49 protein-coding genes (1 of these 49 running past the window's edge) are annotated in these 57,671 nt (G+C 42.0%); 21 read left to right on the plus strand and 28 right to left on the minus strand.

The features are described from left to right. The coding region (locus QZT69_RS03085; protein ID WP_294670411.1) for a DUF1345 domain-containing protein at positions 1-369 on the minus strand (369 nt) is incomplete at its 3' end. Positions 370-456: 87 nt separating this feature from the next. Between QZT69_RS03085 and QZT69_RS03090 the strand changes: the two genes are divergently transcribed. Further along, positions 457-1,128: an OmpA family protein gene (locus QZT69_RS03090; protein ID WP_294670413.1), complete on the plus strand. Its 672-nt coding sequence runs from the start codon at positions 457-459 to the stop codon at positions 1,126-1,128. Positions 1,129-1,243: 115 nt separating this feature from the next. On the opposite strand, the gene QZT69_RS03095 is transcribed toward QZT69_RS03090, so the two are convergent. After that, the gene (locus QZT69_RS03095; RefSeq protein WP_294670415.1) at positions 1,244-2,617 is read right to left on the minus strand and encodes a di-heme oxidoredictase family protein; all 1,374 of its coding nucleotides are present in this window, start codon (positions 2,615-2,617) and stop codon (positions 1,244-1,246) included. Next, positions 2,617-3,795, minus strand: a complete 1,179-nt coding sequence (locus tag QZT69_RS03100; protein ID WP_294670416.1) for an imelysin family protein — start codon at positions 3,793-3,795, stop codon at positions 2,617-2,619. The genes QZT69_RS03095 and QZT69_RS03100 overlap by 1 nt, the downstream gene beginning before the upstream one ends. 186 nt (positions 3,796-3,981) lie before the next feature. Here QZT69_RS03100 and QZT69_RS03105 point away from each other — a divergent pair, with 186 nt between their 5' ends. The 5 genes from QZT69_RS03105 to QZT69_RS03125 all read left to right on the plus strand — a co-directional run bounded on the left by QZT69_RS03105 (position 3,982) and on the right by QZT69_RS03125 (position 8,032). Further along, positions 3,982-4,770, plus strand: coding sequence for a DUF3108 domain-containing protein (locus QZT69_RS03105; protein WP_294670418.1), 789 nt, complete (start codon positions 3,982-3,984; stop codon positions 4,768-4,770). A 132-nt stretch (positions 4,771-4,902) separates the two neighbouring features. Beyond that, the gene (locus QZT69_RS03110) at positions 4,903-5,853 is read left to right on the plus strand and encodes a tryptophan 2,3-dioxygenase family protein (protein WP_294670421.1); all 951 of its coding nucleotides are present in this window, start codon (positions 4,903-4,905) and stop codon (positions 5,851-5,853) included. A gap of 87 nt (positions 5,854-5,940) precedes the next feature. Beyond that, positions 5,941-6,786: a hypothetical protein gene (locus tag QZT69_RS03115; protein ID WP_294670422.1), complete on the plus strand. Its 846-nt coding sequence runs from the start codon at positions 5,941-5,943 to the stop codon at positions 6,784-6,786. Further along, positions 6,783-7,439, plus strand: coding sequence for a hexitol phosphatase HxpB (gene hxpB / locus QZT69_RS03120; protein WP_294670424.1), 657 nt, complete (start codon positions 6,783-6,785; stop codon positions 7,437-7,439). Before QZT69_RS03115 ends, hxpB begins: the two co-directional genes overlap by 4 nt. 11 nt (positions 7,440-7,450) lie before the next feature. Beyond that, positions 7,451-8,032 (plus strand): DUF3109 family protein, encoded by a 582-nt coding sequence (locus tag QZT69_RS03125; protein ID WP_294671354.1) that lies wholly within the window; start codon positions 7,451-7,453, stop codon positions 8,030-8,032. A gap of 98 nt (positions 8,033-8,130) precedes the next feature. Here the strand turns inward: QZT69_RS03125 and QZT69_RS03130 are convergent, their stop codons facing one another. From QZT69_RS03130 to QZT69_RS03140, 3 genes are all read right to left on the minus strand, one after another. Then, on the minus strand, positions 8,131-8,835 hold the full coding sequence (locus QZT69_RS03130) for a hypothetical protein (RefSeq protein WP_294670425.1): 705 nt from the start codon (positions 8,833-8,835) through the stop codon (positions 8,131-8,133). A gap of 85 nt (positions 8,836-8,920) precedes the next feature. Beyond that, complete coding sequence (locus tag QZT69_RS03135; RefSeq protein WP_294670426.1) at positions 8,921-11,770, minus strand: PD-(D/E)XK nuclease family protein; 2,850 nt, start codon at positions 11,768-11,770, stop codon at positions 8,921-8,923. 29 nt (positions 11,771-11,799) lie between these two features. Then, a complete protein-coding gene (locus QZT69_RS03140; protein WP_294670427.1) occupies positions 11,800-13,824 on the minus strand; it encodes a glycosyltransferase family 39 protein in 2,025 nt (674 codons plus the stop codon). Between the two features lie 189 nt (positions 13,825-14,013). Here QZT69_RS03140 and QZT69_RS03145 point away from each other — a divergent pair, with 189 nt between their 5' ends. The 3 genes from QZT69_RS03145 (at position 14,014) to QZT69_RS03155 (ending at position 19,429) form a co-directional block, all read left to right on the plus strand. Beyond that, complete coding sequence (locus QZT69_RS03145; protein ID WP_294670428.1) at positions 14,014-15,618, plus strand: hypothetical protein; 1,605 nt, start codon at positions 14,014-14,016, stop codon at positions 15,616-15,618. A gap of 75 nt (positions 15,619-15,693) precedes the next feature. Continuing rightward, positions 15,694-19,077: a DEAD/DEAH box helicase gene (locus QZT69_RS03150; protein ID WP_294670430.1), complete on the plus strand. Its 3,384-nt coding sequence runs from the start codon at positions 15,694-15,696 to the stop codon at positions 19,075-19,077. Positions 19,078-19,189: 112 nt separating this feature from the next. Beyond that, positions 19,190-19,429 (plus strand): hypothetical protein, encoded by a 240-nt coding sequence (locus QZT69_RS03155; protein WP_294670432.1) that lies wholly within the window; start codon positions 19,190-19,192, stop codon positions 19,427-19,429. Here the strand turns inward: QZT69_RS03155 and nadD are convergent. The 7 genes from nadD to QZT69_RS03190 form a co-directional block, all read right to left on the minus strand. Beyond that, the gene (gene nadD, locus QZT69_RS03160; RefSeq protein WP_294670433.1) at positions 19,426-20,040 is read right to left on the minus strand and encodes a nicotinate (nicotinamide) nucleotide adenylyltransferase; all 615 of its coding nucleotides are present in this window, start codon (positions 20,038-20,040) and stop codon (positions 19,426-19,428) included. The two genes, QZT69_RS03155 and nadD, sit on opposite strands and share 4 nt — an antisense overlap. Next, positions 20,037-20,621 carry a guanylate kinase gene (gene gmk, locus QZT69_RS03165; protein WP_294670434.1) on the minus strand — a complete coding sequence of 195 codons (585 nt, stop codon included), beginning with the start codon at positions 20,619-20,621 and terminating at the stop codon, positions 20,037-20,039. Before gmk ends, nadD begins: the two co-directional genes overlap by 4 nt. 1 nt (position 20,622) lies before the next feature. Beyond that, positions 20,623-21,489 (minus strand): YicC/YloC family endoribonuclease, encoded by an 867-nt coding sequence (locus QZT69_RS03170; RefSeq protein ID WP_294670436.1) that lies wholly within the window; start codon positions 21,487-21,489, stop codon positions 20,623-20,625. 297 nt (positions 21,490-21,786) lie between these two features. Beyond that, positions 21,787-22,818 carry a recombinase RecA gene (gene recA, locus QZT69_RS03175; RefSeq protein ID WP_294670438.1) on the minus strand — a complete coding sequence of 344 codons (1,032 nt, stop codon included), beginning with the start codon at positions 22,816-22,818 and terminating at the stop codon, positions 21,787-21,789. 80 nt (positions 22,819-22,898) lie between these two features. Next, on the minus strand, positions 22,899-23,357 hold the full coding sequence (gene bcp / locus QZT69_RS03180; RefSeq protein WP_294670440.1) for a thioredoxin-dependent thiol peroxidase: 459 nt from the start codon (positions 23,355-23,357) through the stop codon (positions 22,899-22,901). 161 nt (positions 23,358-23,518) lie between these two features. After that, positions 23,519-25,093 carry a hypothetical protein gene (locus tag QZT69_RS03185; protein ID WP_294670442.1) on the minus strand — a complete coding sequence of 525 codons (1,575 nt, stop codon included), beginning with the start codon at positions 25,091-25,093 and terminating at the stop codon, positions 23,519-23,521. Between the two features lie 260 nt (positions 25,094-25,353). After that, positions 25,354-26,241, minus strand: coding sequence for a TIGR01777 family oxidoreductase (locus tag QZT69_RS03190; protein WP_294670444.1), 888 nt, complete (start codon positions 26,239-26,241; stop codon positions 25,354-25,356). 104 nt (positions 26,242-26,345) lie between these two features. Between QZT69_RS03190 and QZT69_RS03195 the strand changes: the two genes are divergently transcribed. Beyond that, a complete protein-coding gene (locus QZT69_RS03195) occupies positions 26,346-27,137 on the plus strand; it encodes a hypothetical protein (RefSeq protein WP_294670446.1) in 792 nt (263 codons plus the stop codon). A gap of 57 nt (positions 27,138-27,194) precedes the next feature. Here the strand turns inward: QZT69_RS03195 and QZT69_RS03200 are convergent, their stop codons facing one another. Next, positions 27,195-28,181 carry a bifunctional phosphoglucose/phosphomannose isomerase gene (locus tag QZT69_RS03200; protein WP_294670448.1) on the minus strand — a complete coding sequence of 329 codons (987 nt, stop codon included), beginning with the start codon at positions 28,179-28,181 and terminating at the stop codon, positions 27,195-27,197. 126 nt (positions 28,182-28,307) lie between these two features. Here QZT69_RS03200 and QZT69_RS03205 point away from each other — a divergent pair, with 126 nt between their 5' ends. Continuing rightward, positions 28,308-28,820, plus strand: coding sequence for an acyl-CoA thioesterase (locus QZT69_RS03205; RefSeq protein WP_294670450.1), 513 nt, complete (start codon positions 28,308-28,310; stop codon positions 28,818-28,820). 76 nt (positions 28,821-28,896) lie between these two features. On the opposite strand, the gene QZT69_RS03210 is transcribed toward QZT69_RS03205, so the two are convergent. The 3 genes from QZT69_RS03210 to QZT69_RS03220 all read right to left on the minus strand — a co-directional run bounded on the left by QZT69_RS03210 (position 28,897) and on the right by QZT69_RS03220 (position 31,326). Further along, positions 28,897-29,874 carry a glycosyltransferase family 9 protein gene (locus QZT69_RS03210; RefSeq protein WP_294670452.1) on the minus strand — a complete coding sequence of 326 codons (978 nt, stop codon included), beginning with the start codon at positions 29,872-29,874 and terminating at the stop codon, positions 28,897-28,899. Between the two features lie 68 nt (positions 29,875-29,942). Next, positions 29,943-30,602 (minus strand): hypothetical protein, encoded by a 660-nt coding sequence (locus QZT69_RS03215; protein ID WP_294670454.1) that lies wholly within the window; start codon positions 30,600-30,602, stop codon positions 29,943-29,945. Between the two features lie 58 nt (positions 30,603-30,660). Beyond that, a complete protein-coding gene (locus tag QZT69_RS03220) occupies positions 30,661-31,326 on the minus strand; it encodes a hypothetical protein (protein ID WP_294670455.1) in 666 nt (221 codons plus the stop codon). Between the two features lie 94 nt (positions 31,327-31,420). Here QZT69_RS03220 and QZT69_RS03225 point away from each other — a divergent pair, with 94 nt between their 5' ends. Continuing rightward, positions 31,421-32,536, plus strand: a complete 1,116-nt coding sequence (locus tag QZT69_RS03225; protein ID WP_294670457.1) for an ATP-binding protein — start codon at positions 31,421-31,423, stop codon at positions 32,534-32,536. 79 nt (positions 32,537-32,615) lie between these two features. Here the strand turns inward: QZT69_RS03225 and QZT69_RS03230 are convergent, their stop codons facing one another. Next, a complete protein-coding gene (locus tag QZT69_RS03230) occupies positions 32,616-33,143 on the minus strand; it encodes a hypothetical protein (protein WP_294670459.1) in 528 nt (175 codons plus the stop codon). Between the two features lie 163 nt (positions 33,144-33,306). On the opposite strand from QZT69_RS03230, the gene QZT69_RS03235 reads away from it, so the two are divergent. The 8 genes from QZT69_RS03235 to QZT69_RS03270 all read left to right on the plus strand — a co-directional run bounded on the left by QZT69_RS03235 (position 33,307) and on the right by QZT69_RS03270 (position 42,577). Continuing rightward, entirely contained in the window at positions 33,307-34,764 is a 1,458-nt protein-coding gene (locus tag QZT69_RS03235) for a regulatory iron-sulfur-containing complex subunit RicT (protein ID WP_294670461.1), read from the plus strand. Next, entirely contained in the window at positions 34,745-35,218 is a 474-nt protein-coding gene (locus tag QZT69_RS03240; RefSeq protein WP_294670464.1) for a gliding motility lipoprotein GldH, read from the plus strand. The genes QZT69_RS03235 and QZT69_RS03240 overlap by 20 nt, the downstream gene beginning before the upstream one ends. 1 nt (position 35,219) lies before the next feature. Then, entirely contained in the window at positions 35,220-35,654 is a 435-nt protein-coding gene (gene dut / locus QZT69_RS03245) for a dUTP diphosphatase (RefSeq protein WP_294670466.1), read from the plus strand. An 8-nt stretch (positions 35,655-35,662) separates the two neighbouring features. After that, positions 35,663-36,670 carry a sugar phosphate nucleotidyltransferase gene (locus tag QZT69_RS03250; RefSeq protein WP_294670468.1) on the plus strand — a complete coding sequence of 336 codons (1,008 nt, stop codon included), beginning with the start codon at positions 35,663-35,665 and terminating at the stop codon, positions 36,668-36,670. Next, positions 36,670-38,379, plus strand: a complete 1,710-nt coding sequence (locus QZT69_RS03255; RefSeq protein ID WP_294670470.1) for a tetratricopeptide repeat protein — start codon at positions 36,670-36,672, stop codon at positions 38,377-38,379. The genes QZT69_RS03250 and QZT69_RS03255 overlap by 1 nt, the downstream gene beginning before the upstream one ends. After that, entirely contained in the window at positions 38,360-39,259 is a 900-nt protein-coding gene (locus tag QZT69_RS03260) for a DUF4292 domain-containing protein (RefSeq protein ID WP_294670472.1), read from the plus strand. The genes QZT69_RS03255 and QZT69_RS03260 overlap by 20 nt, the downstream gene beginning before the upstream one ends. After that, positions 39,234-40,535 (plus strand): peptidoglycan DD-metalloendopeptidase family protein, encoded by a 1,302-nt coding sequence (locus tag QZT69_RS03265; protein WP_294670474.1) that lies wholly within the window; start codon positions 39,234-39,236, stop codon positions 40,533-40,535. The genes QZT69_RS03260 and QZT69_RS03265 overlap by 26 nt, the downstream gene beginning before the upstream one ends. Before the next feature lie 200 nt (positions 40,536-40,735). Beyond that, positions 40,736-42,577 carry a T9SS type A sorting domain-containing protein gene (locus QZT69_RS03270; RefSeq protein ID WP_294670476.1) on the plus strand — a complete coding sequence of 614 codons (1,842 nt, stop codon included), beginning with the start codon at positions 40,736-40,738 and terminating at the stop codon, positions 42,575-42,577. 89 nt (positions 42,578-42,666) lie between these two features. On the opposite strand, the gene QZT69_RS03275 is transcribed toward QZT69_RS03270, so the two are convergent. The 7 genes from QZT69_RS03275 to QZT69_RS03305 form a co-directional block, all read right to left on the minus strand. Further along, a complete protein-coding gene (locus tag QZT69_RS03275; protein ID WP_294670479.1) occupies positions 42,667-43,521 on the minus strand; it encodes a SpoIIE family protein phosphatase in 855 nt (284 codons plus the stop codon). A gap of 292 nt (positions 43,522-43,813) precedes the next feature. Then, positions 43,814-44,446 carry a DsbA family oxidoreductase gene (locus tag QZT69_RS03280; RefSeq protein WP_294670481.1) on the minus strand — a complete coding sequence of 211 codons (633 nt, stop codon included), beginning with the start codon at positions 44,444-44,446 and terminating at the stop codon, positions 43,814-43,816. Between the two features lie 19 nt (positions 44,447-44,465). Beyond that, entirely contained in the window at positions 44,466-45,158 is a 693-nt protein-coding gene (locus QZT69_RS03285) for an alpha/beta hydrolase (RefSeq protein ID WP_294670483.1), read from the minus strand. A gap of 116 nt (positions 45,159-45,274) precedes the next feature. Further along, on the minus strand, positions 45,275-46,000 hold the full coding sequence (locus QZT69_RS03290) for a hypothetical protein (RefSeq protein ID WP_294670485.1): 726 nt from the start codon (positions 45,998-46,000) through the stop codon (positions 45,275-45,277). Positions 46,001-46,137: 137 nt separating this feature from the next. Beyond that, positions 46,138-48,084 carry a histidine kinase gene (locus QZT69_RS03295; protein WP_294670487.1) on the minus strand — a complete coding sequence of 649 codons (1,947 nt, stop codon included), beginning with the start codon at positions 48,082-48,084 and terminating at the stop codon, positions 46,138-46,140. 21 nt (positions 48,085-48,105) lie between these two features. Continuing rightward, positions 48,106-48,852, minus strand: coding sequence for a LytTR family DNA-binding domain-containing protein (locus QZT69_RS03300; protein ID WP_294670488.1), 747 nt, complete (start codon positions 48,850-48,852; stop codon positions 48,106-48,108). Positions 48,853-48,937: 85 nt separating this feature from the next. Continuing rightward, positions 48,938-50,467, minus strand: a complete 1,530-nt coding sequence (locus QZT69_RS03305) for a LamG-like jellyroll fold domain-containing protein (protein ID WP_294670489.1) — start codon at positions 50,465-50,467, stop codon at positions 48,938-48,940. Positions 50,468-50,563: 96 nt separating this feature from the next. Between QZT69_RS03305 and QZT69_RS03310 the strand changes: the two genes are divergently transcribed. Continuing rightward, the gene (locus QZT69_RS03310; RefSeq protein WP_294670491.1) at positions 50,564-51,031 is read left to right on the plus strand and encodes a hypothetical protein; all 468 of its coding nucleotides are present in this window, start codon (positions 50,564-50,566) and stop codon (positions 51,029-51,031) included. A gap of 66 nt (positions 51,032-51,097) precedes the next feature. Here QZT69_RS03310 and QZT69_RS03315 read toward each other — a convergent pair whose 3' ends face one another. The 3 genes from QZT69_RS03315 to gcvP form a co-directional block, all read right to left on the minus strand. Further along, positions 51,098-54,037, minus strand: a complete 2,940-nt coding sequence (locus QZT69_RS03315; RefSeq protein WP_294670493.1) for a T9SS type A sorting domain-containing protein — start codon at positions 54,035-54,037, stop codon at positions 51,098-51,100. 83 nt (positions 54,038-54,120) lie between these two features. Next, positions 54,121-56,205 (minus strand): T9SS type A sorting domain-containing protein, encoded by a 2,085-nt coding sequence (locus QZT69_RS03320; protein WP_294670495.1) that lies wholly within the window; start codon positions 56,203-56,205, stop codon positions 54,121-54,123. Positions 56,206-56,303: 98 nt separating this feature from the next. Continuing rightward, positions 56,304-57,671, minus strand: the final stretch of a protein-coding gene (gcvP, locus tag QZT69_RS03325) for an aminomethyl-transferring glycine dehydrogenase (protein ID WP_294670497.1). Its footprint extends 1,464 nt past the window's final position; 1,368 of the gene's 2,832 nt are visible here — the last part of the coding sequence; its start codon lies off the right edge, out of view — the gene reads right to left on this strand; the stop codon is at positions 56,304-56,306.

Below are 57,671 nucleotides of genomic sequence, written 5' to 3' on the forward strand. Positions count from 1 at the left end.
ATGCAGTACCATCCAGGCCAAAGTGACGGTAGCTATGAAAAAAACCTCGTGGATCGCACTGTGCTTACTGAAATGGATGTTGTTATCGCTGTTCCAAAAAATGATGGCGATCAAAGCCGTAGAACAAGTTATTACCAAAACAATGAATTGCATCCAAACACCCAAATCCTCTTCTTTTGCCCGCAGTCCAATCGATTTGGAAGGAATCCGGATCATGGTAATGATACTTTCCGATAAATACAATCCGCCAAATGTCAACCAGGAGAAAATGATACTTTCCTGGGTTGACCACTTCAAATAGTAGAAAATAGCACCCACCAAAAAAGCGATTAAAAAGATGAGCAAAATCTTGAAGCGGACAAATTTCATAACTGAACTGTTGACGATCCTAAATTAATCTTTTTACCGGATTTGTTACTTTTCCCCAATCCCGACATTGAGAAGAAAAACAATGTTATGAAACTGATCTATTCTTTGTGCCTTGTGCTCTTATCTTTTGCTATTCACGCGCAAACGGTGAAGGCTCCTGTTAAAGTAATCGTTAAAGGATTTAACGGCAAACCTTATGCAAACGATAAAGTCCTTTTCGCGGGGCAAAAATCCAAACAAGTGCTTTCAGGTGTTACCAATCAACTGGGCCAATTTGTCATACAACTACCAAGTGGCGACATTTACGATATTCGCATACAAAGTATCGGTGATGAGATTGAGTATAACACCATAGAAATACCAGCTGTGAAACCAGGTGAGTTTTTTGAAGAAGCTGAATTGGTAATTGAATATGATCCCGGAACTACTTTTTCATTCACAAACCTCCAATTCGAAACAGCGAAAGCAGATCTGAAAGCCACAAGCTACGTGCACCTCAAAAACCTGGTGGATGTCATGAAGCGCAAAAAGGACCTTAAAATCAGGATTGACGGACATACCGACAGTGATGGGGACGAAAGCGCCAATCAAATCCTGTCCCAAAAAAGAGCAGAATCCGTGAAGAATTACCTCATCAGCCAGGGAATAGATGCAGGACGGATAGCTGCAAAAGGATTTGGAGAAAGCAAACCTGTTGCAGATAATGCAACACCACAGGGTAAGGCGAAGAACCGGAGAACAGAAATTTCCATTTTGTAAGAGATGCCTTCGACTCCGCTCAGGCAACTTTTAAACACAGTCAAAAATCAAAAGGAACTTCGACTCCGCTGCGCCTTTGCTGTAGCTTCTGCGTAAGCATTCAGTTTCCTTTTGTTTACAATGATTGCAAGTACTTTATGAGGTATTGTCGCTGTTTGGCAGGAAGTTTTTTGTAATTCTCCTTGCTCTTTTCAGCCTCTCCTCCGTGCCATAAAATAGCTTCTTCTATGGATCTTGCTCTTCCGTCATGCAGCAAATAAGTATGCCCGTTCACTAACGAGATCAGACCTAATCCCCAAAGCGGCTGAGTCCTCCATTCGTAGCCTGAAGCCAAATGGTCCGGAACATTATCGGCCAAACCAGGTCCCATGTCGTGAAGCAGCAAGTCTGTATAAGGAGTTATTTTTTGGTTTTTCAAAGGAGCGATATCGCCGCCGAAACCGGTTGTGTAATTCATTTTATGGCAAGAAATACATCCAAGCGATTTAAAATATTGAGCCCCGAATTTTACTTCACCATTCGTTACATTCCGTCGCTTGGGAACGGCCAAACTTCTCGCATAAAGAATTACTGCCTCTAAGTCGTTGTCCTCGATTTCAGGTGTTCCGCCGTTCGCCAATCCTGCACACGAAGGCTGATTTACCGTATAATTTTCATTAGGGAAATAGCTGCTCGTAATCCCAATATCTCCGTTAAATGCACCTGCCACCTGGTGGGTAATGCTTCCTACATTTGCTTTCCACCCGAAACGACCTATAATCGGCATTCCGGAAACAATATCCGTTACATAATTCGCAGTTCCGGAAATACCATCACCATTTGCATCATTTGGATCTGCGTTTGCCAGGATATCTGCTTCGGAAATCAGTTCCAAAAGCCCCAAACCGATCATCTGCTGTCCTACCCGCGGTGAAACCCCGGTTGTTCCCTGCATAGTTCCGTAACTTTGACCCGCAACCGTGTAAATCGGTTTTCTCAAGGAATAACTTGTTCCGTCTGCGAAATAACCGGCTTCTTCCACGTAGGTAATTCCCATACTTCCTTCAGGAGTTACGGCATTGTGTGAAAAATCCTGCAATTGTCCGCCATAGATAGCATCCGGGGAATTGTCAAAGTTTGCTCCCAATCTGAAAAGCAACCCCGAATTAGTCTGTGGCGCACCTCTCCCGTCTCTGAAGTGGCAAGCCGAACAGGATCTTGCATTGAATAAGGGTCCCAATCCATCTCTTGCTGTTGTAGAAGAAGGCGCCTGGACCCAGCTTTGATTAAAAAAAGAATTTCCTACGTAGAACATGAGTGACTGAGCCGAAGTCAATCCATTGATCTGGTATGAGAAGGCATAAGATGTCTGATCTCCGGTGCTGCAATCTCCAGCCAGATCTACCAATGCTGAATCGTCGCTATAGGCAGAAACAACAGTGGTTTCTTCCTTCTTACAGGAAAAAACCACGATTGATAAAACGATTACCAGCAGGAATAACTGTCTCATTAAAATGTTATATCGAATACTGCAGCTGCAGCATCTAAATCTACTTGTTCCTGTTGCAATGAAGTCACCACATCCAATACTTTAGGGCGCTCAGCAGGTAAAACGATCGCCTGGTCAAACGGATGATACATGACAGCAACGTATCCCATTGTAGCTGCAAAACGAGCAGTTACAGTTGTGTTTTTTGCAGCATCGATCGTACCAACCAAATCCTCCAAAGCGTATCCGTTTACGTTATTCCCGAACGGAGAAGAGTAGTTTCCTTTGTACAAATTCTCAACTGCCAGAGCATTCAGGTAAATATCTCTGTGTGTGTTGTCTGAGAAACAAGAATGCTCATCTTCCTGGTTTTCATTTTCGTAAGCAACATAGATACGCTCACCGGCCAATTCATCTCCGGCAAGTACACGCATAGAATTGAACATTTTACGCAACGCCGTTTTATTATCCAACTCCTGGAAAGTATGGTAATAGCTGCCCGGAATTGCAGGGTCCCATGCATCCTTCACCTGGCCCAGTGCGGAAACCAATAAGTCAACTACAACCTTCAGATAAGTTGCACGACGGTCTTCATTATCAGCAGTTGATCCGCCAATCACGAAATCCTCATACGATCTTTGTCCTGCAGTAACTGAACTTAAGTCTTGCCCCCATAATAGGAATTCAATGGCGTGATATCCGCAGGAAATCTTTGTTTCCCCACCAAATTCATTTGCCTGAACGATAGTAGCTGCGTTAATCGTAGGGTAATTGACAACGTCATTGATGATTCCGGCATTTGGTTCACCAACTACATAATCCACGTAATTTTCATCCATAGGCCAGGCATTGATCAAACCTTCAGGGCCGTCATTGGTATTGTCAATCGGTCCGTCAACAAATCGGAAAATTTCAGATAAACCGTAAATTTCGCGTGCATCCAGCCAGGCTTGTTTTGCAGCATCCAGGTTTGCCTGGGACGGGTTGTCTGCAAAAGTATGACATGCAGTCTGTAATGTTACCGTAGAAGTATAGGAATCCGAGTACACGGCAAAGGCCATATCTGCATACGTTTTCTTTATTTCCGTTTTTTGCTGAGCGTATTGGTCAGTGGACGTATCGTCATCTTTTTTATCTTTCTTACATGCAGTAAAAGCTACTGAAGCAAGCACTAATATACCGATTGCGGTCTTTTTCATGGTGTTAATTTGGGTACAAAAGTAAGCGGGAGGTACTTTTCACTCAATACCAGATTTCAGGTATTTTCATTGTTTCTAAAAAATTGTATCTTTTTACTGGAAATCAATTATTTCTAAATAAACATGAAACCCAATTTTTGGCATTTAGTTTGTTATCACTTTTTCCAACAATTAGAAAATTAAGTTATGAAAACACGTTTGATCATCTCCGCAGCAGTTATCTTCATAGTCGGCTTAACCTGTAGTATGCAGGAAATCGCACTGCCAACTGTTTCAAACAATTCATTTCAAACAGGAGAAAAACTGCGTTACCGCATTACCTATGGTTTTATCGATGCAGGTGAAGCTGTTCTTGAAGTAAAGGAAACCAGCAAGAAAGGAAACAGAACCCGAGACCTATATCATATAAAGGGTACGGGAAAAACACTCGGTGGATTCAATGCCGTTTACAAGGTAAACGATGTTTACGAAAGCTACATTGACAAAAAGGGAATTTTCCCATGGCAGTTTGTCCGCCGCGTTGAAGAAGGCGGATATAAGCTTTCCCAGGATTATGCATTCAAACAGGACAAGCAAAAAGTACATAACGGTCAGAAGGATTTTTCCACTCCATCCGGAATCCAGGACATGATCTCTTCTTTCTATTATGCACGAACCCTGAACTTCAAATCTGCAAAAGTCGGAGATACTTTCGAGTTCAAATGCTTTATGGACGATGAGATCTGGCCCTTAAAGGTAAAATACCTGGGGGATGAAAAGATTTCGATTCGAAAAGGAAAATTCAACTGTATGAAATTTGCTCCGGTTGTTCAAACAGGTCGTGTATTCAAAAAGCAGGATGACCTAAGTTTTTGGGTGACAAAGGATGAAAACCGCATTCCAATCCTTGTGAAAGCGAAAATTCCGGTTGGATCTATCAAACTACACTTGGTTGAATGGTCGGGTCTTAAGCATGATTTAGTAAAAGCGAAATAGTAAACCGTTTTACCTGGCTAAAACTTTAGTATACGGAGTTGCCGAAAGCATTAAATGTTCAAATATTCACGTTTTTGTTCATGATTAATACAGCTCTTTCTCCTATCTTTGCTTTCTAAAGCTGAATAAAACATGGAATTAACTCCTGAAATCTTAGAAAGAATTACTCTTCTTAAAGCGAAATATGACGCGCAAGGTCAGGATTTGGTAACATATCTGGATAGTTTATTGTATTCAAGAATGCCAAATTATTGGGACTACATTCAGGTAGATACTTTATTGTCTTTGCAGAAGACATATACTGACTTTCCGGATGAAGTGGTTTTTTTGATGTATCACCAGGTAACTGAATTATACTTCAAATTATGCCTGCATGAATTTCAGCAAATTTCAGATCGTAAGAATTTAGACGCTCCTTTCTTCGTGGAACATGTTCAGCGGATCAACCGTTATTTTGAAGCTTTAACAAAGAGTTTTGAGATCATGGTTGACGGAATGCAGCGGGAACAATTCCTGAAGTTCAGATTGGCACTGGCACCTGCTTCAGGGTTCCAATCCGCTCAATACCGCAAAATTGAAATTCATTCTACGGATTTCCTCCAATTGGTCCACAAAGACCATCGTGAAAAATATACCGGTAAAGAACCGATTGCAGAGCTTTTTGAAAACATATACTGGAAAGAAGGAGCAACAGATATTGACACAGGTAAGAAGACTTTGACATTGACTCAGTTTGAAGACCGTTACCGCGAAGAATTTATTCAAATGGGTGAGAATCTGCGCAACGATAACCTGTGGCAGTGTTATTTACGCTTACCAGCAGAAGATCAGGAACTACCGGAAGTTGTCCATGTCCTGAAACAAAATGACGTAAACGTGAACATCAATTGGCCTTTGGTACATTATAAATCAGCTGTACGTTATTTACAGAAAGATAAAGGTGATATTGCTGCAACAGGTGGAACAAACTGGCAAAAATACCTTCCTCCGCGTTTCCAGAAACGCATTTTCTACCCGCAACTGTGGTCTGAAACGGAAACTGCTGAGTGGGGAAAATCCTGGGTGGAAGCAGTATTGAACTAACAAAACACTTTTTATAACAACAATTATTGAAACATGTAGGGGCGCGATTAATCGTGCCCCTACATGTTTTCTTCGTACTTTTGCACTATGCAAAAAGCGCTTCTTTTGTTTATTCCCTTGTTCCTTCTTGCTGCAACGGTTCAAAAAACAAACCGCCTGCCGAAGGATTTGAAGGAAATTTCCGGATGGGTTTTTGTCGATGACAGCACTTTGATAGCTCACAACGACGGTGGAAATGATCCCAAAATTTTCGTGTTGAACCTGGACGGAAGCATTCGCCATAAAATAACGGTAACTAATGCTGAGAATACGGACTGGGAAGATATTGCAACCGATCACAAAGGATATTTGTACCTGGGAGATTTTGGGAATAACAATAACACCCGGACTAATCTTCGGATTCTGAAAGTGAGTTTGAAAAAAGTACTCGACAACCAGGATGTAGAAGCTAAATACATTGACTTTTCCTATCCCGAACAAACCGATTTTCCTCCGAAATTGTCTGAAAAATACTTTGACTGTGAGGCTATGAGTTACTACAATGATTCGCTGTACCTGTTTACCAAATGCCGTACAGAACCTTTTGACGGAAGATGTTATGTTTATACCCTTCCAACCAAACCAGGAGCTTACAAAGCCAAAAAGAAATACTACATGGTTATTGGAAAGCGTGATTGGTTCCGGGATGCTGCAACTTCAGCAGCTATTTGGAAGGATAAACTCTACTTGTTGACTTATAACCGTATTATCATCCATACCTTTGAAAACGGAAGGGCAAAATACGAATCTCACCAGACATTGCTTCCAATCACCCAGAAAGAAGCTATTGCCGTCCATTCGAACGGGAAAGTTTACGTGGCAGACGAACGGCAGAAAATAGTGGGAGGCGGAAACATGTACATCATCAAACAGGAAACAAAAAAGAAAAAATGAATCTTAGCAATTTTGACGGAGTAATCTATGATATGGATGGGGTCTTAACGGACTCCGAACCCTTGTGGAAAATTGCTATGGAAGATGTTTTCAAAAGTGTCGGTTGTCCGCTTACCAAAGAAGATTTTCAACGAACGGTTGGGCTTCGTATCGATGAAGTGACCGCGTATTGGTACCAGGTTTCTCCCTGGCCGGATGCAAGTCCGAAGGATGTAGAACGTGCAATCGTTCAACGCATGATTGAATTATTGACTGAACGTGCAACTCCGCTGCCGGGGGTGATAGAATCACTGGAATTCTTCGCTTCAAGGGGGTTGAAGATCGGTTTGGCGACTTCCTCTTACCAGGTTTTGATTGATTGTATTCTGGACACATTGAAAATCCGGCATTTTTTCCAGACCATCCATTCTGCGGAATTCGAATTGTTTGGAAAACCTCATCCTGCAGTATACTTAACGGCAGCAAAAGGCCTCGGTTTAGACCCAAGACGCTGTCTGGTAATCGAGGATTCTTTAAATGGAATTATTTCCGGGAAAGCCGCGCGAATGACCGTGTTTTGCGTCCCTGAAAAAACGCATCATCCCGAACCAAAACTAATCCTTGCAGATGCACAATTTGATAATTTAATTGACCTGATCCATTCCTTTCAGTAACTTGTACTATGATCGTAGCAATAGATGATAAATTGATTTCCACGGAAGTATTCGACCGTAAATTTGTATGTGACCTGAATGCCTGCAAAGGTGCCTGCTGTGTAGAAGGTGACGGTGGTGCTCCACTTACATTTGAGGAAGTAGACATCATGGAAGAGATCCTGGATGACGTAATTCCGTTTATGCGGCCGGAAGGCATTGAAGCCGTGAAAAAATCCGGTGTTTTTTATATAGACCCGTGGAACGAACCGGCTTCTACCCTGGTAGACGGAAAAGAGTGCGCTTTCGTTTATTTTGACGAGCAGGGAATCACGAAATGTGCAATCGAACAAGCTTATTTATTGGGTAAAACAACCTGGAAGAAACCAATTTCCTGCCATTTGTACCCGATACGGGTCAAAAAACTGAGTGAAGGTGTAGCCTTGAATTACGAAGAATGGAACATTTGCAAACCTGCCTGTGCCTGCGGGGAAAAACTGGATGTTCCGGTATACAAATTCTTGCGTGAACCGCTTATCCGGGCATTTGGAGAGGAATTCTATGCTGATCTGGAAGGAATAGACAAGACTTTGAGAGAAGAAGGTCGGGGTTAATTTCGGCACAGCTCTTTTATTAACCGCAAATGAAAGAACGCAAAGAAACATGTAAAATAAAACTTTGCGTACCCTGCGGCCTTTGCGGTGAAATTTAGTTACACACTCCAGCTTTCGTCCAGGATCCATTTCCGGATCATTTCTTTGGTCAGAATGCGGCCAACAACCCGGTAGGCAGATTTAGCAAAAGGATTATCACCATCCAGTTCTTCGGTTTGCACTCCGACTTCCGGGTCGTAATAGCTAGCGTGCGTAAAAGTGACTTTCTTTCCCGATTTGTATACGAAACCCACATGGCTGTCAAGGCCTGCAACAAATAATCCATCCGGCTGGTCCATGAAATAACCTTTCATGTATTCAGGTGTTTTGCCGCTGAAACGCTTTACCTCGGAAGTCATTCTTGTAATGTAATATTCGGAAGCCTGCTGAGCCCATTTGACTCGCGGAATTTTAAACCCGGCATCCAAAAGTACCGTTGTGATGAAATAACCGCAAGCGATTTTTCCTATCCGAGGAGTCCGTGTTGTTCCATTGAAATCCCACTCCGTGCCGTACCACTGATCAAAGAAATCATGCGTGATTTTTTTCAAAAGATAGCTTTGGGCTTTTTCCTCGATTGTATTTTGAGTTGCTTCATCGGCATTTGCATATTCTTTTTGAAAAGCTAAACGCTGGCTTTCTACTTCAGCAATCAAATCTTCGTATGGAGGTAATTTTAAATTTCCCCTTAGTTTCGATTTGTCCTGGAAACAACCGAAAAATAAAAAGCACAAAACAAAAAGTGATATGAATCTTAGCTGCATGGTTTTAGTTTAAACAAGTAACTTCAGGATCTTCTAATGGTTACAGGAAAACGAAGATACAATGACTTTTTATACTCGAAAACAATCAGTTACAATAAGCACAAAACTTCGAATCTTTATTGTGCTCAAACGGAACACTCTGGTCCAGCATATCTGAAATGGTTTGTTTGAGGAACCCTTCCAGGAATTGCGGGATGTCTTCCTTGCGAATATCATCGGGAAGTTTCAGAAAGTGTGGGCTTTCTTTGATTGAACGGAAAGAGAAAATACCTGCCTGGTCGGTCAGAATTCCGGTTTCCTTGTAATAAAGGTAGCAGTAAATCAATAACTGCAATACGTGTTTCTGCAGGGAATTCCCCTTGCGTCGATTGGTGAGGATCGCTTCTTCGTAACTCTCCTGGTTCGCTGTTTTCTTCAATTCTACTTTGTCCTGGCTCACACTTCCCGATTTGTAATCAATGATCCGGTGCACACCGTCAAACTGGTCTATCCGATCACAAATCCCTGAAAGGCGCACTTCGATGTGTTTGGTCAGATCAGAATCGGGGGTAATCGGAATCAAGGTTTCCAATCGTCTTTCCAACCCAAGTATAAACAAGGCTTTCTGCGGATTTTCTTTCAGAATGGTGCGGTCTCTGCGAAGTACGTTTTGAACCATTTCTTTTGCCACTTCGAAATTAATATGATTGGTTCCCGTCTGCCAGGAATTGCGGTCTTCGGAAAAATGCAGCTCGAAACTTTTACTCACCAAAAGCGGCACTTCTTTCTCCATGTTCAGCAAGTCTTCTTCGGTGACTACTTTACCTGAAATCCTTCTTCCATTTTCATCAAAGCGGTCGATAAACGGCGAAAATAATGTTTCCAGCACATAGTGAATGATTGTTCCCAGCGTACTGCTTTCAATATCTTCTTCCACCTTGTTCTCTTCCCCGAAACGCAATACGTAGCGGTAATAGAAATCCAGCGGACAGCTCATGAATTTATCCAGCATCGAGAAACTGATCCCACCATTCAGTACGTCATAGATGCGGTTTACGACTTCATCTGTTTTCTCAATGGTTGTTGTTCCGACTTTTTCTTTGTTTCCGGCTGTATAAAAGGATTTTTGGATCTTCACATTCGGATTGATCTGGGCCAATTCCAATTCAATCTGCTGAATGTACCTGCTGGGCTCACTGGAACCAACCGATTCAGAAGCACTCGAATAAGTTATCAGCATTTCCTCTGCATGGTGCAGTAGGCGGTAAAAGTGATGTGCAAAAAGTCCTTGTTTTTCACGCGGAGTAGGCAGCCCGAAATACTTCCGTAAATCCATCGGGATAATGGTGTTGATGGCGTTTTGAGGAGGCATGGAACCTTCATTCAGACCAAAAACAAAGATCCGTTTGAAATCCAACCCGCGCGTTTCCAAAAGCCCCATGATCTGCAGCCCCTCGAGCGGATTTCCAAAGTAAGCGATCGTTTCATTGCTCCAATTTCCATTGAACAGGTTCCGGAAAGATGAAATGCTCATCAAAGGAGATTGGGCAGTCATGATATTCTGGAGTACGATCGTAGCATGAGAAAATCGGCGCACAATAGCGCGCTCCAGTTCATTCTTTTCCTCCAGCCAAAGGTCCAGTTTCTCGTTTAAGAGCTGAATGACCTGAATTCCTCTCAGCCAATCATTTTTCCAGGGTTCAAAGATCAGTTGATTCAATTCCGACAAACGTTCGCTCAAATCCAATTTTTTACGATCCAGGAAATGCCAGTTGTGATTGATGATACGGGATTCGATATCCTGTATTTCCTTCTTTTCTTCAGCTGAAAGTACACCCAAAATAAAAGGATGGTGGGCAAACTGGATAAAATCGCGGTAATAAATACTGGAATTCCCTCTTCTCAAAAATGATTCCTGAAGCCTGAATATGAGATCAACCCACGAACGCAGGGAAGTTTGTCTTAAAGGCAGTCCAACAGTAATATTCGCATGACCGATCTCTGCCGGAAGGTGTTTCAAAATAGAGCTCAACAAACTTTCATCAGCCAAAAGGACCAGTGTTTCATCCAGCTGTCTGGAATTCAATTTCTTCAATTCACTTCCTACAACCTGAGCCTGGGAGGTAAACTGCGGACATTCGACCACCCGGATATTCATTTCTTTCGTACCGAGGTGATTTTCGATAAATGGCAGCGATTTCAATTCAAGCCTTTTACACAAATCGCGCTGAAATTGCCCGGCCTCATGAATGGTGTCATTGAAATAAAAAGCATCCGAATCCATCAGGATCGAAGCTCTGCCCATAATCGAAAGCTGCTTCATGATCGAAATTTCCGATTCTGAAAGGGCATTGAACCCTGCAAAAACGAATTGAGCATCTTTATCACTTGCAAAAGCCAGATCGATATTGTTTGCCAGGTAACGGTATGCTTTTCCCTTCGTGGTAAGGGATTTTGCCTTCAATTGTTCTTCGAGTGCAAAATAATAGGGTTTCAGCTTGTCCCAGAAAGCCATAAACTGGATCTGGCCTTTAGACAGTTCTTCCGAATTAAATGACCAATTCTCAATTTCCCGGATATCCCTCAGGTTTTTGAATAATTGATCAGCCGGGACCAAATAGCGGTCTATTTCATCAAAATCGCTCAGCAATATTTGCCCCCATGCCATAAAAGAATCGAAGGAATCCACATTAATTTCAACGGGATCTTTCCTGAAAATCGCATACAATTCAAACAGCAAGCTGGTTTTATCAAGTACGGGAATCGGGTTGATATCCTGGATCCAGCGATCAATCGTAACAATCCTGGGTGATAGAATGGGTTTTTGATAGTATTCGTAAAAAGCGCGCTGCAGGTAAGCAATCATACGCTCAGAAGGAACAACGATGCATGCATTCTGAAAATTCAGTGCATGTTCATCCATGTAACGCACGATTCTATTTACAAATGTTTCCATATTCATTCCACCGATCAGGCGGTAAAGGTCTAGTTCCTGTAAAAGGTAAATTCCAGATCATCCAGCAACACCACATTTTTATTGGGATTGTGAATGTAAAAACTCAATTTTTCATCGGCCGATGAGCGTTTCGGAAGGAAAAGTATGAATTCTTTTTTAGTCCACTCATTTGCTGCAGATCCCGGGTTCAACTCAACTGTTTGGTAGTAATTCAGATCATTTCCAATGGAATACGCAACAATAATTGCTGTTGGATTATCCTTTTTTCGCAGGAATTTTCCTTTTATTTTCAATACTCTTCCCTTCGTATCCGGTCCTACATCCTTTGTAAAATCCTGTGCAAAACCATACGCTTCATTTTCCCCTACAAGGCCAATTCCATTTTTACCATCAGCAGGATCTTTTTCATACAGGATCCCGGGTTGCGAATCGTTTTTCTTTTCGAAATCCGTCCGGATCGTTTTATACGCTTTTTTCACACCCATAAATTCCATCAGGGATTGCGGGATAGTGTCTGTTTTTCGCTTACATAAGATCAGATTCTCATTCACAGCAATTGATTCCACTTTTTTAAGGATCTCCGGATAAATGGCATACACCTCATCCATGAAATACGGCTTTTGGAATACCACATAATCCCATTTCCAGTTTAATCCCCGATCAATATCATCGGGCTCGTGGCCCACAACTGCAAGTCCCACACGATTCATTCGGACAAACGGAATGTTTGGCCCGTAGGCATGAATCACCAGGATCGTATCTTCTCTTGCAACTCCTGATTTGGTCAAAAACTCATCTGAACCTTCAAAATGAATCACCGACCCGGTGAAATGATCATTGGCTGTAAAAATTCTGCGTTGTTTTTGGAAATCGGAGGTTTCCCGGAAGGAAACAATCCCGAAATAGATTACGAACAACGCCATGACTGTTTCCCCGAAATACCACTGAGGTTTTGGAAGAACGGCCAGGCAAAGTGCCACAAAAAATACGATTGGCAGATAGAAAGTATCCAGGAAATAATAATCATGTGCGAAGAATTGCTTGGCCATGGCAAACCAGAATAAAATCACCCCGATAAACCAGAGCAAACAAATAATCCACCATCCGTTGAACACTTTATACGTGTTTCGCTCCCTGATGAGAAAGGCTATCAAAACCAGCACGGCTAATAAGAAAAGCAGGAAATAATGCTTCATTGAAAGGTAAGCCAGCACCATCGCCTCCCACATGTGGTCAAGAATGGTTTTCAGCTCTTCCTTGTTTTCAGCCGGTAAAAGCTGACTTAAGAAATCTGATCCGTATTTTGCACGCAACGTGCTGTTGTAATACTGCGCAGCCGCAATGATCAATGCAGAAAGCCCAACTCCCAAAATATTCGGCCAAAACCGGGTCTTTTTTTGAAAAACCCGAATGAGTTCGAAGCCAAGAACCGCCAAATAAGGAATAACAAAGGTAAAACGTGCAAGTGCTGCAAAAGTGAAAAAGAACAACGCCCACCGAAACCATTTTTTCCCGCTGCCCTCAAAATACAAAGCATAACAATAGATCGCTATGATCGTATTGGCAATACTTGGGATTGTCGGTAGAAATCCACCCTGGTAAAAGGTATAGATGGGAGAGGTCATTGCGAATATGACCACCAAAGCTGCTTTTATTTTGGACCCGCAGATTTTCTCAGACAAGAGGTACAAAAAGAAAAATCCTATAATGCTGTAAATCAAAATATAAGCATGGAAAACCCATGGTTCATTCGTTCCGAAAGCTTTCATAAATACTCCCGGAACATAATCGTGGATCGGGAATTCTACCGCTGTAATTGTTGAATAACTGGGATCGGACCAATTTTTGGGGAACTGGTGGTTGAGAATGTAATTCTGGGGTTTGAAAAAATTGAGGTCATTTCGGACAAAACCGTTTGCAAGTGCCAACCGGTCATTTTGAGCCCAGGTATGGGTATAAGCTGGTACTTCATTCAGGTGCCTGAACTGAAAGACCAGCGTTATGAATGTGATCAGTAAAAACGCAATACTGTTTGTTATTCGCCTCTTTTTCAAAATCTCCAAAATACGTTAGAATAATCAATAGATACAAATATCAAACTATTATTGATAATAGCATCCAAAAATAAAAGAGCTTTCCGGAAATCAAGAAAACCATGGCTAAGAAGTCCTGAAACGGGTTATTTTAAACTGCCCGTCAATCGGGTAACATTCTGGGTTATTTTTGTAAACCAAACATACTGAATGAATCACTTTTTAAACAGGTTATCCAAATACGAGAAAGTGTTCTTTTTCTCGATTGTTTTACTGAATCTTATACCGGTTCTAACCCATCATTTTTTTCCAACTCTGGACGGGCCTGCTCATTTATACAATGCCAATCTGATAAATCATTTGCTTTTTTCGGATTCTAATCTTGATTCTTTTTTTCAGTTTAATTCCGAACCGGTTCCAAATTGGACAGGACATATTCTACTCTGTTTCTTCAACTGGTTCCTACCAGGATACCTGGCCGAAAAAATGCTGCTTATTATTTATTTTATCGGATTGCCGTATGCTTTCCGAAACCTCATTAAAGCGATAAACCCCGGGCAAACCGGTTTGAGTTACCTGATTTTTCCTTTTACCTACAGCCATCTTTTTGCTTTAGGATTTTACAATTTTTCGTTTGGTTTGATTGGATTGCTCTTAATCCTCTCCTATTGGGTCAAAAACCATGAGACAATTGCACGTTCTGCAAAAAAAATCGCAATCCTGGGTTTTCTATTGCTTTTAACCTATTTTTCGCATCTGGTCATGTTCAGTGTGGCGTTACTTGCAATCAGCTGTTATACAATGATGACTTTTCTGAAACAATTTCTTGAAACCGGGAAATTCAAGGATGCTTTTATCAAGCATTTTAGAAAAGCGCTCGCTTTGTTAATCAGTTCCTTGATACCGTTGGTTTTAATGGTTCTTTATTTTGCTAACAGACCTCTTTCAGGAAACCGTCTTTTTCTGCCGAAACAAGAATTAATAAAATGGTTAAATTATTTAAATCCCATCATTTGCTATAACGAAGAAGTTGAAAGGGTGTTTACCCGAAAAATTGTAATCATCCTGTGTGCGCTCATTATCGGAGGAATTATTATTCGTATCAGAAATCGAAAATCAGCAGTTGGAAATTACAAGGCGGAAGGTATTCTTTCCTTGAAAGATACTTGGCTACTGGTAGCAGGGATTATGCTGTTTTTATTATTTACAATGCCCGATGCCAATGCAATGGCGAGCATCATTTCCATGCGATTTGGTTTGCTCTTTTTCCTGTTCCTGAGTATCTGGATAGCAAGCATTAAACACCCGAAATGGTTTATTTTTGTTTGTTCCGCACTTTTGCTGATCGCTCATTTCAAAAGAGTCCGTTTTCTCGATGAGACCACTGAAATCCACAGTAAAATCGCCGTTAACTGCAATAAAGCGGGAAGTTTTATCAAACCTAACAGCATTGTCCTTCCCATAGACCTGTCCCACTTTTGGTTTGAGTCGCACTTTTCCAACTACCTCGGGATTGACAAACCGATGGTCATATTGGAAAATTATGAAGCTACGATGAATTACTTCCCCCTATTTTGGGACACTAAAAAACTGCCCGATTTCCAGGTGGGAGGAATATCTGTCTCAGAAAATCCATTATTTGGTTCATCTCCTGCCAACCCGGAAAATGAAAAAAGGGAAGTTGATTACATCTTCCTATTAGGAAATTGGGACAGCACAAATACCACCCATATTCAAACACAACAAATGATCGAAAGTCATTTTATTCCAAAATACAAGAACGAAAACTGCACATTGTATCAACGCAGAAAATGATCTGATTGAAACAGAAAATCGAAATATTAGCAGTTCATTTTCTCAAAACCAAGTCCTTTTAACTACCTTCACTATATGGTTGAAACAGATCATTCTCTTGAGGACGAAGAAGCATTCATCTTTCGCGATTCCGACTTTGCCGAACTCAATTATGGTACACTTCTGAAATTTGCGGAAGCATCTGCCATTCAGGTCCTGAACTTTAGCGGCAATTCCGTGCAGGCTGTTGAGCTTTCTGTTAACAAAGGTATCTTTCTATGCAATTACGGATTTCGTGCAGAACACGAAGTAATCCTGACCCAGGAAAACCGGAACGTTGTTCTTGCCTGCAGCTGCGGCGGGAATGGCAAAAAACTCTGCGACCACCAGGCAATTGTGCTTTACCGGGTGATGGAATTGAGCGATTTTCGAGCTTTCTTCGATGAATCAGACCGAAAAAAACGCATTTCTGAGGCAGCGCTTTCCTATGGAATTACGGATGAAGAAAAATGGAATGAACTGTTCCGGATCTCTTATGAAAACAGGCAGCTAAAAGTAACTTCCAGGAATCCGGAACTGATCCGCTTAACTCCGGATAAGCTGGACGAATTGAACCGGAAACTTGCACCGGTCTCTTTTTCACCGGAAAAATTACATGCACCCTTGCCAAATCGCTATATTGCCTTTCGTGCTCATGCGAATGAAAACCATTTCGAATTTGAGATCAATGAAAGTGCCCTGACCCAAACCGGGAAAATCAAATCGCCGATCCGCATTTTGAACCCACTGGAATTAGCATTACAGGAAACCAAACCTGAAATGATCCAGGCTTACACCGCTTTGGGTATGTTAAGCACAAAACACCATTTGTACCGGAACCTGGTAAATGATGAAGAAGCATTCCTGAAAGTGGTCAAATCGATCGGGATTGCCAAACCACTTTTTGAAGAGTTTCAGGTAATTGAAGTTTGGGACGCAAAACCTCCGAAAGATGCGGATCTTACCATCCACATTCACGATAAACCCATGCAGGTGCACCTGGATGTCAATCAAAACGAGGAGTTCTTCGAAATAACAGGCTTCATTGAGGTTGACAATCACAAAATTGGTTTTGATCAGGTAAAAATGAAAAGCGAATTGTTCATACGCCGCGGACAGGATTTGTACCTGATCAAGAACTGGAATTACCTGCGGACACTGAGCTATTTTCGGAAGAATCATCACAAGCTGATCATTCATCAATCACAGTTTGATGCCTTCCAGGCACGTTTTTTAGTTCCGCTTGAAAACGTCATAAGCATCAATTATTCGTATGTAAAAAAGGCCACACGTGCTATTATCAAACAAACCCAACTGGCAGCCGTCCGGGCGAAACGCATTTACCTCACAGACAGCGAAAATTACATCCACATCACTCCGATCATTGAATACGGCCAGGTAGAAATTCCGATCCTTTCCAAACGTAAATTATTGACAATAGATCAAACCGGGAATTCATTTGAAATTCCGCGGGACGAAGAACTGGAAATTAGTTTCCTGGGCCAGATTATCCGTTTGCACAAAGATTTCGAATACCAGCTTGGCGGCGATTTTTTCTACTTGCACAAAAGCCAGTTTTTGGAGAACGACTGGTTTCTGAATGCATTTGAATCCTGGAACGAAGCCGAATTGGAAATTCACGGTTTCCAGGAATTAACGAAACTAAAACTGGTTCCGAAGAGCATGAAAGTTTCGGTTCAGATCATCAGCGGAATTGATTGGTTCGAAACGAAGGCGCATATCAAAGTTGGAGATAATCGGGTGCGTTTGAAAGAAATACAGCGCAGCATTATTCAAAAATCACGCTATGTGAAACTGGGCGATGGTCAGCTGGCACTACTTCCACAGCAATGGCTGGAGCGATTCTCCGCTTTTTTTCAGGAAGGAGAATTGGCAGATGATGTTATCCGGATTCCGAAAACTTCTTATCAATTTATCGATGAGTGGTTCGAAGCAGAAGAGATCGACACCGATGTTCGCATGCAAATAGAAGACCTGAAAGAAAAGATCACACATTTCGAACGCATTCCTGAAATTGAGCTCCCGAAAGAATTCCAAACGGAATTACGACACTACCAGCGGGAAGGATATCATTGGCTGCATTTTTTAAACGATTTTGGTTTCGGGGGTATTCTCGCCGACGATATGGGGCTTGGAAAAACCATCCAGGTTTTAGCCTATCTTTCCAAAAAGCATGAAGTACAAAAAGGAGTTCATTTGATTGTTGTTCCAACTTCTTTGGTTTTCAACTGGAAGGATGAAATCGCAAAATTCACTCCACATTTACGGGTTCTGGACCTACATGGAACCAAGCGGATCAAATCCGTTCAACATTTTGAGAAATTCGACATTCTGCTAAGTACTTACGGAACGCTTTTGTCGGACATTCGCTATCTGAAAGATTTTGTATTCGACACCATTATCCTGGATGAAGGTCAGGCCATTAAAAACCCGGATTCCAAACGTTATAAAACTGTCCGTTTGCTGCAGTCCAAACAGCGCTTCGTACTCACCGGAACCCCGATCGAGAACAACACATTAGACATCTATTCGATCCTGTCGTTCTGCAACCCGGGAATGTTCGGTTCACTGAAGCAATTCAAAGACCACTTTGCTTTTCCGATCGACAAATTCCAGGACAGCCAGCGCGCGAAAGAATTGCAAAAACGCATTCACCCCTTCCTTTTGAGGCGTACCAAGAAACAAGTCGCTACAGAACTTCCGGAAAAGACCGAGATGGTTGTTTATTGTGAAATGGACCATGAACAGCGGCGTGTTTATGACGTTTACAAAACAGAATTGAAGGAATACCTGATGAGCGAACCGGATTTCACGGATGGTCAGCACAGCATGCATGTATTAGCCGGATTGACCAAATTGCGCCAGATCTGCAATTCTCCGGCATTGATCAATGAAAACGGAGTTTCTTATGGAGATCAGTCGGCCAAGATCCAGGAATTACTGGAACAGATAGAAGACAAAAAGAAGCACCATAAAATCCTTGTGTTTTCTCAGTTTGTAGGAATGCTTGAGTTGATCGAAAAAGCATTGGAAGAGCGAGAAATACCGTATTCCAAATTAACGGGTCAGACCAGAAAACGCAGGGAGGTCGTGACCGCTTTCCAGGAAAACGAGCACATCCGTGTTTTCCTGATCAGTTTAAAAGCCGGCGGAATGGGATTGAATCTAACACAGGCAGATTACGTCTATCTCATCGATCCATGGTGGAATCCAGCGGTGGAAAACCAGGCAATAGACCGTGCTTACCGGATTGGACAAGACAAGAAAGTCGTTGCCGTTCGATTCATCACCCCCAATACGATCGAAGAGAAAATCCTGGAATTACAAAAACGCAAGCAGGAATTGGTCGGGGATCTGGTGCATACCGATGTAAGTACGTTGAAACAGCTGAGCAGGAAAGAATTGGTTGATTTGTTGTAATATAAGAGAATGAAAAGCAAAAACAGAATGAGGAAAGCTTTTCATCTTAGCAATATGTTAAATCCCCAACAACCAGGAACAGTTTATGCGTTTGTTTCGTAATTTTACACCCATGAAAAAACGCTTGTTTTTATTGGCAATTGCATTGATCGCGGTAGATTTTGCTTTCGGGCAGGGTTGTTCCCAATGCAAATTATTGGCGCAACAGGGAAGTGAATTGAATGAAAATTCATTTGGTTCTTCTATCAATACCGGGATTTTATTCCTGATCGCTATACCTTATTTAATCCTGATGTTTTTCTTCCGCAAGCAGATTGCACGCTTATTCAAAAGCAAAAAAGCAAAAGCTTAACGGTAAAAATTCATTTCGTCAATGTACTTGCGAACCGGGTCGGTCAGCAGGTAGCGTACATCTTTTCCTTCTTTAATTGCATGTCGCACAAAGCTCGATGATACTTTCATCACAGGCGCATCCTCACACATGATAATATTCGGATGATTCTTGAATCCGTTTTCCGGATGATGACCGATTTCCTGGACTTCCTCTTCCTCCTGCACGGTTAGAACACGCGGGTAAACATAGAACTTATAATTTGCCAGCAAGTGCTCGTGATTGTACCATTTGTGGAATGTTCTGAGATTGTCTTCTCCCATGATCAGGGAAAATTCGTGGGTTGGGTATTTCTCTTTCAGATGAGCAAGGGTTGTTGCCGTATAATTCGGTTGTGGCAATTTAAACTCAATATCCGAAGCTTTCAAATTCACATTATCCTGGATTGCCTCATTGACAATTGCCAGTCGGTGATAATCTGCAAGCAGCGATGACTTCAGCTTCAAGGGATTTTGCGGAGTAACCACTAGCCAAACCTGGTCGATATCGGTGTATTCCGCCATGAAATTCGCAATGACCAAATGTCCCACATGAATCGGATTAAACGTTCCGAAATACAGACCTACTCTCATGATTCCGAAATAAATTTGCGAACGATCTCTTCAGCCTCTTTGCAGGCTCTCCGTAAATCATCGTTTAAAAGGATGTAATCAAATTCGGGAGCTCTATCCAATTCAATTTGTGCTTTTGCCAGACGCATAGAGATTTTTTCCTCTGTTTCAGTGCTTCTGAATCTCAACCTGTTTTCCAGTTCTTCAAAAGAAGGCGGCTGTACGAAAATTGCCAGCGCATTTTCTCCCATGATCTTCTTCAGGTTCAATCCTCCCACAACGTCAACATCGAAAATGACGGTTTTTCCTTCTCCCCAGATCCGCTCCAGTTCCGAAGCCAATGTTCCATAGAAGTTATCCGTATAGACCTCTTCCCACTCAATGAATTCACCACCATCAATTTTCTGCTTGAATCCTTCGATGCCTAAAAAATAGTAGTGCTTTCCATGCTTTTCTTCGCCCCGCGGTTCGCGGCTGCATGCCGAAATTGAAAAAGACAATTCAGGTAATTCACCCAGTAAGTATTGAACAATGGTTGTTTTTCCGGCACCCGAAGGAGCTGAGAAAATGACACATTTACCACCACTCGAATCAAAGGCCATTTTACAGGGTATTTAGAACTTGTTCTTTGATTTTCTCCAGGTGATCTTTCATTTCAACCACCAATTTCTGCATTTCCACGTGGTAGGATTTGCTTCCCAGGGTATTGATCTCGCGACCGATTTCCTGCGTAATGAACCCCAATTTCTTTCCACATAACGGAATGTTCATCGTTTCCAAAAAGTAATTGAGGTGATTGGAAAGACGCATTTTTTCTTCCGAAACGTCCATCTTTTCAATGTAGAAAATGATTTCCTGTTCCAATCGGTTCAGGTCGATCGATATATTGGTAATCTTCTCCAATCCGGTTTTCATACGTTCTCGAACCGCCTCGATACGCGCTGCTTCATATTTCGGAACTTCGGAAAGCAATTCTTCAATACGACCAATGTTTCCTTCGAAATCCTTTCGCAGCTGATCACCTTCCTGCTTGCGGAATTCGTTCAAATGCTGACAAGCTTCCCGCACCAGACCTTGTACAAAAGTTGACTCTTCATCCGAAAGTGCTTCTTTGTCATTGGAGTAAATCTCAGGCATTCTTAATACCATTGAAAGGATATCATCTGCGGGTTCTCCCAATAACTCAGCCGTTTCCTTAATGTCTTTGTAATAAGCCTGTGCCAAATCACGATTGATAGCGTAATTCTTAGTCTCACCGGAATTCTCCAGGGAAATGGATAATTCCACTTTACCTCTGTCTAATAATTCAGCAACTATCGAACGATTTTCCAACTCAATCTCACGGTACAAAGGAATTGCACGCATATTCAGATCTAAGCTTTTACTGTTTAAGGAACGGATCTCCACAACGATTTTCTTCCCTTGGAAGGAACCACTTGCTTTTCCGTAGCCGGTCATTGATAATACCATTTGCTTCAGTTTGGGCAAAAGTAAGGAAATATTGTCGAGAAGGCGTCATTTTAACCACATAGGTCACATAGAAACATAGGGAAGATAGTACTTGATGGATTTCCCCTGAACAGATTGCTGGTAAATAATGGCTTTTTTACTCTTTCCGAATCAAGCTGCAAATAACTGACATTTGACCAAATATGCTATGTGAACTATGTTCCTATTGTGGTTCTTTTATTATCCTATGTCGTTTTAATTTCCAATACAAGTCCCGCCGCCTTGGCGGGGACGGGACTCATTGGAAACGATATGCAGTTAGTCCTGGTCTGCCACTACTGCAGTAGCAGTAGATCCAAGAGCTTCTTTGATTTTTGCTTCTAACTCGTCCATTAATTCCGGGTTGTCAGCAATCATATTTTTAACGGAATCCCTTCCCTGTCCCAAACGTGTTTCACCGTAAGAGAACCAGGAACCGCTTTTCTTCAGAATATTCAATTCCACTCCCAGGTCGATTATTTCACCTACTTTCGAAATTCCTTCTCCGTACATGATATCGAATTCAGCCTTGCGGAACGGAGGAGCTACTTTATTCTTCACCACTTTTACTTTCACGCGGTTACCCATTACATCTTCACCTTCTTTGATCTGGCTTGATTTACGGATATCGATACGCATGGAAGCATAGAATTTCAAAGCATTACCTCCTGTTGTTGTTTCCGGGTTACCGAACATCACACCGATCTTATCACGCAACTGGTTGATGAAAATACAACAGCATTTCGCTTTGTTGATCGAGCCTGTCAGTTTACGAAGTGCTTTGGACATCAAACGAGCTTGTAATCCCATTTGAGAATCACCCATCTCCCCTTCGATCTCTGCTTTTGGAGTCAATGCCGCAACCGAGTCAATTACTAACAGGTCAACTGCTCCTGAACGGATTAAGCTGTCTGCAATTTCCAGAGCCTGCTCACCATTGTCCGGTTGAGAGATCAATAAGTTATCGATGTCCACACCCAATTTCTGAGCATAAAACTGGTCAAATGCATGTTCCGCATCCACGATCGCTGCAATTCCACCTTGTTTTTGCACTTCTGCAATTGCATGAATTGCCAGGGTTGTTTTTCCTGAAGACTCGGGACCGTAGATCTCAACGATTCTTCCTTTCGGGTAACCGTTTACTCCAAGAGCCAGGTCTAATGTAATGGATCCTGTAGGAATAACATCTACTTCTTCAATTGCATTGTCTCCCAATTTCATTACAGATCCTTTTCCGAAAGTCTTGTCTAACTTTTCCATTGTTAGCTGAAGTGCTTTCAATTTTTCCGGGTTGATTTCTTTAACTGCCATATCGCTTAATTTTTAATCGTTTTGTTATCGTTTCTGCAAATGTATGACCAGTAGGTCGTAAACTACTTACGATGTTCGGATCATTCTAAATTTAAGATCTCTTCACCGTGTATTTTTGTTTTCGGTTTCTCTATTATATGTGTAATAATGCCGGTTTCATTTACGATAAACGTGGTCCGGTGGATTCCATCGTATTCACGTCCCATAAATTTTTTCAGACCCCAAACTTTGAATGCATCGATCATTTTTCGTTCGGTATCTGCGATCAATGGAAAAGGTAAGCTAAACTTTTCAATAAACTTCGTATGTGCCTTTTCCGTATCCATACTTACTCCTAAAATAGAATACCCAGCCTTGGTTAACTCTCCGTACGAATCCCTTAAACTGCATGCCTGGTTCGTACAAGCCGGTGTATTGTCTTTCGGATAGAAATAGATCACTAATTTTTTACCGGTAAAATCGCGACTTGTAATTTCCTTTCCATTTTGATCTTTTCCCTGAAAATCAGGCATTCGATCACCTACTTTTAATCCTGTCATTTAATTGTTGAGTATTTAAACATTTAACTGACGAATATGTAATCAAAAGTACAACTTATTTTCAAACCGACAAGTTTTCGTTGTATTTTTTGCTTAATTTTTCGTCATTTGCTACTTTTCGCAATTTTATTGCGGCAGATTCAATCTTTGGATTCCCTTTCCTACTCCGGGAAATAAACACTTTGTCCTGTTTCCTGTTCCAGCCGGAATTTTTCCCGGATGACTTCCTGAACGGTTCTTTTTTCGATCTTACATTCCAGCCAGGAGATAATATCCAGGTACAGGAATGGTCGTTTTTCGTAAGGAAGTTTGGATAATTTTACCAGTTTTCCATGCAAAATACGGAACGCACGCATCAGAGACCGGTCATCTGCAAACGGAAGCTGACGCAGGAAATTCAGGATTTCTTGCTGCACACCATGCAAATCTCCCATGTTCCGGAGGAAACGGTAAACGGATTTAATCTGGTAATCCAACAAATGATCATCCGTTCCCAACTCAAAATGCGCAATCAGGTTCAAAATACGTGCGAAAGCCTGGATATCTTCCCGCAGGGAAACATCTTTCAGCTGAATAATGCGGTTCAGGTATTTAATCGCCATCCGGTTGTCTCCGTTCCCGAAATACAAACAAGCTACTTTATAGTAAAGGATCATGATCCGATGGTTATCCAACCGATCTTCGTGATCGGAAATAAACTGCTCCACTTTCGGAACGATCTCAATTCCCTCGGAAAAGGTTCCGCACAGATAGTAATAATTGATCTTTGCCGTGAGCCAGTACATGCGGTGCAGTAAGGCAATATTCTCGTTCTCCCGCTCTCCCAGGTCGGCACTTTCCAATTTCTCGATGGATTCCAGCAGACGCTTGTGGTTTCTCAGGTTAAACAATGCATTTTGAAGGTTGTAAAGTCCTTTCAGGTACATCTCCCGATAGTGGTCCTTTACATGCTCGTTGTCCTCAAACAATTTTACCCACAAACTTGCATACTTGAAGCACATCAGGAATTCCTGGGTCATATAATGGTACCAAACGTAGGCATTGTATAAGTGCATTTTTTCTTCGAAGCTCAGTTCTGCCATACTGTACTCGGGCAGACGCTTGGCAAAGAATTCTTTAACAAAACGGTAATCTTTCTCATCGCGTACGAATCCTACTTTTACGTTCAGTGCATATAACTGTAAAGACAGATTTGAAAACTGGATGCTTCCCTGAACGTGTTTGCTCAGTTCCCTGCTTTCTGCCGTTAATTCATCCGCGCGGGAAGAAACACTTCGCGTAATATGCTGTGATTCTATAAATTTCTCAAAATCCAGGATTTCCAGGTGAAGGACTGTTGACTGTATCTTGATTGCATGCTGCTTGGCTTTCTCCAATAATTTCAGGGCCTGGTTATAAAATCCTTTTTCATACAGGATCAAAGCGTGATCCATGGACTCCCTGATCTCAATCGTAGGCAAATGCGGTGCATGCTGAAGCCTCAAACTGGTAAGCAGCTGCTTGTATAAATGGGCTTTAATGTTTGAAAGCTGGCTTTTTTTGATCCCGCTGATTTTGGAAATAGCCAACTCATCGGAGTAATTCTCGGTTTTATCAATAAAATCAAACAACTGCAAATACTTGATTTCTTCCTGGGAGGAAGAATTCCGATTTGCGTAAAGCTTAAAGCTCCGCTTTTCTGCCTTCGATAGGGAAGCAATCAAACGAACTAAACTATCTGTTGATCCTGTGGACATTGTAATTTTTTGCTTAAAATAGTGTTTATAACTTGTTGACTTGCAACTAATTAAATCTTTTAAGTTATAGCTTGGGTATCGTAAATCTTAAAAAGATTGATTTCGGATAATCAAGCTCATGTTTCATCTTTGTTCTGTCGAATGATTTCAACAGTCATTCTTTTAATAAAGTACTCATTTTGAGTAACAGGAGTAGGGGTGCTCTTGTTTTTTCGATTAATAGCAAAATCCTTTGTCTTTTTGGCAGAGGATTTTTTGTTTTACTCAAAAATACGCTGAATTGTTGAATTAAGATTTCCATGCCTGAAAGAAAATCCTTCGGAATGAATTTTTTCGTTGGAAACTTTATTTCCATATAGCAGCATCATTGCCATTTTTCCGAATAAAATCCGGACAATAAACGCAGGAACTACAGGCAACAATCTTTTATTCAGGGTTTTAGCAATCAGTTTTGTAAGCTCTTTATTGGTGGTATTTCCGGCTGAAGCATGGTAAGCTCCCTCCAGTTTATTGGTAATTACATATTCAAAAACACGGTAAAGATCTTCGCTGTAAATCCACGGAATGGCTTGTTTACCGGAAGATAAAACGGCACCGAATCCTTTCCTGATAGGACTGGCTAATTTTTGCAATGCACCTCCGGATTCACTTAGAACAACCGCAATCCTCACTTTTGAAACCATACAGCAGGGTGAAAATCGATCTGCTGCTTTTTCCCATTCACGGGTAATGTCTGAAATGATGTCATTTCCAAAAGGATCGGATTCTTTGTAAGTCTTCTCCGGATGTTCGAATCCGTAGGCAACCGCGCCGGATGCTGAAACATACTGCTTCAACGCAGCTGAGTTCTTAAACGATTCAAATAAAAAATGGGTGGTATTGATCCGGGAATCGTATAATTCTTCGATCCGTGATTTGGTCCATCGTTTTGCCGCCAGTTCTGCCCCGCACAAGTTGATCAGGATGCTTGTTCCGGCAACTGCCGAATGATCTATTTTCCCAGACTCCGGATCCCAATTCAGGAAGAAACGTTCCGGATCTGACGGTTTTCGCGAAAGGACCCAAACTTCATGTCCTGCTTTTCTTAAATGATTAGCCAATCCTGTTCCGATAAATCCTGAACCTCCCGCAATAACGATCTTTTCCATACCCTGAATTGTTTTCGGGACCTAATTTAAGTGAAAAAAAGGGTGACATTTGTTATAAAGCTGTTACTTTTACATGTCACGTCATTTTGAATGAAACAAACGCTATGAAAAAGTATATTTTCCCTTTATTGCTTGCCGGATTGGCATCTTGTGGTTCTGATAATTCCGGAGAGGTAAACCCGAAAGAAAATAAAACCATCGTAAAGCATTTCAAAAATGAAGCTGAAATGGACCGGCAGGTGCTGGAATTGAAGAAAATAACCGAATCTTCCGGCATGGTTGCCAACTCACTCCATTATGAAAAAGCAGACGGGCAGATGGTTGAAGTGATCGGGCATTTGGATACCGCCAATGTGCTTCAGATCCTGGAAGAACAATTTTCTGAAGGAAACGGAAAAACAAACGGTACGCGCTATTATTTCCTGAACAACGGAAAACCATTTGTGATCCAGGAATTGATTGACCAGGTCAACGGTGAGAATGAAGCTGTTTTCATTGACCGCATTTCTTATTATGATTCGAAAGGAAAGATCATCAAGACCAAGGAACGCAGCGCTTCTTTCCAGGATGATATCAACGGAATGAAATACAAACCGGCGACGCTTCACCCGATCAGCTCACAACGGGCAATGGATGCCTTGAATTCACAAAAGGAATTTGCAACTACTTTCCAGGGATTTGTGAACCAGGATATGTTCAGCTACATCATTTTAGGAGCTGATGACCCGAATGGGTTCACCACAGCTTTGAGATTGGATTACAAAGATCAATTGGTAAATATTCTCGCGTCAGACCCGGAAAAATACATGGGTGCACACGTAAAGGTAAACTTTGAGGTTCACAACGACAGAGGTTTTGAATTCCAGGTTTACGCGGGCGGAAAATTTGTAGATTGATTCTATATGTGTAAAAATAGTAGGGGCGGAAAATTTTCCGCCCCTACTATTTTATATCTATTTGATTTTTCCCAATTCTTCCTTTAAATAATCGATGATCTCGATTTCGATCGGGTCTCCGTGCTTCAAGTCTGAAAGGTAAAGCGAAATCCAGTCGATCAAATGGATCAGGTAAATGCTTTTCTCAACCGGCGTTGAACCTTTCGCGGAAATTACCACTACTTTATCTGTTTTCGATTTCGTCCGTTCAATAGAAATATCGAAGCGTTTTTGGTTGCGCATAGACAAATCACCCGTCTGGATAAACAAGCACGCATAGCGGTTATCCCCTCCACCCCATCCAACAAGTTCGTTGTGGTTCATTTCAGGAATAACATGTTGCCAGCACAATTCTTTTGAATTCTCATTGAACTGCTGTTTTGCACGGATCGTAATACCTTCATAATTCGCACCGGCATAAACAGCGATCGTTCTTTTCTGTAGTTCATGGGCTGCACGCATCGCTTCCGATTTAATGTGCGCCGATTCCGAATCAATTAAAAGCTTTCCGTTCGAAATTTCATCCAGGATCGCCGCATGTGCATATCCCAGCTGCATGAAGATGTTACTTAATTGTACCAAAGAGAAAGCCAACGCTGTTCTTGGCGGATTTCCACCCGGAACGATTACATATTGGTAATGATTGGATTTGCAGAATTCAGCCAGTGCTCCTCCGGAACAAATCCCGATGATAGTTGATCCTTTTGCCTTTGCATCTTCCAAAGCAAAAAGGGTTTCTTCCGTATTCCCGGAGTAGGAAGACCCTATTACCAAACTGTGTTTATCAACAAAAGCCGGTAGGGTGTAATCCTGCACAGACATTACAGGAACCGAACAGGTATTTTGGGCCCATTGAGCAACGATTCTTCCACCAATTCCGGATCCTCCCATGCCGCAAATGACAATATTCCGGATATCCTGGTTTGGTTTTGCAAAAGTTACTCCTGCAGCGATTTTAAGTGCTTCGCTGATGTTGGACGAAAATTCCTGAATGAGTTTTTCCATAGTTCTCTTTGAAGTTTGTAAATATAGTAAGGCTTTTTTGAACTGGAGAAATTTTTTGGACTCAGAAAACATTCTTAAACCTTTGTTCCTGGTAATTTAATGTACTTTTACCGAAAAAAGGAAAACATGAAGCCAAGACTTGCATCGGAAACCCTGGCTATTACTACAAAAGTTGTTTTGCCGAATGATACCAATACACTGGGGAATTTATTCGGAGGTCAATTGCTGGCCTGGATGGATGAAATAGCGAGTGTTTCTGCGCACAGACATTGCCGCAGAGTGGTTGTTACTGCAAACGTGAACAATGTAAGTTTCAATTCTCCGATCAATCATGCATCCATTGTGACCCTGGAGGCAAAAGTGTCACGCGCATTCAATTCTTCCATGGAGATCTTTGTAGATGTTTTTGTGGAAGACAACATCACGGGCAAACGCAGTAAGTCGAATGAAGCGATTTACACCTTTGTGGCGGTTGACCAGCATGGAGGTCCAATCCAGGTTCCCGAACTGGTTCCTGAAACGGAAGAGGAAATCGAACGTTTTGAAGGAGCATTGCGAAGAAGGCAGCTGGCTTTGATTCTGGCAAAGAAAATGACTCCGAAGGACGCTACGGAACTGCGAAAATTGTTTCTGGATTAAAAACAATTGAAAAGGATTCCATAAATCTTTTATTCAATTGGGAGTCCAAACTTTTCAATTTTTACATTGTCAATTTTCAATTATTTAGTTCTGTTCTAATCACTTCCGGGTTTTGCAGGTTCATGCAGTTGAAGTGTTTTTTCGGACATTCTTTATAACCGATTTTCGAACACGGTCTGCAGCTCAGGCCTTCCACTTCATGGATCGTATACAAGGATTTGTTCTGCGGAGCATAGGTATACATACCAAAATCGGGAACGGTATTCCCCCAAACGCTTACGATCGGTGTTTCGAAACAACTTGCAATGTGCATTAGTCCGGTATCTCCGGTGAGTAATTTTGCGCAGTGTTTGGTCATAAAAGCCGATTGGCGCAGGGTTAGTTTCCCGCAAAGGTCTACCGCTCGCTGGTTCGGAAGTTGTTCGATCAATGCAGCAGCACGCTCAGAATCCATGGGTCCGCCCAATAAAACAACCGGCATTTGAACTCCCTGAAGAATTTTTGCCATCAACGGAACGGGCATCTGCTTGGTAGCGAATTGTGCACCCATTGCCACGGCTATGAATTTCTTTGAAGCAAGTGCAATGGATTCCAGTGAAACAATATCCGCATCCGCCAGGAAGAAATCGCAGGGTTTGCGATCGTTTTTTACTCCAAGTTCCTTAACCGCTTCGAAATAACGGTCTACCACATGAACTTTGGGCATGCGGTTGATCTTGAAGGTAGTTAAGAGCAATTTGGAGAAATTCTTCTTAGGAAAGGCTGCCGACCTCACTTTTAAAGCGCGTTTCAGACGCAGCGTCCGTATATTGTTGTGCAGGTCGACCACGAAATCGTAGTGCTCATTCTTCAGAAGATCCACCACCTCATCCACCGATTTTTCAATAGTAATGATTCGGTCGATGTAGGGATTTTGGTCCAATACGGATTGGAACGCTTTTTTGGTAATGAAATGGATCTCGGCATCTTTTAGTTGTTGTTTGAGGCAGCGGACAACAGGTGTGGTCAACACCACATCGCCGATGGAGCTAAAGCGGACAACGAGAATTTTCATGGGGATAAAGGTATAAAAAAAGGTAGGGACACCATGCATTACGTCCCTACCTAACAAATAATCCCGAATTACTTAATCTTCTTCAACAACTCCTGGGTTTCTCCAAGCTTGGTAGTTTGAGCACCGATCTCTTCTTCTTTCTTTTTGGAAGCAGCTTCGTTGTCTTTGATATTCTGCTCCGCTTCAGCGATTTTCTTTTTGTAGTTCTCGATATCCTTTTTGGAATCTTCGATCTCTTTCAGCATGTCTTCCTTTTCACCGGTCAGTTTTTTCAGAATTTTCGTTTCTGCCTCAATCATTCCGTTGACACTTTCTTTAGAAGCATTCTGACCGAATTTCTTCGCGCGGCTTTCGATCGTTCTGTGCTGGTCTTTGTGGTCGCCCTGGTTCATATAGCTCCCACCCAAATCAACTGCAAAAGCAACTTTGATCTCCGAACCGCTTTCAATGATTTTCGCGTATCCGTCGAAATACTTGTCGCCCATCTCTTTCATTTTGGCTTCTTTCGCCGTGTATTCACCTTTCGAACTGTTATATTTTCCACCCCAGTCCTTCATTTCAGACTTCAGTTCTTTTTCAATAATGTCTTTATTCCCATATGGAATACTTACAACAATTGCGTCAAAGGATCCGTGAGAAAAACTCACTTTGTCATTCGATGTTTTTACTTCTTGTCCGATTGCCCAGGTAGTGCACAAAGCGGCAACGAAAAGTGTTACTTGTTTCATGATGTATTAGTTATGTGTTGTTTTATTTGATGGATAAATATACCAATCCTGCAGTTAATTACTTGATTTTCTTAGCGGTTTTCTTCCGTTCATTGATTTGCAGGCTTTGAGTTTTAATCTCTTCTTGTTTTGCACTCAATTCGATCTTTTTAGTTTCAATATCTTTCTCAGCCTGCTTGATCTTTTTCTGGCAGCTTTCAATATCCCTATTCAAGCTTTCAATGCTTTTTTCAATCTTTCTCTCTTCTTTTTCCAGGGATTTCAGTACTTTTTTATCCGATTCAACATCTGCTCCGATACCTGCAGTTGCCGTTTTTGCTCCAAAATTTCTTGCTCTTTCACGAATCGCCTTGAATTCAATCGGATCTTCTGTGCTGCTCATATACCTTCCTCCAAGATCAATTACAAAAGCAACTTTCGTGTCTTCCGCAGTTTCAATTATTTTAGCATACCCGTCAAAATGATTTTCTCCAAAAATTTTCATTTTTCCCTGAACCACCTTGTATTCATCTCCGCTAATAGTCAATTTTCCTCCCCAGCTTTTCATTTCCGATTTTAACCGCTTTTCAATAATGTCGCGTTTTGCAAATGGAATAACCGTGACAATCGCATCGTGCGATCCGGATGAAAACTGAACCACTTCATCATTCACAATGACGTCCTGAGCCCAAAAGGAGTTTGGAAAAAAGGCAACAAATCCAATAAACAATAAAGCTAATTTCATAATTCTGTTTTTCTATTTACAACAAGGTAGCTACTTTACATCACTTTCCACTATTTTTGTCTTTAATTGTGAGTATAAGCTTTAACTTTACGGCGTGCAATTCCATTCAATACCCGGACAGGAGGAAATTAAAGCTCATTTGATCGAAGAGGTCAAAGGAGGAAAGATCAGTCATGCCCAATTGTTTGCAGGAAAAGCAGGGCATGCAACACTTCCGATGGCCCTGGCTTTCGTTCAGTATATCTTTTGTGAGAACAAACAAGAACATGACAGCTGTGGAACCTGTGCATCCTGTAAAAAGGTTTCTGACCTGCAGCATCCCGATCTGCACTTTTCATTTCCAACGGTCCAGACCATTTCCAAGACAACAAACCCACTTTTAGCGCAATGGAGAACACAGATCCAGGAGCAGCCGATCTTTGATCTCTACCACTGGACCAAACGCATGGACGACAAGGAGCGCAAGCCGATTATCGGAACGGAGGAAAGTTTGGAGATCGTAAAAAAACTGTCGTTGAAGTCTTACGAAGGCGGATACAAAGTAATGCTGATCTGGATGGCGGAAGAAATGAATGCGACCTGTGCCAATAAACTATTGAAAATCCTGGAAGAACCTCCGGCAAAAACACTTTTCCTGCTGGTTACCGACAGTCCTGATAAATTGCTTACAACCATTCTTTCCAGGACACAGATTCTGCGCATCCCCTCCTACCCGATGGATGTGATTCAGCAAGTTGTGGAACGAAGCGGTATTGGACGTCAATTGGCTGAAAGTATTGCTGCAAGAAGCAACGGCAACCTGATCGATGCACAACAAATCATGGGGGATCAATCCGAAGCAAACCTGTTCCGGGAATTGTTCATCCAGCTGATGCGTGTATGCTTCAAAAAAGATGTCAACGCCATGTTGAACTGGACGGATGAGGTTTCGGCACTTTCCCGCGAAGGACAAAAGCAATTTGTTCAGTATGCGCTGCACATGGTACGCCAGAGTTTATTGAAGAATTACACGCAGGACATGCTGACTCGCGTTTCTCAGGAAGAAGCTGCTTTCCTGGCTAATTTTGCCCGCTTCATTTCGAACAATAATGCATTGGATTTCATGGAGATTTTCAACGATGCCCATTACCATTTAGACCGGAATGCTTTCGGGAAATTGTTGTTTACGCAGCTTTGCTTTCAAGTGATGCGGTTTATTCACAGGGCTTAGAAAAAGTTCTCGCAGATCATGCAGATTTTTTCATTTTACCGCAAAGAATTTCCAATAGGTTCTCTAAATTTTCCTGTTTCTAGGATCTTGTTTTTAAGACCTTGAAGTTGTGTTTTACAGAGAACTTCTGCTGCACTTTATCTACTTTGTTGATCTCGATATCGTACTGCTTGTCAATATTTTCAGCTGTTGCCTGAACTTCTTCCACCATTTTCTCCTGTTCTTCAAAACTTGCATTTTGGTACTTATCGATCAACTTCAGCAGTTTTTTGATCTCTGTTTTACCGTTGTTTCGCATGAATTGCGTATAAGCCAGAGCTTGCATGGTAAGCGTACTGTCTCCCTGGTAAGGCTGAATTCCTTTAAATTCTTCCGTTGTTTTGTCGCACAGTTCTACCAGCTGATCACATTTTTTCATGCAAACATCAATCCCGCTGTCTGTTGCCAATGCTAAAATATAGGCAGAATCCAGCGTGTTGATGTGGTCAACGATGAAGTCATTGTATTCAACAACGTCAGTAAATGATTTTCTCTTGTCACTATTCACGTTACAAGACACCGCAAGCATCAAAACTGCCATTGCCGAAAAAATAAAGCTGAATTTCATCTGTAGATTTGTGTTTAAATTGTTTTCGAAAATAAGAAATTTGACTGTAAGGGCGAAAAATTTTTCGCCCTTACAGTTTTTCACAAAGGGCTGTTGTCAAGTCGGGTGACAAAATGCTATCGTAACTTTTAATTTTCGTATTTTTACATCAAATTCGAAAACTATGGGATGTTCCTCGTGTAGCAGCGGTGGTGGTACGCCACGCGGTTGTAAAAATAATGGGACCTGTAGTTCTGGTGGATGTAATAAACTAGGTGTATTCGATTGGCTGGCAAACATGCAGTTGCCGGCAGGTCAGACATCTTACGATATACTTGAGATTCGCTTCAAAAACAGTCGAAAGACGTTTTACAGGAACGCGAAAAACCTATCGCTTCAAGTGGGTGATGTGGTAGTAGTTGAAGCAAGCCCGGGATACGATGTGGGTGTTGTTTCCGTAGTAGGTGAGTTAGCCAGAATTCAGGTCAAAAAGAAATCTCCGGGTTTAAAACCTATGGAGACTAAGAAGATTTTGCGCATTGCAAATCAGGAAGATATTGATAAATGGGTACAGGCCCGCTCTTTGGAGTCGGAAGTGATGTTCCAGGCCCGTACTTTAGCCGTAAATATCGGGTTGGAAATGAAAATTTCCGATGTAGAGTACCAGGGCGATTTAACCAAAGCAACGTTTTATTACACTGCCGAAGGACGCGTGGATTTCCGCCAGCTGATCAAGGACATGGCTGATAAATTCAAGATCCGTATTGAAATGCGCCAGATCGGTTCGCGACAGGAAGCTCAGCGATTGGGCGGAATCGGTTCATGCGGACGCGAGTTGTGCTGTTCAACCTGGTTGACAGATTTCCGTTCGGTTTCTACTTCTGCAGCACGTTACCAGCAATTATCGCTGAATCCGCAAAAATTAGCCGGACAATGCGGAAAATTGAAGTGCTGTTTGAACTACGAGCTGGACATGTACTTAGATGCAATCAAATCTTTCCCTAGCACGGATGTGAAACTTCAAACCGAAAAAGGAACTGCTTTCCACATCAAAACGGATGTCTTCAAACGACAATTGTGGTACATGTATGAAGGCGAAGCTTCTATCGGTGTGGGATTGGTTGCTTTGAGCCCGGAACGTGTTCAGGACATCATCAAGATCAACAAATCGGGTAAAAAACCTGCTGATCTGAAGGATTTCGATTCACATATCGTAACACGAAAAGAACCGGATTACGACAATGTGGTAGGCCAGGATTCTTTGAACCGTTTCGACAATACGTTCAGTAAAAACAAGAAACGCAAGAAGAAAAAATCGAAAGGAAATGCGCCTCAGGCTGATACCGCAGTTGCAGCTCCAAAACCTGCTCAAAAGCAAAACAAACCTCAGGGCAATAAACCTCAGCAGGACAAACAACAGCAGAACCGTCCGCAGCAACAACAAAACAAGCCTCAACAGCAAAACACTAAACCTCAGCAGCAGCAAAAACCTGCTCAGAACGGAGATCGCATGTCGCCTACAGCTTCAGCGACGGCACAAGAAAATTCCCCACAGGCTCAGGCAAATCCGAATAAAAAGAAAAACAATCGTCGCAGACCACCGCGTAAAAACAACGGAGGAAATGAAGGCACTGAAAAATAGTTGGATATTGATTCTATTGGTCCTGATCTGCTCATGCGGAGATTCACCGCTTTACAACAAGTCGTATTCTTTCGCCAATAACGCGTGGGAACAAGACGTAAAACCGGTGTTCAAGGTTCATATTGAAGATACAACTGCGGTTTATACCGTTCAGATTACACTTCGTACTACAACGGATTATGGTTACAATAACCTGTGGTTTTTCATCCATTCCAAAACTCCGAAGGGCCAGGTTGGAAGAGAGCCCGTAGAAGTAAAAATCGCCAACCCGGATGGCTCCTGGATCGGAGAGACTTCCGGAACGATTGTGGAGAACACCGTGTATTTCAGACATGTCAAGTTCCCTCAAAAAGGCAATTATACCTTCACTTTCGAACAGGGAATTACGGAACAAAGTGCAAAAAATGTAATGGATATCAGCTATGCTGTGACCAAAAATCCAACCAAAGAATAATATGGAAATCAAAGTCATCAATAAATCGAACAACGAGCTGCCACACTACGCAACTGCAGATTCTGCAGGCTTGGATATTCGTGCATTTTTGAATGAAGCGGTGACACTGAAGCCTTTGGAGCGTAAACTGATACCGACAGGTTTGTATTTGGAAATCCCGAGCGGATTTGAAGTCCAGATCCGTCCCAGAAGTGGATTCGCCTTTAAACAAGGTGTAACTGTTTTGAATTCCCCGGGAACCATTGATGCGGATTACCGTGGTGAAATTGGCGTGTTATTGATTAACTTGTCAAACGAAGATGTGGTCATCGAAAGCGGTGAACGCGTAGCACAGATGGTTGTAGCACCATTTGTACAGGCACAATTAACAGAAACAAACGCACTTTCGGAAACAGACCGCGGAGAAGGCGGTTTCGGAAGTACAGGAAAAAATTAAAGGATACTATGAAAGTTATCGTTCCAATGGCAGGACGTGGCAGCCGATTAAGACCACATACACTAACAGTACCAAAACCACTTGTACCGGTTGGCGGGAAACCGATCGTTCACCGTTTGGTGGAAGACATTGCCGCATTGTGCAGCGAACCGATTGATGAGATCGGGTTTGTGATCGGTGATTTCGGTCCTGAAATTGAAGCTGAGCTGATCAAAGTAGCGGAGAAATTAGGTGCAAAGGGAAGTATTTTTTACCAGGATAAACCACTGGGAACTGCACATGCCGTACTATGCGCCGAAAAGCTATTGGAAGGTCCGGTAGTAGTCGCCTTTGCAGATACTTTATTCCGTGCAAACTTCAAGATCGATCCGAACGCGGACGGGATCTTGTGGGTGAAACAGATCGAAGACCCAAGCAATTTCGGAGTCGTGAAACTGAACGACAATGGCGAGATCATTGATTTCGTGGAAAAACCGAAAGATTTCGTTTCCGATTTGGCTATGATCGGAATTTATTATTTCAAAGACGGATTGGCTTTGAGAGACGAATTAAACTTTTTAGTAGAAAACGGCATCATAAAGAGCGGCGAGTACCAGCTTCCGGATGCATTGCGCAGACTGACGGAAAAAGGAAAACGCTTTAAACCGGGAGAAGTAGATGAATGGCTGGATTGCGGAAATAAAGAAGTTACGGTTATCACGAACCAGCGTGTGTTGGAATACGACCAGGAAAAAGGCATTGACATGGTAGATGATTCTGCAAAAGTACTGAACTCCATCATTATTCCTCCCTGCTTCATCGGGAAGGATGTGATTCTTGAGAACTCGGTTGTGGGGCCGCATGTTTCACTTGGAAAAGGTTCCATGGTTACCAATTCCATTATCAAGAACAGTATTTTGCAGCAGCATTCCATTATTGTTGATGCCAATTTGAAGGACTCCATGTTGGGTTCACACTCCAAATACAAAGGTTTGGCTCGGGATTTGAGCTTAAGCGACTATTCAATAATTAGCTGATGAAACATTTCTTTTACTTCTGTGGACTGATGCTTGTTTTCGCTTCTTGCGGAGTCAAAAAAGCGGCCTCGTCCGGAAAAACGAATAACCAGTATGACCTGGCTTATATTCAGACCTTCCACAATGCGATGCGCTACAAAGTAAAAGGACAAACCAATAATGCAATACAGGCTTTCGATTCCTGCCTGGTGATGCGTCCGACGGATGACGCAGCTGCTTTCGGGTTAAGCCAGTGCTACCTGCAGCTCGACAATAAAACCAAGGCTGCCGAATATACGGAATTAGCCAGTAAACTGGATCCGAACAATATTTGGTATACCCAGGAATTGGGGTACATGTATTACAACCAGGGGAAATTTACAGAAGCTGAAAAATGCTTCGCGAAAATGGTCAAAACCCAGCCCAATAATGTGGATTGGTTATTTGCCCATTCCGAAATCCTGAAACGCTTAGGCCGGCAAAATGATGCTATCAATGCCTTGAATAAGATGGAAGATCAATTGGGCGTTTTACCTGATCTTTCCATTCAGAAATTCGAGCTGTATGTTTCACTGAAACAAGATGAAAAAGGAATTGAAGAGCTTGAAAAAGCACGTGAAGTTTACCCGGACGACCTTGGATTGATCGGAACGCTGGTAGATTATTACTTCTCCAAAAGAGAAATTGCCAAAGCACAAAACATGCTGGTTGAATTGGTAAAAAACGATCCGTCCAATGCGCGGGCTAACCTGGCACTGGGGGATTTATACTACCGCCAGATGAACAAACCGGAAGCTTACAAATATTTCAAAGCTGCATTCGAGGGAACAGGTATTGATGTCGATACGAAGATGTCTGTGCTGCTTGAAATGTACGAAAAGCAGGTGGTTATTGATAAAGAGTTGATCGAATTGGCTGATTTGCTGATTGCCAGTTATCCGAATGATGCAAAAGGTTATTCCGTAAAAGGTGATTTACTGCTTCGGAACAACCAAAAGGAAGAAGCACTCGCGGCCTATAAAGAAGCACTGAAACACGAAGACGGCAAATTCCCGATCTGGAACCAGGTATTGATCCTGGAATATGAATTAATGAAGTTCGAGGACCTTTATAAAGATGCCCGTGCCTGCAGTGCACTGTTCCCGACCATTTCAAGCGTACAATTACTCTACACGATTGCCTGTGTGCAAATCGACCATTTCCAGGAAGCTATTGATGCTGCTGATATGGGAAAAGAGTTGGTGGTAAACGATCCTGCGACAGAATCTGAGTTCTACGCCCAAAAAGGAGATGCGCTGTTCGGTTTGAAACGCTACCAGGAAGGAGCTGAGGCTTACGATAAGGCATTGGCGATTTTCCCTTCGAATTCCCTGACTAAGAATAATTATGCCATGCGGCTGGCATTGGCCAATATGGATCTTCCCAAAGCTGAAAAACTGATCAACGAAGTGCTTGAAGGTAAATCCAACCAGGCACCATATGTAGATACGAAGGGAATGATCTTTTTCAGACAGGGTAAATTCAAACAAGCCCTGGAGCAGTTTACGATTGCAGACGAACTGGACAAAGAAAACAAAAATTACATCGAGCACATGGGTGACGCCTTTTTCAAATTAGGTGACACCACCAAAGCGCTCGAATTATGGAAAAAAGCACTTACACTTGGATCAAAGAATAAATTACTCACCAAAAAAATTCAATCAAAAACGTATGTCGATCCCGAATATTAAATGGTTGGGAATTGCTTTGCTGGTCCTTTTGGCTTCTTGCGTAAGAAGACCCGTTGCAGACAAACCTGTCAAACTTGAAAAACGAAAGACCATCGAGTTGATCAACGCAATGGACAGTCTTGCAGGAGTTCGTCCGAATTCGTTTTACACAAAGATCAAATGCCATTTCTCAGATACCAATCGACGTGTGAGTTTTAAGACTTCCATTCGTGCAGTAAAAGACAGTGCCATCAACCCCATCATTACTTATGCAGGAATCCCGATCGTTAATTCACTGATCAGGCCTGATTCTTTGTTTATTTCCAACAGAAAGGATAAATGTAAGATCCTCACAAACATGGGTTACATCAAAGAATCCTTCGGTGTGGATTTCGACTTCCGCAATGTGGAAGAATTACTGCTTGGATTGCCGGTTGCTTACGATACGACACAAAAATATTTCCAGATCAATGATCCTTATAATTACATCATTTCTTCCCACCGGAAACGCATTATAAAAAAAGAAAATAAGAACAAGCACGAGAAGGAGAAAGAGAAGGACAATAACAGGGACAATATTTTGCGCCGGGATCGAAATGGAAACGATGAAGACAACGATGAAGACAATGTGATCATCCGTTATTTCATCCACCCTTCGCTGAAAAGTATCAATCGCATGGTGATTGACAGCCCGGAAGATACCACACACATTTCTGTAGATTATATTGGCCGTGACACCATTGGCACCTATTTATTACCTAAAGAAGTTGTCATTGATATTGTAACGGCCCGCAATCATATCGTTTTAACAATGGATTACGATAAAACCGAAATAAACACACCTCAGGAAATTTATTTTGTAATACCGGAAGAATATGATATCTGCAATTCTGAAAAGTAGCCTGTTTATCCTTCTATTGACGAGTACAGGCTTTGTTTGGTCGCAGAAGAAAAGTGATCAGCTCCAGGCCGAGCAAAATAAGCTGGAGAAGAAACTTTCTACGACAAAATCCCTGTTGGATAAAGTTAAAAAGGGAACACAATCTTCTTTGAATGAGTTGAAACTGATCGAGAACCAGGTCAAAAACCGGGAATTGCTTGTCCGCAATTTTGACAACCAGATCCGCAGTGCCGAACTGACTATTTCTTCCAAAGACAGCCAAATCAAAGAACTTCAAAAACGATTGGTCCGCTTAAAGGAACAATACAAGAAATTGCTTATTTATGCTTACAAGCACCGCAATAAAAGTGCAAAAATGATGTACATCTTTTCCTCTTCCAATTATTTTGAAGCGGTAAAAAGGACATCCTACTTAAAACGTCTTGCGGAAATACAGCAAAAGCAATTCAAGGTTATTCTTCAAAGCGAAAAAACGATTCACAAAGAGATCAAGACGATCCGGGAGGAAAAAGAGCATAAAAAGATTCTGTTACAGGAAAAGATTGTAGAGAAACAACAAATCGAAAAAGATAAGTCCGCCAAACAGCTTGCATTGGAAAAACTGCGCAAGGATGAAAGTTCTCTTATGGCAGAAATGAAGGAACAGGAACGTCAGAAAGCAGAATTGAAACGCCGAATCAAATTGGCTATCGAAAAAGAAATTGCAGAAGCGGAAGCAAAAGCCAGGAAAGAAGCTGAGAAAAAAGCCTCGCTGGCTTCTAAAAAGACTTCTACTACCACCAAAACAACTAACACTTCAACCGCAACGAAAGAAGTAACATTTACGGACACCAAAGAAAATATTGCCCTGGGGAAAAGCTTTGAATCAAACCGCGGTAAGCTTCCGTGGCCTGTGGCTAAGGGATCTATCACAGAAGGCTATGGTAAAAATGCCCATCCTACGCTACCGAATGTATTTACCAACAACAACGGGATTGATATAGGTGCGCCTAAAAACTCGCAGGTAAGAGCTGTTTTTGACGGAGAAGTTACCAGCGTCCTGAATATCCCGGGAGCCGGAAAGGTAATCATTATTAAACACGGAGCATATCGTACTGTTTACAGTAACCTGCAGGAAGCTTATGTTTCCGTAGGCGATAAAGTAAGCTCCAAACAAGCGATCGGTTCCCTGCTTGCAGATGACGAAGGGAATCTTTCCACTTCTCATTTCGAAATTCACCAGGTGGTGGAAGGAAATGTGCAGCGCATCAATCCCACTTTGTGGCTGGCCATGTAATCAAAGTATAGAAAGGAAACCAAGTTTCTTTTTCTTGGAATCCTATTGTAGATTACTCACTCACAATGCATGCTTAATAGCCAACTCGACCAATTGGCTCATTTAACGTCTTTTATAAGCATTCTTCCGGCATTTTAAAGTACTTTTGCATTCGCGTAAGAGACCACTATTCCATTTTGGAATTTAAATTGAAATAGTGTATGAACAACTTTTCCTCCTTCATTATCCTGAGTATGCTGACTGCCTTCTCTTCCCTGGGGCAAACCGGTCCTGCGGGTGTAGGAAGTCCTGCCACCAACGTATTATGGTTAAAGGCCGACGCAGGAACAAGTACTTCAACAAATGGTTCTCCTTTAGCATCCTGGACGGATCAGTCCGGAAACGGAGTTGTTTTAAGCCAATCAAATGTGGCGCAGCAGCCACAGTTCGTGAGTTCATTCATGAACGGATTTCCTGCCATTGAATTTGATAACAATGGTTCTACCGGACAAAACGACTACCTGATTACCCCGGACAATCCGATTTTTGATAATACGAACGGCTACAGTTTCTTTACCGTAACCCGCATGAAAGGATTCGGAGATGCACAGTCCATTATCAGTAAACGGAACAATGTAGGAAATGAAGAAGCTTTTATGCTTTTCTACTATACCGGCAACCGACTGTTCGTAGATTTTGACAACGACAATAATCGTTTTTCGAACTCGACAATCAGTACCATCAATACTACTAAGATCTATGATTTCTTTTACGACGGGACTTTAACTCCGACCATGCGCTCAACAATCTTCGACCAGGAAGTTTTGCAAACCACAAGTACGGAAAGCAGCGCAACAATCGCCGACAAAAATTCTCCGCTGCTTGTTGGAGCAACGCATACAGGGGATCCGCGACCATTCAACGGGTACATTTCCGAGATCATCATGTTCCGCACAAAGCTGAATGACGCACAACGAACCATCATCAACAATCATTTATCCGCAAAATACGATGTGCCTTTAAGTTCCAATGATTTGTACGTTGGTGATAATCCGGCAAACGGGAACTACGACCGGAATGTTTCCGGAATAGGGAGAGATGCAACAGGTTTAACAAATGCTTCATTCGATCCGTCGACCTCTGCGGGTTTGGGGATGCAATCTGTCTCAGGACTGGATAATAATGACTATATTATTGCAGGACATGCATTTACAACAAACACTGACATGACTACTGATATTGCAGGAATTGTCGGTACGAATGTTTCCCGCTGGCAGCGTATCTGGTATTTTGATGTTACGAATACCGGCGCTTCAAACGTTGCCAATATTTCCTTTGATATGAGCGATGGCGGCATGGCCGGCGTAAATTTAGGAGTGACTTCCAATTACATTTTGATATACAGAGCAGGGCAAACCGGAGCATGGACAGAGATCGCAGCGGCAAATTCAATTGTAGGTGATCAGATCGTATTTGCCAACCAATCCATTACACTTGACGGATACTATACATTGGCTACGAAAGATTTCACGTTGAGTCCGCTTCCCGTTGAATTAGTTTCTTTTGATGCATCCCTGGCAGAACGCAAAGTGGTTCTAAACTGGCAGACAGCAAGCGAGCTCAACAGTAATTATTTTGATATTTTGCGATCAAATGACGGCCAGAACTGGTCCAGTATAGGAACTGTTCCCGCAAATGGTTCGTCGCAGGTAATCATTGATTATACGCTGACAGACTCATCACCGATGGATGGTGTTTCTTATTATCGTTTAAAGCAAGTCGATCTGAACGGCAATTTCTACCTGTCTGATATCCGATCAATCAATAACAGCAGCAAAGTAAACCAGGTAAAAATTTACCCGAATCCTACGGATAACGGTTTAGTGACTATCATTTCCGATGAACCGATTTCAAGTCTTTTGGTTTATAACGCTCTCGGAAAGGTCGTGTTCGAAGCAAAAATCGATTCGGATGATACTTACTTATTGGATACAGAGACTTTTGAATCCGGAATGTACTGGATTAAGCTGAATGGTGAAAATTACAAGCTGATTGTACAGTAATGAATTATCAATTATAAAAAGTTTAATTATCAAGAGGATTCTCCGCTGGATGCCTCTTGATAATTTATAATTGATCGTTTAAATGATCTTTAAATCCGGATTCCCACCACACAAATATCATCCACCTGTTCCTGTTTTCCCCTCCAGTTATTGTAGTTTAAAAGTAACTCTTTGCGCTGTTCGCGTAACTCGAAATCGCGGATGGAAATCAGTAGATTTCGGAAACGTTGCCGATTGAATTTCTTCACGTTCTCGCCTCCGAATTGGTCGGTATAACCATCTGAAAACAAGTAAAACTGATCGCCTTTTTGCAGTCCGAAGTGAATGGTCTCAAACTCTTTGGTTTCTTTGGAAGCATGTCCTATGGCATCCGGACCTTTCCTGAATTCTACCAATTCACCGTCTCTTACCAGGATCAAAGGTCTTCCTGCCCCGCAAAACGATCCCTTCATTTGAGAAAGATTGAACTTGCAAAATACCAGGTCCATCCCATCGCGGGTAGTTCCTTCCGTTAAATGTTCATTAAACAGACTGGTCAACTCACTATCCAGCAATGCTACAATTTTTGCCGGATCCGAAAGTCCTTCCAGGCGGATAATTTGTCTGAGCAAAGCATTCCCTGCGATGTTCACCATAGCCCCGGGAACACCATGTCCGGTACAATCTCCCACAGCGAAATAAATATCGTCATGATGCTGGAAAATCCAATAGAAATCACCGCTTACAATGTCCTTCGGCTGAAAAATGACAAAGGCGTCCGAAAAAATATTCCGGAAAATCCGCTCGTTCGGCAAAATGCTTCGCTGCAGACTTCCTGCGTAGCGCATGCTTTCAAGTAAGGTTTGGGACTGTTGTTCCAAATAAGCAATTCGACTGGCAAGTTCTCCGGAAACCAAATCGGGTTCTGATACCGGAACCTGCTCTTCCAAAACGAGCGTGTTCATCGTGTAAAAAATAACATTGAAAATGGATTGTTGCTGATGGATTTCAGAGGTTCAGCAACCTCACGGGTGAATTCAGACCCTACAGAAACGGGTAAAGCGCCAGAAGGATCGGCGCATGCTAATTCGATATGTCGAAATGAATTTCACGCAGTAAAACTAATCAATTTTCGCACAATTATGAATACCTGATTCCTAATTGTTCCTCGTTTTCCTTTTTTCAATAAAAAAGGAACGCATGCTTCACGTCCCTAATTTCACTTTAAGTAAGGGTGAAAAATTTTCACCCTTACTTTTATCCTTTTAAAACTTCCTGAATCGTCTGCTCAAAATGTTCGATTGGCTGAGCTCCTGAAATGGCGTATTTCCGATCAAAAACAAAGAACGGAACACCTCTTACTCCAATTTGCTGTGCCTCTGAAATATCGTTTCTCACAGCATTGGCAAACCTTGTTTCATCTTCCAGAACTTCTTTTACATCCAAAGCGTTCAGCCCGATTCCAACGCACAGTTCCATGAGGGTGTCTTTATCATTCAAATCTCTCCCCTCGGTGAAATAGGCTTTGAAGAACTTTTCCTCTATCGGATCGCCCAGACCTTTGGTTTTCGCCAACTGGATCAAGCGATGTGCATCAAAAGAATTTGAAACGACCGCTTTTTCGAACTGGTAATCCAGGCCAACTTCCGCTGCGCGGGCTACTACACCAGCATGCATTTGTTTGGATTCTTCCACGGACACGCCTTTTCGTTCAGCCAGGTATTCATATACGTTCTTATCGGGCTGCGGAACGATTGTCGGATCGAGCTGAAAGCTTTTCCATTCAATCTCAAAGTGCTGATCCGGGAACTGGTCCAAAGCAGTTTCCAAATGTCTTTTCCCGATATAACAAAACGGACACATGATGTCCGACCAAATTTCAATTTTCATGCACCAAAGTTACATCAATTTACCCTGGTAAATACAAACTTAACAATTGTTGGGCCAGTTGATCGGAGGGAACTAAGTTTATAGGATGCAACCAATCCGCGATCTCAGTATAACTTCCATTTCTCAGCAGGTGTTGAACTTCCGCCGTTTCCTCTTTGGTTACCATCGCATCTTTTTCTCCTCTCAACAAGTGAACAGGAACTTGAATATGATGAAAATCATAAGATTTCAATGCCGGTTTATTTCCCAATTCAAGCATCATTTTTGCGGTAGCCTGCAAAACTGTCCTCCAGCTATTTTCTCCGTGAAGAGATTTCAGATAAGCAACAAATGAAGGAACTTTTTCTTCTATTTTTTCCGCATTCAGCATTTTTGCTTCCTTCTCAGCGCTCTCGGGATTCCAGTCGAATTTGGTTCCCAAAGTCACGAGTTTCTCCATGGACCCCGGATTCAGGCTTTCCAATTTCAACGCCACATAACCACCCATGCTGTATCCGAAAATCATTGGTTTTTGGATGTCGTTTTGCTGCATGAAATCTTTCAGGTTTTGAGCAAACAATTCGATGGAGAAATCAGCTGCTCCGGTTGATTTCGTTCCGTGCCCGTCAAATTCAAGTGTATAAACATGGAAGTGTTCCGACAATTGAGAGGCCAATTGTTCAAACTGGGATTTGGCACCAAGTGCTCCGTGAAGAATGATCAAGTTTTTCATACGCGAATATAAAAAGAAATCCGTCTCCCATCCTATGACAGACGGAAGACGGATCCGGGCTTTGAGTTGAGTTACAGAAGCGCCCTTGTTTTAAGTAGGATTGGTTATTGAGTATCTTACTTCACAGTTACAGCGATCTTGGAGATGTGGTCGCCGTCCCAGGTTACTTCAACAGTTTCGTACCAAAGTTCTGCCGAACAAACGTATGTTCCGTCTGCTTTGATGTTGGAGATTGAAAGTCCCTGAGTTGCAGGATCACCAAACATTGGCTCACCGTTTTCGGTAGTGATATTGTAAGGGTCCACCCCTTCTTTCACATATTTCTTCGCTGCTTCCAGGATACGTCCGCCTTCGGTGAATTCATTCAGGAATGCTTTCATGCGGTCGCTTACTTTCACGGTAGCTTCATCTTTCAAAGTTCCCATATCCAGGGTAGCAGTTGCATCAGCGTATGATTTAACCTCGATGGTGTATTTTCCGTTAACATCAAGCAGGTATAAATTACTTTTGTCCGGGCTTGTTGTCAGGTCTAAATCTCTTACAAAAGGACCGGCAACCAGGAAGTCCACTTCTTCCACTTCTTTATCTCCTTCTTTCACGGAAAGGAAGTAGTCTCCGTTTTCTGCTTTCACATCCACAACCACATAAATCTTACCTTCCGGAGCGACCAATGTTTGCTGTTCTTTTTCACTTACCAGAACTGAGCTCGCTTTAAAATCAACGGTCATTTTTTGTTCATCGAATGTAACTTCTGTTCCTTTTTTAATGGATACGGGTGGTGTTTCCGAACAGGATCCAAGGAATAATCCGCCTAGTACCACCGGTAGAATAAATAATTTCATAGTTCGTGTGTATTTGCCACAAAAGTATGGCAACAAAAGGAAGGAAACGACCTGTTTTGGTGTTCGAACTGTACCAATTGGTAAGCGTGCCTGTTTTTCAAATAAGTGTAACCAACTGCTATCCGAAGGTTGTACTTTTAATCAAAAAGTGTGTCGTACGGAATGGAGAAAAAGACGGTTGTTCCCTGCATTGGAACGGAACTGATCTCAAATTTGAAAGCCCCTTTTCGTTTTTTATTCAATAACTGAATGCGTTTTTCCGTGATTTGAATAGCAACCGATTCATGGCTCTTCTTTTCACGTGGCTGGTCCTCCATGGAAAATCCTTTCCCATTATCCGAAATACGAATCTCGAGCTCTTTATCCGTCTTTTTGTACGAAATGTGCAATTCTCCGGATTTATCGGAATCCGAAAACCCGTGTTCGATCGCATTTTCAATGAAAGGCTGGATCAGCATCGGCGGCAGCAGTACATTGTCTGAGGACAACTGCTCATCAATCTCAATGGTATAATTGAATGAATCGGTAAAACGCAGCTGCTGTAAACGGATATAATCTCTCAGCCAATTTAATTCATCTGAAAGCGGGATGCTATCCTTGGAAGAATGTTGCAAAATGGCACGGACCAGACGTGCAAAAGAAGTAAGCAGTTTCCCGGACTCTTCCGTGTCTTTCCGCAGCATGAAGGTGTGGATAGCATGGAGCACATTGAAAGTAAAATGCGGGTTCATCTGGCTCTGCAGCAGGCGCTGCTCCATTTCCATGGTTGCTTTTTCCGACCTCAACCGGTTGTTGCGAATTATAATAACAGCCATAATACTAATCAGAATCAATAAAAGGATTATGCCGAAAACCAGGTAATTGCGCTGTCTGATTTGTAAGTCTTTTAGTTCGTTATCCCTTTTAAGCTGCCTGTTTTCTGCCTGCTTCTTTTCGGTTTCGTATTCTTCCTTCATCCGGGAAATTCCATGCTGCACATCCAACTGGTCATTCTGTTCCCGAACTTCATTTGCCTGTTCAAAGTATTGTAAAGCCACTTCTGTTTTTCCCATCGCCTTATAAACCTTATAATATTCCCACAGCAGGTTTCCTTCCTGTATGGCATAAAGCTTATTGCCCTTAATCAGTTTATGTTTTTCTCTCAATACCGAAAGTGCCTTGTCGAACTGTTTGAGTTTCGTGTACCCAACGGCCTGAATGAGCGATAACTTTGCCAGGTTAAATGTATCTTTTTGCTTTTGAAAATACGTTTCGCATTCAGCCGCCAATTCCAGGCCTTTGCGTGCTTTTCCGGTTTCTACATATACGTGTGCAAGATTCGCCTGACAGTACATGATCACATTTTGCTGCTTGTACGTTTGCTGGATGCTCAATGCTTCTTCCAGGTAAGGTCCGGCTTCTTTAAAACGGTCCTGCTGAGCCAGCATTCCACCTAAATTTATCAATATCATGGATTTCCCCACAAAATCCTTCAATTCTTCCCGTATATGGATTGCGCGCAAATAGTAATCCTTAGCTTCATTGTAGCGCTGCAGTTGAGTTAAAGCTATGGCAATCCTTCCGCAGATCTTCGCCACATCGGGTTTAGCATTGTTCTTTTCTTTGTATTCCAACAACTCAAACAGCAGCTGAAGTTCTTTATCAAATTCTTTCTGGTAGAAATAGTAAAGTGTATAAAACCCTTTGTTTGACATGATCGCAGGTTTGTCTCCCAGTCGTTCAAAGATACTGTCTGCTTTTTGCAGGTTGTGTTTCGACTTCGACCAGTCCTTTTCCATGCAGTAGTAGTAACCATGAGCAGAATGACCTAATCCGATTCCCTTCGGGTAATTCAATTTCCGGGATAATCTCAGGACACTGTCACTATAAGCTTTAAACAAAGCATTGTTTTTTTGAGCATACCGGATTCCAACATCGTAATACAGATTTACCTTGAGTGTATCCTCTTTCTGGTACCGAAGTTTGGTCAACAAACTGTCTAATGGAGGTTGGCCGTAAGACGCTCCTGCAAACAGACAGCAGAGAACAAATGCAGTCAAACGGATTTTTGTGAATAAGGGGGTCGGTTTTTTTAAAAAAAACATGGGTGTCAGATTTTATTGCTATTACTGGTAATTCGACTTGAAATGGGCCAAAACCTCTTCTTTCTTACGGGTAGAAACCGGTATTTCGATGCCATTCGGAAGGATCAGGAATCCCCCGTTCCGTTTGTCGAATTGGGTAACATGGCGCATGTTTACCAGGTAACTTTGGTGTGTTCGGATGAAGTGATTGTTGTCAATGATATTTTCAAAATGGGCAAGGGTTTTGGAAACCAGGATTTCTTTTCGATTCGTGAAGAAAAAATGGGTATAAGCACCGTCTGCCAGGCAGTAAGTAATGTCGTCAACATCTACAATATGCAGCATATCTGCGGTATTCAATACAATCCGCTTAGATTCCGCACTTTTAAACTGGTTGCGAAATACATCCAATTGCTCCAGGATTCTATCATTCTGAATGCGTTTATGAGCTTTCAATATCGCAGCAGTCAGGTCGGACGGATCGAAAGGCTTTAACAGGTAATCCAGGGCTGAAACCTGGAAAGCTTTAAGTGCGAAATCATTGTAAGCCGTGATGAAAATTGTGGGAATGTAACGAGGGGCAATGGTTTGCAGGATATCAAAGCCGGTTTTGTCATGCAGTTGGATATCCAGCAGAAGCAAATCGGGATCAAACTCTTTAATTGCATCCAGTGCGCCCGGAACGCTGTCCGACTCACGGATAACCAGGTTATCAATACCGGTTCGGGACAATACCATCAGGCAGTTTTCCCTTGCCATTTTTTCGTCATCTACAATCAAGATTTTCATCACTGGAGGTTAAAATAGAGGCTACAAAAATACGAAAATCCGTATGTCAGCCGACATACGGATTACAATGTATCTTGTTAAATTCTTAGTGTTTCACTACCCGCTGAACGGTATGTCCATCAGAGTTCTTAAAGTCAAACAGGTAAACTCCCCTATCCAGATTTTGCAGCGAAATAATTTCCTGATTTTGGATTCGGTCTTTCAACACGACCTTTCCCTGTACATCGTAGACAGTTAAGTCTGCATCTGAACCGGAGAAGTTGATGTGAATATTGTTGTTCGTTGGGTTCGGATACAAGTTTAGAGACATCGTATTCCGGATTTCTAATCCCAGATTATCCAATGTAAAACAAGCTGAAGTATCGATGCAAAAACGAAGCGGGTCATTCACCGCCAAAGCATAGTTCCCATTTTGTGCCGGAGCAAAATAACTGCCTGACCCCACAACACTATCTGTTGCACAATCAATCCACTCTAAGATTCCGCTCTCATTACTGGTGTAGGTTCCATCTCCATTGTCAATGATCTCCGGAAATGTAATTGGCGATAACTGAAGATTCAAATACACAATGGAATCGCAGCCATGAACGTTTTGAACCGTATCCCTGTACTGACCCGGAAAATTGTATGTAAGCCCATTCAAAGACCAAACATATGGTCCGCAAGATACATCAGATGTTGTAGATGTACTTAATTGAAGAACGGTTAAATCCAATTCCACCACCGAATCACAGCCGGCAATTGTTTGCAAAGTATCCGTATAAGTTCCGCTTGCCGTTAAAATCTGCCCATTAAAATCATATTCATCTTCATTACAAATCTCTTGCTGGAAAGAATAAAAAACATCCGTTGTAATTAAGCCTGAAGTAACCAGTGATGCACCGGATGTAGTCCAGTTGGAAGTGTTTCCGGTCAAAGCAAAATTAATAAGTGTCCCATTGTTTACACTTACCAATTCAGGTAAAGTAGTTACTCCCGAATTACTCCCGTCGGCAATTCCCTGATTGAAATTGTAATAAGCACTTAGGTTTGTTTCAGTCCCTGCAAGTTCTGAATCAAAATTTGCCTGTATCTCGCAAGCCGAGCGCGCTTCACTCCAAATACGCACCTCATCGACAGATCCATTGAAAAATTGGGTTCCTCCCGGACTCGCACCAATACATAATTCATTCACCGATCCGTTACTTGCAATACCACCGCTAACACCTGTTTGCAAAACACCATCCAAATAAACCCGGATTTGATTGGAAGCTGCGACCCATGAGGCTGCAATATGCGTCCAGGTATCCAATGTCAGGCTATTGGTTGTTTGTATGCTGTAAGTTGTTCCGTTTTTAACAACATAAAAATAAATTTCATTGGATGCACCGATGCCAATAACTGTAAAATTCATAGTGTTGTTTTGTGCACATATGATTCTGCTGAAATTTGCTGCCTGAGGTTTTACCCAAGCCTCTATCGTGAAATCATTTGCACTTATGTTGTTAAAAACAACAGGAAGGTTTGCACTGACATAATCATCCACTCCATCCAGTTGAAGTGCGTTCAAAGAAGATTGAGCAAATGTCGTTTGGCAAACCAAAGTAAGTGCAATGCTTGTAATTAGGTGTTTCATAAATGGTTATTATGCTATCGAAAATACAAAAACTAATTGTGCTTTGCAAAAATCCATTTCCATTTAGCTATATTAAGTCGCCAAAACAGGTAAATCATGAAATCCCATTCACAAACACCTTTATTTCAAAAATCAGAAGAGATTTTTGAAACTTTAAAAAACATCACCGCATTATTTCCAAAGGAAAATGAGATTCTAATGGAATTGAAGAATCAACTCATGGAGAACGCTATAACCATTCAGGCAAAATTAACCGGTGCTTATGCTGTAAAGTTATATGATCTAAAAATGGAAAACGCCACACTTATTCGCAAAGCGGCACGAGAAATCCTTGTGCTCCATCATGGTTTAGAGATGCACGGTTTTAAGGAAGTAGAATATTATCAAATTGTTCGTAATCAGATAGAAGAGTTTCGCTTATTGTTTATAGCATGGGTTACCGAATTTAATCAACAGCATTTCATAACAGACTCTTGGGGATTGTTTAATCCACCGGGAATTTCACCCGATCACGAACAAAGTGAAGATGAGCTCGATTTTTTGGATGAGGACGACGAGGAATAACAATGAAAACACAAAAATCCGCCCAACAACCGGTAAACGGATTTTCGTTCAGTATCAATGAGTTTCCTACTGCTTAACAACGCGTTGAACAGAGTGTCCTTGTGAATTCTTAAAGTCGAACAAATAAACCCCGCGTTCGAAGTTTTGAAGGGAGATAATTTCCTGGTTTTGGATCTGATCTTTCAACACCATTTTCCCTTGTGCATCGTAAACCGTCAGTTCCGCATCCGAACCGGAGAAGTTGATGTGGACCTGGTCGTTGGTTGGGTTGGGGTAGATTTCAAAAACTGAAGGGGTAAGACTGACCACAGATGCTGTTCCGTCACCATCCGCTATATACACCAATTGTGTGTATGAATAAAAATCATCTTGTGATTTAAACGGACAGTAGAACCCGATTTGAACATAGTACATTCCTGGTCCCAGGAACAAATCGTATAAGGTTGAATCTGTGTGCGTACCCGTCGAATCAATTACTGTCCAAACCAAATTTAATTGATTCCCAATCACTGCACCACTTACTATATACATGGTATCAATCGTCTGATAATCGATATTACAATTTTCAATGGTTATTCCGAACAAACTGTATAACCCTGAATTTGAAAGTGTGTCTAAAACAAAGATCCCAGAATCTTGTCCGATCACAAAGAGTTGTATAATGGAGTCATTGTAAAAATCATATACCTTTAAATTATGAATTCCGGCACATAACGAGTCAATAGTGATTGATCCGTTTGAATATCTCGGGGCATCATTATCCACAACGAAAGTGAAGCCAGGGGCACCGGTTGTTTCAATAAGCGCACTTCCGGAGCAGGTATTATAAAAACTCGGATGTGTAAATACATTAACTGTAAACGGAAGCGGTGTAAAGCTTGCAAAATCAAGTACTTCGTAGATATGCCCCGTTGCACCTTGAGCAGGTCCGAAATCCGATCCCGCAACAACCAGGGTTGAGTCGAAAATACACAGCACTGCTGTAGGCCCGTAAGGACCCGTCGGGTTTAAATTCCATGGACTAATGACATCATTAAACAGATCCAATTCCGCCACATAGTTTCGCTGTTGCCCGTCAATAGTGGTAAAACGTCCTCCCAAATATGATTTTGTTCCGAATGTTTCAATACTTCTTACATAGTCATTCGGGTTCACATCCAATGAATTCAAGTTACCGGTTACCACTTGTATTGAGGCAAAGTAATTGCGATTGGTAGAATTAACGGTTGTAAAGTCTCCTCCAACCAGAATTTCATTTCCGTTTTGGGAGACCGCGCGTACCTTTCCATTGAATTCCGGGTTCCAGGAATCAAGCGTTAAAGACCCTAAATTAAATCGTGCAATTCTCATTCTGGAAGATGCTCCGGAACTCGTAAAATCACCTCCCGCGTATAAATAACCATTTGAAATATAGACCGTGTGAACAGTATCATTTAATTGTGGATTCCACGATTGAACGCTTCCGGTAGTTTCGTTGATTGCTACAAGATTCCCAAAAGAAGTTCCATTTACCTGTGTGAAGGCTCCTCCTACAAAAATCATCGAATCTAATGAACCGATGCTATAAACCGCACCATTTACAGATGGGTTCCAGGAAAGTAAATTTCCGGTTGCACGGTCAAATGACGCAAAGTGATTTCTTGGAACTCCGTTTACAGTTGTAAATTCCCCTCCTATCAGGATTTTGTCTGTTGTAAGGTGTACAGCATTTACCAATCCGTTTATCTGAGGATTCCAATTTGTTGGAATTCCTGTTGCATGATCAATCGATGCCAGGTAGCTTCTGTATTTTGTTCCTATACTATAAAAGCTCCCCCCGATATATACCGTTGAACCGGCAATCTCGATGGAGCGAATTGTTCCTGACAATATACTTGGATTCCAGTCCGTTAATTGATCGCTTTCCAGGTTATATGCCGCCAGGCCTTGTCTTTCAATGCCATCAATGTGGGAGAAGTTCCCGCCAAAGTAGATGATCGAATCTTTCAGGCTAATTCTTTCAACATCTCCGCTTACATCAGCGCTCCATGGATAAAGGGATCCATCATGCCTGTTGGCAACCGCAAAACTATTTCTCGGTTGGGAATCCACTTGGTTGAACTGACCAACGATAAACAATGAATCGCCTTTAATCAAAAGATCATAGATATTCCCGTCAGTACTGATTTCCACGTCACTTAAGCTGTCCCCTACAATTGTCCCAAAAGAATCTCTCATTTCATAAATGGACGCAAATCCACTTCGCGATTGACCGTTCACTGTAAAGATCGGGCCACTAATGTATACCGTTGAATCGATAATTTCGATATCTGTTACATACCCGGTAATATCCGGCTGCCAGATTGAAGCTGTTCCGCTAGGTAAATCAAAACGTACAAGATTGTTATAAGTATTTGAACCGGTAAAATGTGTAAAGGTCCCTCCGACATACAGTCCGTTATTCTTAGCTACAATGGAGTAAATGCTCCCTGAAAAACCCGGTGCCCAATTATAAAGAGATGCATCCGAAGCACTTAATGCTGCAAAACAATAACGGGTTTCTCCGGCAATTTGTCCAAAAGATCCTCCGATGAAGAGAGAATCTCCAACTAATGTCATTGATCGAACTATAGATGGTGGATTTCCTTCCATATGAGCATCCCAGGATGTAACACTTCCGGTTGCATCTATATGCGCTACAAATTTTCTAAGGCTGTCCCCAACTTGTGTGAAATTACCTCCAATGAAAAAGCCGCCATTTCCATCCGAAACAGCACACATGACATTGGAGTTCGGATTTGCAAACTCATAATTGGGCATGCCCGTTTGCAGATTGACCAATGAACCATTCGGCTCCGTCGGAGGTGTAAACTTCGTGAAATTACCCCCTATGTACAATAAGTTACTGGTAGTATCCATTTCCAGGTCGTAAACATCAGAAGTTGGAGTCCAAAAGGGATGAGAAGTAGTTTGTGCACTTAGATTAAAGCTCAGGCACAAAAATAAAATTAGGTAGTTTATCTTCATAGTTAAGAAATTACATCTGTAAAAATACAAAAATCCGCCCACCAATCGGTAAACGGATTTTCGTTCAGTATCAATGAGTTTCCCTACTGCTTCACTACCCGCTGAACTCTTCGTCCAATTGAGTTTTTAAAATCAAACAAATAAACTCCGCGCTCGAAGTTTTGAAGGGAGATAATTTCCTGGTTTTGGATCTGATCTTTCAACACCATTTTCCCCTGGGCATCGTAAACCGTCAGTTCCGCATCAGAACCGGAGAAGTTGATGTGGACCTGGTCGTTGGTCGGATTCGGATAGATACTCCAATTTATCGGATTCATCGACTCTATGTCGAGGTAGTCAATTACTATACAGTTTGAAGTGTCTGAACAAGATGTAACCCCATCAGTAGCAATTAAGGCATATGTTCCATTCTGAACTGGTGTGAATGATTGACCTGATCCGACAACCGTATTTGTCACACAATCAATCCACTCCAAAATTCCGGAATAAACCGATGTTAAGGTTCCGTTTCCAGCATCAATAACCGCTACAGAAGGTATAGTCCTCACCTGAAGATTCAGATGTACGATGGAATCACATCCGTTTATCGCTGTCACAGTATCCGTATAAAACCCGGAAAACCCATAGGTTTGACCATTCAACGGCCATACAAAAGGACCACAACTTGTCTCTATTTGTGTTGTTTCGGAAATCGGTAAAACCGTGAGGTAGAGTGTTACTATTGAATCACAACCACCTGAATTTGTCAACTGATTAGTATAAGTACCTGAAGTATTATAACTTTCTCCGTACCAGTTGATTGAACCACATACTGTAGCAGTAGAATCGCTAAAAGTTGTTGAGCAAACTTCAGCAGCACCTACGTCTCTAATGCTCCCCGTTAAAGGACCATTTTGTGCAGCACTCAAATCAGCCGGATTTCCCATATCTATTGCTATACTTCCTAAACCCGGCAGCATTGTTTTGGTATTTCCGCCATTGAGCTGCAGTGGACCAAGATTAAGTTGGGCAGTCGTTGCATTTATTTGATCAGAAGCAATACCTGAACCCCCAATTGGCCCGAAAATATTATATCCATTGGATGTAAAACTACCAAAATTACCATTAGGGAAGTTAAGCAATTCACCGCCTCCATTCAAAGCAACAATACTTCCCTCAATTATTAATGAACTAGTATTTGCATAAGCTACTGAACAAAGTCCAACATAATTATTACCGACAATAGTACAATTCTTAACCGTTAACATCGATCCAGCAACACCAGATGAAAAAACCCCTCCGCTTTGTGTAGCTGTGTTACCCGTAATTGTACAATTGGTAAGTGACACATTTGATATTGATGATGATGATGTAGCATCGGAATAAATAGCACCACCTTGTGCACCGGAGTTCCCACTAAATGTGCTGTTTTGCGCTGTAACCCAAGAAGCCGTTTGTCCTTTGGAGTAAATTCCACAACCTGTATTGTTGCAGATAGAACTATTTTGGATGATAACTGTTGAAATAAGCTGACTCACACACGAAATCCCGCCACCGGAATTTCCACCAGTATTCCCAGATATGTCAGTATTAATAACTGTTAGATTTGTATTAAAATAACCATGAATAGCTATTCCAGCTCCAGAACAATTTTTGATAACGCTATTTTCTATCACGATGGTTTGATCTTTAAAATAGGACATACATCCTATTGCTCCTCCAAAGTCTGCTGTATTATTTCTGAAAAAACAATTCCGAACAATTAAGGAATTGCTTCCATCATAGTCTTCATACTGCACTGCGCCACCAAAAAGAACATTATTCCCATTAATAAAAACAAGACTATCAAGAATAATTGAAGAATTATTAACGGATAATAAACTTGCGCCCATAATTAGATTTGCATGGTTTCCGCTAAGAAACAATGTATCGTTTTGATTGTACAATCCTTTTATTGTCAGTGGTTTATCTACTGATAAATAACTTGACACTGTAATTGTGTTACTTCCATTGCTTAACAAATTAGGATTAAACCGGATAATATCCCCGCTCTGAGAATTTGCAAGAGCCATACGCAATGACCCAGGGCCACTGTCATTCACATTTTGAACAACAATAGTTGCTCCATTTATTTGAGAGAAAATATTTAGAAAGAAGCCTAAAACAACTATTGATATTAATCGATTCATACAGTTAAATTGATCCCCAAAAATACAAAAAAATCCGCCCGTCAATCGACAAGCGGATTTTCATTATAAACTCTTTAGTAAGCTGAGCGAAGTCGAAGCTAAGCCTCCAAGTGCATGTAGCTCTCCACACTCGGACAAGAACACACTAAGTTTCTGTCTCCGTAAGCGTTGTCTACACGACGTACCGGAACCCAGTACTTCCACTCTTTCAAATAAGCAACCGGGTAAGCTGCTTCCTGCGGAGAGTATGGATAGTTCCAGTCTTTGTTGATGATACAGTCTGCTGTGTGCGGAGCATTCTTCAACAGGTTGTTTTCTTTGTCTGCATGACCGTTCTCGATTTCTTTGATCTCAGCTCTGATCTTGATCATCGCTTCGATGAAACGGTCCAGTTCTTCTTTATCCTCTGATTCTGTAGGTTCAACCATCAAGGTTCCTGCTACCGGGAATGATACCGTTGGTGCATGGAAACCGAAGTCGATCAAACGCTTCGCCATATCTGCTACTTCTACGTCTGCTGTTTTCTTGAAATCACGGCAGTCTAAGATCATTTCGTGCGCAACTGTTCCGTTCTTACCGGTGTATAATACGTCGTAGTGACCTTTCAGTTTCGCTGCAATGTAGTTTGCATTCAGGATAGCCGCTTCTGTAGATTGGCGCAATCCATCTGCTCCCAGCATTTTAATGTATCCGTAAGAGATCAACAAGATCAATGCACTTCCGTAAGGCGCTGCGGAAACGGCGTGGATCGGTGTGTTTCCTCCTGCTGCAACAACCGGGTTGCTTGGTAAGAAAGGAGCCAAATGTGCTGCCACTCCGATTGGTCCCATTCCGGGTCCACCACCTCCGTGAGGAATTGCAAATGTTTTATGTAAGTTCAGGTGACAAACGTCTGCACCGATGTTTCCTGGATTTGTTAATCCAACCTGTGCGTTCATATTTGCACCGTCCATGTATACTTGTCCCCCGTTTTCGTGGATGATAGACGTGATCTCACGGATACCTTCTTCGTAAACTCCGTGTGTTGACGGGTAAGTCACCATCAAACCTGCCAATTCGTTCCCGATTTGGTTGGCAACAGTTCTTAATTCGTCGATGTTGATGTTCCCGTTCTCGTCACAACCTGTAACAACCACTTCCATTCCTGCCATTACTGCAGAAGCCGGGTTCGTCCCGTGTGCAGATGAAGGAATGATCATTTTTGTACGCTGCTTGTCGCCGCGGCTTTCGTGGTATGCTTTGATCACCATCAATCCGGCATACTCACCTTGTGCTCCTGAGTTCGGCTGCAAAGACATGGCTGCAAATCCGGTGGATTCACACAAGTCTTTTTCCAACTGGCGGAACATAGCGTGGTAACCTGCTGCCTGCTCAACCGGGGCAAACGGGTGCATATTTGCGAACTGAGGATTCGTGATCGGAATCAACTCGGAAGCCGCGTTTAGTTTCATAGTACAAGATCCCAG

The sequence above is a fragment of the uncultured Fluviicola sp. genome (assembly GCF_902168135.1).
Lineage (GTDB): Bacteria > Bacteroidota > Bacteroidia > Flavobacteriales_D > Crocinitomicaceae > Fluviicola.

Coding starts and splice junctions, on each gene's coding strand:
- QZT69_RS03090 (WP_294670413.1), top strand. CDS start 457: ATGAAACTGATCTATTCTTTGTGCCTTGTGCTCTTATCTTTTGCTATT.
- QZT69_RS03095 (WP_294670415.1), bottom strand. CDS start 2,617: ATGAGACAGTTATTCCTGCTGGTAATCGTTTTATCAATCGTGGTTTTT.
- QZT69_RS03100 (WP_294670416.1), bottom strand. CDS start 3,795: ATGAAAAAGACCGCAATCGGTATATTAGTGCTTGCTTCAGTAGCTTTT.
- QZT69_RS03105 (WP_294670418.1), top strand. CDS start 3,982: ATGAAAACACGTTTGATCATCTCCGCAGCAGTTATCTTCATAGTCGGC.
- QZT69_RS03110 (WP_294670421.1), top strand. CDS start 4,903: ATGGAATTAACTCCTGAAATCTTAGAAAGAATTACTCTTCTTAAAGCG.
- QZT69_RS03115 (WP_294670422.1), top strand. CDS start 5,941: ATGCAAAAAGCGCTTCTTTTGTTTATTCCCTTGTTCCTTCTTGCTGCA.
- hxpB (WP_294670424.1), top strand. CDS start 6,783: ATGAATCTTAGCAATTTTGACGGAGTAATCTATGATATGGATGGGGTC.
- QZT69_RS03130 (WP_294670425.1), bottom strand. CDS start 8,835: ATGCAGCTAAGATTCATATCACTTTTTGTTTTGTGCTTTTTATTTTTC.
- QZT69_RS03135 (WP_294670426.1), bottom strand. CDS start 11,770: ATGGAAACATTTGTAAATAGAATCGTGCGTTACATGGATGAACATGCA.
- QZT69_RS03145 (WP_294670428.1), top strand. CDS start 14,014: ATGAATCACTTTTTAAACAGGTTATCCAAATACGAGAAAGTGTTCTTT.
- QZT69_RS03150 (WP_294670430.1), top strand. CDS start 15,694: ATGGTTGAAACAGATCATTCTCTTGAGGACGAAGAAGCATTCATCTTT.
- QZT69_RS03155 (WP_294670432.1), top strand. CDS start 19,190: ATGAAAAAACGCTTGTTTTTATTGGCAATTGCATTGATCGCGGTAGAT.
- nadD (WP_294670433.1), bottom strand. CDS start 20,040: ATGAGAGTAGGTCTGTATTTCGGAACGTTTAATCCGATTCATGTGGGA.
- gmk (WP_294670434.1), bottom strand. CDS start 20,621: ATGGCCTTTGATTCGAGTGGTGGTAAATGTGTCATTTTCTCAGCTCCT.
- QZT69_RS03170 (WP_294670436.1), bottom strand. CDS start 21,489: ATGGTATTATCAATGACCGGCTACGGAAAAGCAAGTGGTTCCTTCCAA.
- recA (WP_294670438.1), bottom strand. CDS start 22,818: ATGGCAGTTAAAGAAATCAACCCGGAAAAATTGAAAGCACTTCAGCTA.
- bcp (WP_294670440.1), bottom strand. CDS start 23,357: ATGACAGGATTAAAAGTAGGTGATCGAATGCCTGATTTTCAGGGAAAA.
- QZT69_RS03185 (WP_294670442.1), bottom strand. CDS start 25,093: ATGTCCACAGGATCAACAGATAGTTTAGTTCGTTTGATTGCTTCCCTA.
- QZT69_RS03190 (WP_294670444.1), bottom strand. CDS start 26,241: ATGGAAAAGATCGTTATTGCGGGAGGTTCAGGATTTATCGGAACAGGA.
- QZT69_RS03195 (WP_294670446.1), top strand. CDS start 26,346: ATGAAAAAGTATATTTTCCCTTTATTGCTTGCCGGATTGGCATCTTGT.
- QZT69_RS03200 (WP_294670448.1), bottom strand. CDS start 28,181: ATGGAAAAACTCATTCAGGAATTTTCGTCCAACATCAGCGAAGCACTT.
- QZT69_RS03205 (WP_294670450.1), top strand. CDS start 28,308: ATGAAGCCAAGACTTGCATCGGAAACCCTGGCTATTACTACAAAAGTT.
- QZT69_RS03210 (WP_294670452.1), bottom strand. CDS start 29,874: ATGAAAATTCTCGTTGTCCGCTTTAGCTCCATCGGCGATGTGGTGTTG.
- QZT69_RS03215 (WP_294670454.1), bottom strand. CDS start 30,602: ATGAAACAAGTAACACTTTTCGTTGCCGCTTTGTGCACTACCTGGGCA.
- QZT69_RS03220 (WP_294670455.1), bottom strand. CDS start 31,326: ATGAAATTAGCTTTATTGTTTATTGGATTTGTTGCCTTTTTTCCAAAC.
- QZT69_RS03230 (WP_294670459.1), bottom strand. CDS start 33,143: ATGAAATTCAGCTTTATTTTTTCGGCAATGGCAGTTTTGATGCTTGCG.
- QZT69_RS03235 (WP_294670461.1), top strand. CDS start 33,307: ATGGGATGTTCCTCGTGTAGCAGCGGTGGTGGTACGCCACGCGGTTGT.
- QZT69_RS03240 (WP_294670464.1), top strand. CDS start 34,745: ATGAAGGCACTGAAAAATAGTTGGATATTGATTCTATTGGTCCTGATC.
- dut (WP_294670466.1), top strand. CDS start 35,220: ATGGAAATCAAAGTCATCAATAAATCGAACAACGAGCTGCCACACTAC.
- QZT69_RS03250 (WP_294670468.1), top strand. CDS start 35,663: ATGAAAGTTATCGTTCCAATGGCAGGACGTGGCAGCCGATTAAGACCA.
- QZT69_RS03255 (WP_294670470.1), top strand. CDS start 36,670: ATGAAACATTTCTTTTACTTCTGTGGACTGATGCTTGTTTTCGCTTCT.
- QZT69_RS03260 (WP_294670472.1), top strand. CDS start 38,360: ATGTCGATCCCGAATATTAAATGGTTGGGAATTGCTTTGCTGGTCCTT.
- QZT69_RS03265 (WP_294670474.1), top strand. CDS start 39,234: ATGATATCTGCAATTCTGAAAAGTAGCCTGTTTATCCTTCTATTGACG.
- QZT69_RS03270 (WP_294670476.1), top strand. CDS start 40,736: ATGAACAACTTTTCCTCCTTCATTATCCTGAGTATGCTGACTGCCTTC.
- QZT69_RS03275 (WP_294670479.1), bottom strand. CDS start 43,521: ATGAACACGCTCGTTTTGGAAGAGCAGGTTCCGGTATCAGAACCCGAT.
- QZT69_RS03280 (WP_294670481.1), bottom strand. CDS start 44,446: ATGAAAATTGAAATTTGGTCGGACATCATGTGTCCGTTTTGTTATATC.
- QZT69_RS03285 (WP_294670483.1), bottom strand. CDS start 45,158: ATGAAAAACTTGATCATTCTTCACGGAGCACTTGGTGCCAAATCCCAG.
- QZT69_RS03290 (WP_294670485.1), bottom strand. CDS start 46,000: ATGAAATTATTTATTCTACCGGTGGTACTAGGCGGATTATTCCTTGGA.
- QZT69_RS03295 (WP_294670487.1), bottom strand. CDS start 48,084: ATGTTTTTTTTAAAAAAACCGACCCCCTTATTCACAAAAATCCGTTTG.
- QZT69_RS03300 (WP_294670488.1), bottom strand. CDS start 48,852: ATGAAAATCTTGATTGTAGATGACGAAAAAATGGCAAGGGAAAACTGC.
- QZT69_RS03305 (WP_294670489.1), bottom strand. CDS start 50,467: ATGAAACACCTAATTACAAGCATTGCACTTACTTTGGTTTGCCAAACG.
- QZT69_RS03310 (WP_294670491.1), top strand. CDS start 50,564: ATGAAATCCCATTCACAAACACCTTTATTTCAAAAATCAGAAGAGATT.
- QZT69_RS03315 (WP_294670493.1), bottom strand. CDS start 54,037: ATGAAGATAAACTACCTAATTTTATTTTTGTGCCTGAGCTTTAATCTA.
- QZT69_RS03320 (WP_294670495.1), bottom strand. CDS start 56,205: ATGAATCGATTAATATCAATAGTTGTTTTAGGCTTCTTTCTAAATATT.